Source organism: Agromyces subbeticus DSM 16689, from assembly GCF_000421565.1.
In the GTDB taxonomy this organism is placed as follows: Bacteria; Actinomycetota; Actinomycetes; order Actinomycetales; family Microbacteriaceae; genus Agromyces; species Agromyces subbeticus.
Window position 1 is genome coordinate 346,030 of sequence record NZ_ATXG01000002.1, and the last position, 57,671, is coordinate 403,700.

Annotated in this window: 44 protein-coding genes, 1 tRNA gene and 1 pseudogene (2 of these 46 only partly in view); 30 read left to right on the forward strand and 16 right to left on the reverse strand. The window is 68.3% G+C overall.

What is annotated here, in order from left to right:
- From lgt to H521_RS0105395, 5 genes are all read left to right on the forward strand, one after another.
- A protein-coding gene (lgt, locus tag H521_RS0105375; protein WP_084511983.1) for a prolipoprotein diacylglyceryl transferase crosses the window boundary here: on the forward strand, window positions 1–247 show its final stretch. 683 nt of this gene lie to the left of the window's left edge; only the last 247 of its 930 coding nucleotides appear in the window; its start codon lies beyond the left edge, outside the window; its stop codon occupies window positions 245–247.
- A 97-nt stretch (window positions 248–344) separates the two neighbouring features.
- Window positions 345–4,937, forward strand: a complete 4,593-nt coding sequence (gltB, locus tag H521_RS0105380) for a glutamate synthase large subunit (protein WP_051159184.1) — start codon at window positions 345–347, stop codon at window positions 4,935–4,937.
- 53 nt (window positions 4,938–4,990) lie between these two features.
- Window positions 4,991–6,448: a glutamate synthase subunit beta gene (locus H521_RS0105385; protein WP_022892006.1), complete on the forward strand. Its 1,458-nt coding sequence runs from the start codon at window positions 4,991–4,993 to the stop codon at window positions 6,446–6,448.
- A 75-nt stretch (window positions 6,449–6,523) separates the two neighbouring features.
- Window positions 6,524–7,939, forward strand: a complete 1,416-nt coding sequence (gene pyk / locus H521_RS0105390; RefSeq protein WP_022892007.1) for a pyruvate kinase — start codon at window positions 6,524–6,526, stop codon at window positions 7,937–7,939.
- A gap of 107 nt (window positions 7,940–8,046) precedes the next feature.
- Window positions 8,047–8,499: an SRPBCC family protein gene (locus H521_RS0105395; protein WP_022892008.1), complete on the forward strand. Its 453-nt coding sequence runs from the start codon at window positions 8,047–8,049 to the stop codon at window positions 8,497–8,499.
- A gap of 87 nt (window positions 8,500–8,586) precedes the next feature.
- On the opposite strand, the gene H521_RS0105400 is transcribed toward H521_RS0105395, so the two are convergent.
- Window positions 8,587–8,672: transfer RNA gene (locus H521_RS0105400), tRNA-Leu, on the reverse strand.
- A 36-nt stretch (window positions 8,673–8,708) separates the two neighbouring features.
- Here H521_RS0105400 and H521_RS0105405 point away from each other — a divergent pair.
- The 6 genes from H521_RS0105405 to rpsA all read left to right on the forward strand — a co-directional run bounded on the left by H521_RS0105405 (window position 8,709) and on the right by rpsA (window position 18,348).
- Window positions 8,709–9,314 (forward strand): ANTAR domain-containing response regulator, encoded by a 606-nt coding sequence (locus H521_RS0105405; protein WP_022892009.1) that lies wholly within the window; start codon window positions 8,709–8,711, stop codon window positions 9,312–9,314.
- Window positions 9,315–9,422: 108 nt separating this feature from the next.
- Window positions 9,423–12,116: a DNA polymerase I gene (gene polA, locus H521_RS0105410; RefSeq protein WP_022892010.1), complete on the forward strand. Its 2,694-nt coding sequence runs from the start codon at window positions 9,423–9,425 to the stop codon at window positions 12,114–12,116.
- A gap of 43 nt (window positions 12,117–12,159) precedes the next feature.
- A complete protein-coding gene (locus H521_RS0105415) occupies window positions 12,160–13,833 on the forward strand; it encodes a DUF885 domain-containing protein (protein WP_022892011.1) in 1,674 nt (557 codons plus the stop codon).
- Between the two features lie 49 nt (window positions 13,834–13,882).
- Window positions 13,883–14,254 carry a DUF1731 domain-containing protein gene (locus tag H521_RS0105420; protein WP_022892012.1) on the forward strand — a complete coding sequence of 124 codons (372 nt, stop codon included), beginning with the start codon at window positions 13,883–13,885 and terminating at the stop codon, window positions 14,252–14,254.
- 104 nt (window positions 14,255–14,358) lie between these two features.
- Entirely contained in the window at window positions 14,359–16,734 is a 2,376-nt protein-coding gene (locus H521_RS24905; protein WP_022892013.1) for a metallophosphoesterase, read from the forward strand.
- 162 nt (window positions 16,735–16,896) lie between these two features.
- Complete coding sequence (gene rpsA / locus H521_RS0105430; protein ID WP_022892014.1) at window positions 16,897–18,348, forward strand: 30S ribosomal protein S1; 1,452 nt, start codon at window positions 16,897–16,899, stop codon at window positions 18,346–18,348.
- 54 nt (window positions 18,349–18,402) lie between these two features.
- Here rpsA and H521_RS21645 read toward each other — a convergent pair.
- Window positions 18,403–18,836: pseudogene (locus H521_RS21645) on the reverse strand (DUF4126 domain-containing protein).
- 49 nt (window positions 18,837–18,885) lie between these two features.
- Between H521_RS21645 and coaE the strand changes: the two are divergent.
- From coaE to H521_RS0105495, 12 genes are all read left to right on the forward strand, one after another.
- Window positions 18,886–19,500: a dephospho-CoA kinase gene (gene coaE / locus H521_RS0105440; RefSeq protein ID WP_022892015.1), complete on the forward strand. Its 615-nt coding sequence runs from the start codon at window positions 18,886–18,888 to the stop codon at window positions 19,498–19,500.
- A 73-nt stretch (window positions 19,501–19,573) separates the two neighbouring features.
- Window positions 19,574–21,640, forward strand: a complete 2,067-nt coding sequence (gene uvrB, locus H521_RS0105445; RefSeq protein WP_022892016.1) for an excinuclease ABC subunit UvrB — start codon at window positions 19,574–19,576, stop codon at window positions 21,638–21,640.
- Between the two features lie 107 nt (window positions 21,641–21,747).
- Complete coding sequence (gene uvrA, locus H521_RS0105450; RefSeq protein ID WP_022892017.1) at window positions 21,748–24,639, forward strand: excinuclease ABC subunit UvrA; 2,892 nt, start codon at window positions 21,748–21,750, stop codon at window positions 24,637–24,639.
- 4 nt (window positions 24,640–24,643) lie between these two features.
- Window positions 24,644–26,629, forward strand: coding sequence for an excinuclease ABC subunit UvrC (uvrC, locus tag H521_RS0105455; RefSeq protein ID WP_022892018.1), 1,986 nt, complete (start codon window positions 24,644–24,646; stop codon window positions 26,627–26,629).
- 37 nt (window positions 26,630–26,666) lie between these two features.
- On the forward strand, window positions 26,667–27,542 hold the full coding sequence (gene rapZ, locus H521_RS0105460) for an RNase adapter RapZ (RefSeq protein WP_022892019.1): 876 nt from the start codon (window positions 26,667–26,669) through the stop codon (window positions 27,540–27,542).
- Between the two features lie 40 nt (window positions 27,543–27,582).
- Window positions 27,583–28,563: a DNA-binding protein WhiA gene (whiA, locus tag H521_RS0105465; RefSeq protein WP_022892020.1), complete on the forward strand. Its 981-nt coding sequence runs from the start codon at window positions 27,583–27,585 to the stop codon at window positions 28,561–28,563.
- A gap of 243 nt (window positions 28,564–28,806) precedes the next feature.
- Window positions 28,807–29,433 (forward strand): superoxide dismutase, encoded by a 627-nt coding sequence (locus tag H521_RS0105470; RefSeq protein WP_022892021.1) that lies wholly within the window; start codon window positions 28,807–28,809, stop codon window positions 29,431–29,433.
- 97 nt (window positions 29,434–29,530) lie between these two features.
- Entirely contained in the window at window positions 29,531–30,535 is a 1,005-nt protein-coding gene (gene gap, locus H521_RS0105475) for a type I glyceraldehyde-3-phosphate dehydrogenase (protein ID WP_026481937.1), read from the forward strand.
- An 11-nt stretch (window positions 30,536–30,546) separates the two neighbouring features.
- Window positions 30,547–31,761 carry a phosphoglycerate kinase gene (locus tag H521_RS0105480; RefSeq protein ID WP_022892023.1) on the forward strand — a complete coding sequence of 405 codons (1,215 nt, stop codon included), beginning with the start codon at window positions 30,547–30,549 and terminating at the stop codon, window positions 31,759–31,761.
- A complete protein-coding gene (gene tpiA, locus H521_RS0105485) occupies window positions 31,752–32,540 on the forward strand; it encodes a triose-phosphate isomerase (protein WP_022892024.1) in 789 nt (262 codons plus the stop codon). The genes H521_RS0105480 and tpiA overlap by 10 nt, the downstream gene beginning before the upstream one ends.
- A gap of 113 nt (window positions 32,541–32,653) precedes the next feature.
- A complete protein-coding gene (gene secG, locus H521_RS0105490; protein ID WP_022892025.1) occupies window positions 32,654–32,905 on the forward strand; it encodes a preprotein translocase subunit SecG in 252 nt (83 codons plus the stop codon).
- 13 nt (window positions 32,906–32,918) lie between these two features.
- Window positions 32,919–33,284 carry an RNA polymerase-binding protein RbpA gene (locus H521_RS0105495; protein ID WP_026481938.1) on the forward strand — a complete coding sequence of 122 codons (366 nt, stop codon included), beginning with the start codon at window positions 32,919–32,921 and terminating at the stop codon, window positions 33,282–33,284.
- A 125-nt stretch (window positions 33,285–33,409) separates the two neighbouring features.
- Here H521_RS0105495 and pgl read toward each other — a convergent pair whose 3' ends face one another.
- Genes pgl through tkt form a run of 6 tightly spaced genes read right to left on the reverse strand, consistent with a single transcriptional unit; the run spans window position 33,410 to window position 41,519 of the window.
- On the reverse strand, window positions 33,410–34,180 hold the full coding sequence (gene pgl, locus H521_RS0105500; RefSeq protein ID WP_022892027.1) for a 6-phosphogluconolactonase: 771 nt from the start codon (window positions 34,178–34,180) through the stop codon (window positions 33,410–33,412).
- A complete protein-coding gene (locus H521_RS0105505; RefSeq protein ID WP_022892028.1) occupies window positions 34,177–35,136 on the reverse strand; it encodes a glucose-6-phosphate dehydrogenase assembly protein OpcA in 960 nt (319 codons plus the stop codon). The genes pgl and H521_RS0105505 overlap by 4 nt, the downstream gene beginning before the upstream one ends.
- Window positions 35,133–36,674, reverse strand: a complete 1,542-nt coding sequence (zwf, locus tag H521_RS0105510) for a glucose-6-phosphate dehydrogenase (RefSeq protein WP_022892029.1) — start codon at window positions 36,672–36,674, stop codon at window positions 35,133–35,135. Before zwf ends, H521_RS0105505 begins: the two co-directional genes overlap by 4 nt.
- 14 nt (window positions 36,675–36,688) lie before the next feature.
- On the reverse strand, window positions 36,689–38,293 hold the full coding sequence (locus H521_RS0105515) for a glucose-6-phosphate isomerase (protein ID WP_022892030.1): 1,605 nt from the start codon (window positions 38,291–38,293) through the stop codon (window positions 36,689–36,691).
- Window positions 38,290–39,399: a transaldolase gene (gene tal / locus H521_RS0105520; protein ID WP_022892031.1), complete on the reverse strand. Its 1,110-nt coding sequence runs from the start codon at window positions 39,397–39,399 to the stop codon at window positions 38,290–38,292. The genes H521_RS0105515 and tal overlap by 4 nt, the downstream gene beginning before the upstream one ends.
- 26 nt (window positions 39,400–39,425) lie before the next feature.
- On the reverse strand, window positions 39,426–41,519 hold the full coding sequence (gene tkt, locus H521_RS0105525; protein WP_022892032.1) for a transketolase: 2,094 nt from the start codon (window positions 41,517–41,519) through the stop codon (window positions 39,426–39,428).
- A gap of 328 nt (window positions 41,520–41,847) precedes the next feature.
- On the opposite strand from tkt, the gene H521_RS0105530 reads away from it, so the two are divergent.
- Window positions 41,848–42,768 carry a heme o synthase gene (locus H521_RS0105530; protein ID WP_026481939.1) on the forward strand — a complete coding sequence of 307 codons (921 nt, stop codon included), beginning with the start codon at window positions 41,848–41,850 and terminating at the stop codon, window positions 42,766–42,768.
- Between the two features lie 77 nt (window positions 42,769–42,845).
- On the opposite strand, the gene H521_RS0105535 is transcribed toward H521_RS0105530, so the two are convergent.
- Both H521_RS0105535 and H521_RS0105540 read right to left on the reverse strand, forming a co-directional pair.
- Window positions 42,846–43,460 carry a gamma carbonic anhydrase family protein gene (locus H521_RS0105535; RefSeq protein WP_022892034.1) on the reverse strand — a complete coding sequence of 205 codons (615 nt, stop codon included), beginning with the start codon at window positions 43,458–43,460 and terminating at the stop codon, window positions 42,846–42,848.
- Between the two features lie 37 nt (window positions 43,461–43,497).
- Entirely contained in the window at window positions 43,498–44,409 is a 912-nt protein-coding gene (locus H521_RS0105540) for a COX15/CtaA family protein (RefSeq protein WP_022892035.1), read from the reverse strand.
- A 251-nt stretch (window positions 44,410–44,660) separates the two neighbouring features.
- On the opposite strand from H521_RS0105540, the gene sufB reads away from it, so the two are divergent.
- The 5 genes from sufB to H521_RS0105565 are packed head-to-tail and all read left to right on the forward strand — an operon-like array spanning window position 44,661 to window position 48,768.
- Window positions 44,661–46,079, forward strand: a complete 1,419-nt coding sequence (sufB, locus tag H521_RS0105545; protein ID WP_022892036.1) for a Fe-S cluster assembly protein SufB — start codon at window positions 44,661–44,663, stop codon at window positions 46,077–46,079.
- A gap of 14 nt (window positions 46,080–46,093) precedes the next feature.
- Window positions 46,094–47,263 (forward strand): Fe-S cluster assembly protein SufD, encoded by a 1,170-nt coding sequence (gene sufD / locus H521_RS0105550; RefSeq protein ID WP_245560937.1) that lies wholly within the window; start codon window positions 46,094–46,096, stop codon window positions 47,261–47,263.
- A gap of 1 nt (window position 47,264) precedes the next feature.
- Window positions 47,265–47,591 (forward strand): non-heme iron oxygenase ferredoxin subunit, encoded by a 327-nt coding sequence (locus tag H521_RS0105555; RefSeq protein ID WP_022892038.1) that lies wholly within the window; start codon window positions 47,265–47,267, stop codon window positions 47,589–47,591.
- A gap of 53 nt (window positions 47,592–47,644) precedes the next feature.
- Window positions 47,645–48,418, forward strand: coding sequence for a Fe-S cluster assembly ATPase SufC (gene sufC / locus H521_RS0105560; protein WP_022892039.1), 774 nt, complete (start codon window positions 47,645–47,647; stop codon window positions 48,416–48,418).
- 20 nt (window positions 48,419–48,438) lie between these two features.
- The gene (locus tag H521_RS0105565) at window positions 48,439–48,768 is read left to right on the forward strand and encodes a metal-sulfur cluster assembly factor (protein WP_022892040.1); all 330 of its coding nucleotides are present in this window, start codon (window positions 48,439–48,441) and stop codon (window positions 48,766–48,768) included.
- Between the two features lie 74 nt (window positions 48,769–48,842).
- Here the strand turns inward: H521_RS0105565 and H521_RS0105570 are convergent, their stop codons facing one another.
- Complete coding sequence (locus H521_RS0105570) at window positions 48,843–50,888, reverse strand: M3 family metallopeptidase (RefSeq protein WP_026481940.1); 2,046 nt, start codon at window positions 50,886–50,888, stop codon at window positions 48,843–48,845.
- A gap of 68 nt (window positions 50,889–50,956) precedes the next feature.
- Between H521_RS0105570 and H521_RS0105575 the strand changes: the two genes are divergently transcribed.
- Window positions 50,957–51,784 (forward strand): methyltransferase domain-containing protein, encoded by an 828-nt coding sequence (locus H521_RS0105575; RefSeq protein WP_022892042.1) that lies wholly within the window; start codon window positions 50,957–50,959, stop codon window positions 51,782–51,784.
- 46 nt (window positions 51,785–51,830) lie between these two features.
- Here the strand turns inward: H521_RS0105575 and H521_RS0105580 are convergent, their stop codons facing one another.
- From H521_RS0105580 to H521_RS0105600, 5 genes are all read right to left on the reverse strand, one after another.
- Window positions 51,831–52,055 (reverse strand): hypothetical protein, encoded by a 225-nt coding sequence (locus H521_RS0105580; protein WP_022892043.1) that lies wholly within the window; start codon window positions 52,053–52,055, stop codon window positions 51,831–51,833.
- Window positions 52,055–52,501, reverse strand: coding sequence for a GNAT family N-acetyltransferase (locus H521_RS0105585; protein WP_022892044.1), 447 nt, complete (start codon window positions 52,499–52,501; stop codon window positions 52,055–52,057). The genes H521_RS0105580 and H521_RS0105585 overlap by 1 nt, the downstream gene beginning before the upstream one ends.
- A 9-nt stretch (window positions 52,502–52,510) precedes the next feature.
- Window positions 52,511–55,093: a valine--tRNA ligase gene (valS, locus tag H521_RS0105590; protein ID WP_022892045.1), complete on the reverse strand. Its 2,583-nt coding sequence runs from the start codon at window positions 55,091–55,093 to the stop codon at window positions 52,511–52,513.
- A 125-nt stretch (window positions 55,094–55,218) separates the two neighbouring features.
- On the reverse strand, window positions 55,219–56,862 hold the full coding sequence (locus H521_RS0105595) for a dipeptide ABC transporter ATP-binding protein (RefSeq protein ID WP_022892046.1): 1,644 nt from the start codon (window positions 56,860–56,862) through the stop codon (window positions 55,219–55,221).
- Window positions 56,862–57,671: the 3' portion of an ABC transporter permease gene (locus H521_RS0105600; RefSeq protein WP_022892047.1), read on the reverse strand. The gene runs 66 nt beyond the window's last position; only the last 810 of its 876 coding nucleotides appear in the window; its start codon lies off the right edge, out of view; the stop codon is at window positions 56,862–56,864. Before H521_RS0105600 ends, H521_RS0105595 begins: the two co-directional genes overlap by 1 nt.

Consider the following 57,671-nt stretch of genomic DNA (forward strand, 5'->3'; position numbering starts at 1 on the left):
GGTGAACGTCTGGGCGTCCTTCGCCGCCATCGTGCTCGGCATCGTGCTGATCCTCGTGCAGCGCCGTCGCCACACCGGCGACGAGCCGAGCCCGTACGTGTCGGGGCGTGAATGGAGCGCCCCCAATGCTGAGGTAGACTCCGAAGACATCGAGTCCGACTCCGACTCTCTCGACGAAGACGTCGAGGGCGAGAGCGAATCGGGCGTGACGGCGGCCACAAGCCCCAGCCGAACCCCCTCACCGTAGGCACGCCCCACCACCGCGTTCTCCGAAGCGACGCCGCACCACGCGCCGCCACATTCCCTTGATGGGCCGACGACGTCCCCCGCTGCACACTTAGTTGATGAGGACGGTTCACGTGTCGCTCACCCCACCCTTCTCGAGGTTCGGTTCCTTTCCGGCTGCCCAGGGCATGTACGACCCGGCTGACGAGAAAGACGCCTGCGGCCTCGCGATGGTCGCGACCCTGCGTGGCACAGCCGGGCACGACATCATCACCGCGGCCCTCGACGCGCTGCGCAACCTCGAGCACCGTGGTGCCGTCGGCTCCGACGCCGGCACCGGTGACGGCGCGGGCATCGTCACCCAGGTTCCCGACGAGTTCCTCCGGGCAGTCACGGCGTTCCCGCTGCCGGCCGCGGGGGAGTACGCCGTCGGCAATGCGTTCCTGCCCGTCGACCCCACCGCGCGAAGCCGGGCCAAGCAGGCGTTCGTCGGCCTCGCGGCATCCGAAGGCCTCTCGGTCATCGGATGGCGTGAAGTGCCGGTTCGACCCGACGAGCTCGGCACGCTCGCCCGCGCCGCGATGCCCGTCGTGCAACAGCTCTTCGTGAAGGCCGTCGCGACCTCGTCGAGCGGCGCGACCGTCTCGGGCATCGAGCTCGACCGCCTCACGTTCCGACTGCGCAAGCGCGCCGAGCGCGAGCTCGAGCTGTACTTCGCGTCGCTCTCCAGCCGCACGCTCGTCTACAAGGGCATGGTGACGACCCTGCAGCTCGAGCCGTTCTACCCCGACCTCTCCGACGAGCGGTTCGCGTCGAAGCTCGCGCTCGTGCACTCGCGGTACTCGACGAACACCTTCCCGTCGTGGCCGCTCGCGCAGCCGTTCCGCATGATCGCCCACAACGGCGAGATCAACACGATCCAGGGCAACCGCAACTGGATGCGAGCCCGCCAGTCGCAGCTCGAGTCGGAGCTGCTCGGCGACCTCGCCCCGATCCTGCCCATCGTCACGCCGGGCGCGAGCGACTCGGCCTCCTTCGACGAGGTGGTTGAACTCCTGACCCTCGGCGGGCGCAGCCTGCCGCACGCGGTCATGATGATGGTGCCCGAGGCCTGGGAGAACCAGACCGAGATCGACGCCGAGCGGCGTGCGTTCTACGAGTACCACTCGATGCTCATGGAGCCGTGGGACGGCCCCGCTGCCATCGTCTTCACCGACGGCACGCTCGTCGGCGCGACGCTCGACCGCAACGGCCTCCGCCCCGGGCGGTACGTCGTGACCGACGACGGGCTCGTCGTGCTCGCGAGCGAGATCGGCGTGCTCGACATCGAGCAGAGCCGCATCGTGCGCAAAGGCCGCCTGCAGCCGGGGCGCATGTTCCTCGTCGACACCGAGGCGGGCCGCCTGATCGAAGACGACGAGATCAAGGCCGAGCTCGCCGCCGCCGAACCGTGGGGCGACTGGCTCGAGCAGGGCCGCATCCAGCTGGCGGACCTGCCGGAGCGCGAGCACATCGTGCACCCCCCGGCATCCGTCAACCGCCGCCAGCGCACCTTCGGCTACACCGAAGAAGAAGTGAAGATCCTGCTCGCGCCCATGGCGCGCACGGGTCAAGAACCCCTCGGCGCGATGGGTTCCGACACTCCGATCGCCGTGCTGTCGCAGCGCCCACGGCTGCTCTTCGACTACTTCACCCAGCAGTTCGCCCAGGTGACCAACCCGCCGCTCGACTCGATCCGCGAAGCCGTGGTCACCTCGCTCGGCACCTCCCTCGGCCCCGAGCGCAACCTGCTCGACGCCGGCCCCGAGCACGCACGCCAGGTCTCGCTCACGTTCCCCGTGATCGACAACGACGAGCTCGCGAAGATCGTGCACATCGACCCGACACCCGGTCGCCGCACGACGGTCACCGTGCGCGGCCTGTACCGCTTCGACGAGGGCGCCGACGCCTTGCGCAACCGCCTGACGGCGCTCTGCGGCGAGGTCGACGAAGCCATCGAGGCCGGCGCGGCGTTCATCGTGCTGAGCGACCGCGACTCCAACAAAGACCTGGCGCCGATCCCGTCTCTGCTGATGCTCTCGGCGGTGCATCACCACCTCATCCGCTCGCAGAACCGCATGAAGGTCGGGCTCGTGGTCGAGGCCGGCGACGTGCGCGAGGTGCATCACGTCGCGCTGCTCATCGGCTACGGGGCATCCGCTGTGAACCCGTACCTCGCCATGGAGACCTGCGAAGACCTCGTGCGCTCCGGCGTCATCACGGGCGTCACGCCCGAGGCGGCCGTGCGCAACGTCATCAAGGCGCTCGGCAAGGGCGTGCTGAAGATCATGTCGAAGATGGGAATCTCGACCATCTCGTCGTACGCGGGAGCTCAGGCCTTCGAGGCGATTGGCCTCGACCAGGAGTTCATCGCCGAGTTCTTCACCGGCACCACTTCGAAGCTCGGCGGCGTCGGCATCGACGCGATCGCGGCGGAGAACCTCGAGCGGCACACGCAGGCCTACCCGCAAGACGTCGCGGTGCGCGCCCACGAGCGCCTGACGACCGGCGGCGAGTACCAGTGGCGCCGTGACGGCTCGCCGCACCTCTTCAATCCCGAGACGGTGTTCCGCCTGCAGCACTCCACGCGCAACCGTCGTTACGACGTCTTCCGCGAGTACACCTCGCTCGTCGACTCGCAGGCCGAAGAGCTGATGACCCTGCGCGGCATGTTCGCGCTGCGCACGGGCACCCGCCCTGCGGTGCCGATCGACGAGGTCGAGTCGGTCGAGTCCATCGTCAAGCGGTTCTCGACGGGTGCGATGAGCTACGGCTCCATCTCGAAAGAGGCGCACGAGTCGCTCGCGATCGCCATGAACCGGCTCGGCGCGAAGTCGAACACCGGTGAGGGCGGCGAAGACCTCGACCGCCTGCTCGACCCCGAGCGCCGCAGCGCGATCAAGCAGGTGGCCTCGGGCCGGTTCGGCGTGACGAGCATGTACCTCACGCACGCCGACGACATCCAGATCAAGCTCGCGCAGGGTGCCAAGCCCGGCGAGGGCGGCCAGCTGCCGCCCACGAAGGTGTACCCGTGGGTCGCGCGCACGAGACATGCCACAGCGGGCGTCGGCCTCATCTCGCCGCCGCCGCACCACGACATCTATTCGATCGAAGACCTCAAGCAGCTGATCTTCGACCTGAAGCGAGCGAACCCCAAGGCTCGCGTACACGTGAAGCTCGTGAGCCAGTCGGGCATCGGCGCGGTGGCGGCCGGCACCGCCAAGGCCCTCGCCGACGTCATCCTCGTCTCGGGGCACGACGGCGGCACCGGTGCCAGCCCGCTCAACTCGCTGAAGCACGCAGGCACGCCCTGGGAGCTCGGCCTCGCCGAGACGCAGCAGACGCTCATGCTGAACGGCATGCGCGACCGCGTCGTCGTGCAGGTCGACGGCCAGCTGAAGACCGGGCGCGACGTCGTGATCGGCGCGCTGCTCGGTGCTGAAGAGTTCGGTTTCGCCACCGCGCCGCTCGTCGTGCAGGGCTGCGTCATGATGCGCGTCTGCCACCTCGACACCTGCCCGGTCGGCGTCGCCACCCAGAACCCCGAGCTGCGCAAGCGCTTCACGGGCAAGCCCGAGTTCGTCGTGAACTTCTTCGAGTTCATCGCCCAAGAGGTGCGCGAGTACCTGGCGGAGCTCGGTTACCGCTCGATCGACGAGATCATCGGCCGGCGCGAGCTGCTCGACACCGACCGCGCGATCGGGCACTGGAAGGCCTCGGGCCTCGACCTGTCGCCCGTGCTCGTCGGCCCCGACTTCTCGGAGTCCGAGCCGCGCCGCAATGCGCGCGGTCAAGATCACGAGCTCGAGCAGCACTTCGACAACGAACTCATCCGCCGCAGCCAGCTCGTTCTCGAGCAGGGCGGCAGCATCGAGATCGCCCTTCCGATCCGCAACACCGAGCGCGCCGTCGGCACTATGCTCGGGCACGAGGTCACCGTGCGTCGCGGCGAGCACGGTCTGCCGGCCGGCTCGATCGACGTCACCCTGACCGGCTCGGCCGGCCAGTCGTTCGGCGCCTTCCTGCCGAGCGGCATCACGCTCCGGCTCGAGGGCGACTCGAACGACTACGTCGGCAAGGGCCTCTCCGGCGGGCAGATTGTGGTGCGCCCGTCGCGGGACAGCGGCTTCGTCGCCGAGCGCAACGTGATCGCCGGCAACGTCATCGGCTACGGCGCCACGCAAGGCAGCATGTTCATCCGCGGCATCGTGGGCGAGCGCTTCCTGGTGCGCAACTCGGGTGCGATCGCGGTCGTCGAAGGCGTGGGCGACCACGCGCTCGAGTACATGACCGGCGGGCTCGCGCTCGTTCTCGGCGAGACCGGGCGAAACCTCGGCGCCGGCATGTCGGGCGGCACCGCCTATGTGCTCGGCCTCCGCGAAGCGCAGGTCAACCGCGAATCGCTCGCCGCCGGCGAACTCGAACTCTCGCCGCTCGGCAGCGCCGACCGCGAGATCGTGCGCGACCTGCTCGAGCAGCACGTCGCGAACACCGACTCCGCGGTCGCGGCAGCGCTCCTGGCTGCAGGGGATACCGCGTTCGACCGATTCACCAAGGTGCTGCCGCGCGACTACGCCGCAGTGCTCCGTACCCGTCAGAGCGCGGTCGACGAGGGGCTCGACCCCGACGGCGACGTGGTCTGGACCCGCATCCTCGAGGTGACCAATGGCTGAGAAGATCCAGACGCTGGACCCGGCTGCGCACATGAACACACGGGAAGTGACCAATGGCTGATCCGAAGGGCTTTCTGAAGGTCACCGAGCGAGAGCTGCCCAAGCGGCGACCCGTTCCGGTGCGCATCATGGACTTCAAGGAGGTCTACGAGCAGGGCGACCCGGCCCAGTTGCGCCGACAGGCCGGTCGCTGCATGGACTGCGGCATCCCGTTCTGCCACCAGGGCTGCCCGCTCGGCAATCTGATCCCCGAGTGGAACGACCTGATGTACCGGGGCGAGGGCCGCGCGGCGGCCGACCGCCTGCACGCCACGAACAACTTCCCCGAGTTCACGGGCCGGCTCTGCCCGGCTCCGTGCGAATCCTCGTGCGTGCTCGGCATCAACCAGCCCGCGGTCACGATCAAGCAGGTCGAGGTCTCGATCATCGACCAGGCCTTCGGCAACGGCTGGGTGCAGCCGCAGCCGCCCGGGCGGCTCACGGGCAAGACCGTCGCGGTCGTGGGTTCCGGCCCTGCAGGCCTCGCGGCGGCGCAGCAGCTCACCCGAGCCGGCCACACCGTCGCCGTCTTCGAGCGCGACGACCGCATCGGCGGCCTGCTGCGCTACGGCATCCCCGACTTCAAGATGGAGAAGAAGCACCTCGACCTGCGTCTCGCGCAGATGACGGCCGAGGGCACCCGGTTCCGTGCGGGCGTGAACATCGGCGTCGACATCACGTGGGCCCAGCTCCGCGAGCGCTACGACGCCGTCGTGGTCGCCACGGGTGCGATCGTGCCCCGCGACCTTCCCATCCCCGGGCGCGACCTCCCCGGCGTGCACTTCGCCATGGATTACCTGACCCAGTCGAACCGGCAGCTCGCCGGCGATCAGGTCTTCGACCAGATCACGGCAGAGGGCAAGCACGTCGTCGTGCTCGGCGGTGGCGACACCGGCGCCGACTGCATCGGCACGGCGCACCGCCAGGGCGCGCTGTCGGTCACCAACCTCGCGATCGGCAAGGAGCCGGGCGCGAGTCGCCCCGAGCACCAGCCGTGGCCCATGCACCCGACGCTGTTCGAGGTGCAGAGCGCGCACGAAGAGGGCGGCAACCGTCAGTTCCTCGCCTCTACCGTCGAATTCCTCTCGAACGAGGTCGGCGAGGTCCGTGCCATCCGCGTCGCCGAGACCGAGTACCTCGACGGCCGGCGTGTGCCCAAGGCCGGCACCGAACGCGAGATCCCAGCCGACCTCGTGCTGCTCGCGCTCGGCTTCACCGGGCCCGAGACGGGTTCGCTCGACGAGCAGCTGCAGCTCCAGGTCACCGACCGCGGCAACCTCGCTCGCGAGGCCGATTACGCGACGTCGCAGCCGGGCGTCTTCATCGCCGGCGACGCGGGTCGCGGCCAGTCCCTCATCGTCTGGGCCATCGCCGAGGGCCGTGCTGCGGCATCCGCCGTCGACCGCTACCTTGAAGGCGAGACCTTGCTGCCGGCACCGATTCCCTCGACGGCGCAGGCGTTCTCCATCTGACCACCGGCGTGCCGCACGGCGCGCTTCGACCATCACGCAAGCGCTGACGCGCGGAACACCAGGAGCACACACCACATGAGACGCGCGAAGATCGTCGCCACCCTCGGGCCGGCGACATCGAGCTATGAGCAGATCCGGGCGATCATCGATGCGGGCGTCGATGTCGCTCGCATGAACCTCAGCCACGGCAGCTACGACGTGCACGAGGGCGTCTACCAGAACGTGCGAAAGGCGGCGAACGACTCCGGTCGTGCGATCGCCGTGCTCGTCGACCTCCAAGGGCCGAAGATCCGCCTCGGCAAGTTCGCCGACGGACCGCACGAGCTCGCCGAGGGCGACATCTTCAAGATCACGACCGAAGACGTCGTGGGCACGAAAGAGCTCGTCAGCACGACGTTCAAGGGCCTGCCGGGCGATGTCAAGCCGGGCGACTTCCTGCTCATCGATGACGGCAAGGTGCGCGTCGAGGTCGTCGAGACCGACGGCGTCGTCGTCACCACGAAGGTCATCGTGGCCGGGCCGGTGTCGAACAACAAGGGCATCAACCTGCCGGGCGTCGCCGTCAACGTGCCTGCGCTCTCCGGCAAAGACGAGGCTGACCTGCGCTGGGGCCTCGAGCTCGGCGCCGACCTGATCGCGCTCTCCTTCGTGCGCAACGCCTCCGACATCACGCGAGTGCACGAGATCATGGACGAGGTGGGACGCCGGGTTCCGGTCGTCGCGAAGATCGAGAAGCCGCAGGCCGTCGACGCCCTCGAAGAGATCACCGAGGCCTTCGACGCGATCATGGTGGCGCGCGGCGACCTCGGCGTCGAGCTGCCGCTCGAGGCCGTGCCGATCGTGCAGAAGCGCGCGGTCGAGATCGCCCGTCGTCTCGCCAAGCCCGTCATCGTGGCGACGCAGATGCTCGAGTCGATGATCCACAGCCCGGTGCCGACCCGCGCCGAGACCTCCGACGTCGCGAACGCCGTGCTCGACGGCGCCGACGCGGTCATGCTCTCGGGCGAGACCAGCGTGGGGGAGTACCCCGTCGTCACCGTGCAGACGATGGCCCGCATCGTCGAGTCCACCGAGCAGCACGGGCTCGACCGCATCGCGCCGCTCGGCACGAAGCCGCGCACGCAGGCCGGTGCCATCACGGCCGCGGCCGTCGAGGTGGCCGACTTCGTCGAGGCGAAGTACCTGTGCGTCTTCACCGAGTCGGGGGAGTCGGTGCGTCGTATGACCCGGCTGCGCTCGAAGATCCCCATCCTCGCCTTCACGCCCGACCCGGCGATCCGTCGCCGCATGGCGCTGAACTGGGGCGTCGAGTCCTTCGTCGTCGCCCGAGTGACGCACACCGACCAGATGGTCGGACAGGTCGACGAGGTGCTCGCCAAGACCGGCAAGGCGGTCAAGGGCGAGAAGGTCGTCATCATCTCGGGATCCCCTCCCGGAATCCCCGGCACCACGAACGACGTGCGCGTGCACGTCGTCGGCGAGGTGCTCTAGCAGTCAGCACGTGAGGAGCCGGTCCGGTCGGGCCGGCTCCTTTCGCGTGCGCCGTGTGCGGGCAGCGGATGCCGCGGCATCCGCTCATCGCATGCGAGACTGCCTGAGTGGTCGTCGAATTCGAGTGCCGTACCCGCCTGCCGACCTCGGTACAGCAGTCCTTCGATCTCTCGCGGAGCATCGACCTGCACGTCACGTCGATGGCGGCATCGCGTGAGCGCGCCGTCTCCGGCGTCACCCGCGGCCTCATCGGCTCGGGCGAAGAGGTGACCTGGCGCGCGAGGCATTTCGGTGTTCCGTTCCGAATGACGAGCCGCATCACCGCGTTCGATGAACCGTCGTTGTTCGTCGACGAGCAGGTACGCGGGCCGTTCCGAACGTTCCGGCACGAACACCGCTTCACCCCCGATGCCGACGGCGGCACCATCATGATCGATCGGGTGCGGTTCGCTGCGCCGTTCGGGCCGTTGGGTCGCGTCGCGGAACGAGTGCTCGGTCCGTACCTGCGCCGGCTGATCGTGGAGCGCAACGCCGTGCTCGCCGCCCAGCCGCACCACTGAAGAAACGGGGGTCTGGAGCTGGCGATCGACGGCTGCTCATGCCGGCACGGGTGAGCTTCCGTCGAGGAAGCCACCCGTGCCGTGCAGTGGTGCCGGTGGTGGGGGTCGAACCCACACGCCCTTTCGGGCAAAGCATTTTGAGTGCTCCGCGTCTGCCATTCCGCCACACCGGCCAGAGGCCTTGCTCAGAATACCGTAGGCTTTCCTGCGTGACAGACACCGAATCAACCCAGCCGGCACCGCGCCGCGTCGTCGTGGCAGAAGATGAGTCGCTCATCCGCCTCGACATCGTCGAGATCCTGCGCGACAACGGCTTCGAGGTCGTCGGCGAAGCAGGTGACGGCGAGACCGCAGTGGCACTCGCGACCGAGCTCCGGCCCGATCTCGTCATCATGGACGTCAAGATGCCCCAGCTCGACGGCATCTCGGCCGCCGAGCGACTCTCGAAGGGCCACATCGCCCCGGTCGTGCTCCTGACGGCGTTCAGCCAGAAAGAGCTCGTCGAGCGCGCGAGCGAGGCAGGCGCCCTCGCCTACGTCGTGAAGCCGTTCACGCCCAACGACCTGCTGCCCGCCATCGAGATCGCCCTCGCGCGGCATGCGCAGATCATCGCGCTCGAGGCCGAGGTCGGCGACCTCGTCGAGCGCTTCGAGACCCGCAAGCTCGTCGATCGTGCGAAGGGCCTGCTCAACGAGAAGATGGGCCTCTCCGAGCCCGAGGCGTTCCGGTGGATCCAGAAGGCCTCGATGGACCGACGCCTCACCATGAAAGACGTCTCGCAGGCCATCATCGAACAGCTCGCCGCCAAGAAGTAGCAGCGAGCACTCCACTTCGGCGGATGCCGCGGCGACACCTGTCGCCGCGGCATCCGCTTTCTGCATGCACCGTCGGGCAGTGTCGCCGGCCGCTTGTAGGCTTGCGGGGTGTCGGACGCAGATAAGCCCACCCTCCTCGTCATCGACGGTCACTCGCTGGCCTTCCGAGCCTTCTATGCCCTCCCCGTCGACAGTTTCACGACTCGTGACGGGCAGCACACGAATGCCATCCACGGCTTCCTGTCGATGCTGCTGCTCCTGCTCCAGAACGAGAAGCCGACGCACCTTGCCGTCGCCTTCGACATCTCGCGATTCTCGTTCCGCACGCGCGAGTACGCCGAGTACAAGGGCACGCGCGGCGAGACGCCGGTCGAGTTCAAGGGCCAGGTGCCGCTGCTGCAAGACGCACTGAAGGCCATGGGCGTGCGCACGCTCGAGAAAGAGGACTTCGAGGCCGACGACATCCTGGCCACGCTCGCCGCGCGTGGCCGCGCCGAGGGCTACCGCGTGCTGCTCGTCTCGGGCGACCGAGACACCATCCAGCTCGTCAACGACGACGTGACGCTGTTGTACCCGAACACGCAGGGCGTCTCGCAGCTGAAGCGCTACGACACCGATGCCGTCGTCGAGCGCTACGGCATCCGCCCCGAGCAGTATCCCGATGTCGCGGCGCTCGTCGGCGAGACGAGCGACAACCTGATCGGTATCACGAAGGTCGGTGAGAAGACCGCTGTCAAGTGGCTCGGCCTCTACGGCGACCTCGACGGCATCCTCGAGCACGCCGACGAGATCAAGGGTGTCGTCGGGCAGAACCTGCGCGACGAGAAAGAGAACGCGATCCGCAATCGGCGGCTGAACCGGCTCGTCGACGACGTCGAACTCGAGGTGCAGCTCGACGAGCTCGTCACCAAGCCGATCGACATCGAAGCGGTGCAACCGCTCTTCGAACGGCTCGAGTTCCGTACGCTCTTCGAGCGGTTGAAGAAGATCGCGGCCGGTGAGACGAACGGCGGTGCCGCCGGCGGTCCGGCTCCCGCAGCGGCGCCCGTCGAGCCCGTCGAGGCCGGGCCGGCGGCACCGACCCCGCGTCGACTGCTCGACGAGGAGCTCGCCGCATGGCTCGAGCGGGCGACCGCCGCCGAGCCGGCCGGGCTCGGACTCAGCCTCGAGGTGCTCGACGGCCTCGTCATCGGTGCGGGCATCGCGACCACCGAAGAGACCGTGCATCTTCCGTGGCAGCCGGGCCGCTCCGACTACGCGCCGTTCGAGGCCTGGCTCGCGAGCGATGCGCCGAAGATCATGACCGACGCGAAGCCGCAGCTGAAGGCGCTCCTGCGCTCCGGCCTGGCCTTCGACGGGCTCGTCGTCGACACCCTCGTCGCCGGATGGCTCGTGCGGCCGATCCTCGCCGAGAAGACCCTCGCTGATCTCGTGGAGCGATACCTCGGCGAAACCGTGCCGCAGGCCGACCCGGCCCAGCTCGTGCCCGAAGAGGGCTCAGACGCCGGGGCGCCCGAGTACGCCTGGTACTCCAAGCGTCTTGCGCCGGTGGTGCTGAAGGCACTGCCCGAGAGCTCTCGGCAACTGCTCGCCGACGTCGAGATGCCGCTCGTGCGGGTGCTCGCCGCCATGGAGCACCGGGGCGTCACGGTCGACCACACCGAGCTCGCTGCGCTCTCGTCCGAGCTGGGCACGCGTGCCGCCGGCCTCGCCGAGGCGGCGTTCGCCGAGATCGGGCGCGAGGTCAACCTCGGCTCGCCGAAGCAGCTGCAAGAGGTGCTGTTCGACCAGCTCGGCATGCCGAAGACACGTGCGACGAAGACCGGGTACACGACCGACGCGAGCGCACTCGCCGACCTGCAGGAGTCGAACCCGCACCCCTTCCTCGGCTACCTGCTCGAGCACCGCGACGCCACGAAGCTGCGTCAGATCGTCGAGTCGCTCGACAAGTCGATCGCCGCCGACGGTCGCATCCGCACGAGCTACGGGCAGATCGGCGCGGCGACCGGCCGTATGTCGTCGAACGACCCCAACCTGCAGAACATCCCGATCCGCACCGAAGACGGTCGCCGCATCCGCAAGGCGTTCCGGCACGGGCCCGAGTACGTCGAACTGCTCACCGCCGACTACTCGCAGATCGAGATGCGCATCATGGCGCATCTCTCGGGCGACCCGGGTCTCATCGAGGCGTTCAACGCCGGTGAAGACCTGCACCGATTCGTCGGCGCCCGCGTGTTCGGTGTCGACCCCGCCGACGTGACCCCGGTGATGCGCACCAAGGTCAAGGCGATGTCGTACGGCCTCGCCTACGGACTCAGCGCGTTCGGCCTGTCGAAGCAGCTCCGCATCGACCGGGCAGAGGCAACCCTGCTCATGAAGGAGTACTTCGAGCGATTCGGCGCCGTGCGCGACTACCTGCGCACCGTCGTCGAGCAGGCGAAGATCGACGGCTACACCGAGACGATCTTCGGCCGTCGGCGTCCGTTCCCCGACCTCAACAGCCCCAACCGGGTGCACCGCGAGAACGCCGAGCGGGCGGCGCTCAACTCGCCGATCCAGGGCTCGGCGGCCGACATCATCAAGATCGCGATGGCGCGTGTCGAGGTTGAGCTCCTCGAGCGCGGCCTCGCCAGCCGCATGCTGCTCACCGTGCACGACGAACTCATCTTCGAGGTCGCCGAGGGTGAATCCGAGGTGCTCGAGACGGTCGTTCGCGACCGCATGGCGCACGCGGCCGAACTGCTCGTGCCGCTCGACGTGCAGATCGGGCGCGGGGCCAACTGGGAGGACGCGGCGCACTGATCGCCGCCTGCACGATGTCGGCCGACTGCCATAGGGTCGGAGCATGGCATCGAGTGAGCGCACCCCGACCGACGTCGATCAGATCGCAGAGGGGTGGGTCGACACACTCGTCGAACTGAACCCCGGCGTCGGCACCTACATCGGGCGCACGACACACGACGACCGGCTCGCCGACTTCTCGCCCGAAGGTCACGAGCGCAGCATCGCGGCGACTCGCGAGACGCTCGCCGCATTGCGCGCGGCGGTGCCGGTCGACGGCGTCGACCGCATCACCGTGGCCGACCTCGGCAGCGAGCTCGAACTCGAGCTCGAACGGCACGATGCCGGCCTGCACCTGCGCGACCTGAACGTCATCGCGAGCCCTGCGCAAGAGATCCGCGAGGTCTTCGACCTCATGCCCACCGACACTCCCGAAGCGTGGGAGCGCATCAGCGCCCGTCTCGCGGCCGTGCCCACGGCGATCGAGGGCTACATCGACACCCTCAGGTCGGGAGTGAGTCGAGGAGTCGTGCCGGCGCGGCGCCAGGTGCGCGAGGTCGCAGCCCAGGCTCGTCGCATCGCCAAGCCCGACGGATTCTTCGCGACGTTCACCGGGTCGGCCTCCGCCGACGGCGCCGACCTTCCCGAGACGCTCACGCGTCATCTGGGCGCGGGGGCCGGCGGCGCGGCATCCGCCTATGGAAAGCTCGCCGAGTTCCTCGAGAGCGAGCTCGAGCCGGTGGCGGGCGAGCACGATGCGGTCGGGCGCGAGATCTACGCGTTGCAGTCGCGACAGTTCCTCGGCGCCGAGATCGACCTCGACGAGACCTACGAATGGGGCATCGAAGAGCTCGCCCGCATGGTCGCCGAGCAAGAGGCGATCGCGAACGAGATCGTGCCCGGAGCATCCGTCGCCGAGGCGATCGCCTTCCTCGACGGCGATCCCTCGCGCAAGCTGCACGGCACCGATGCACTGCAGCGGTGGATGCAGGAGACGAGTGACAGGGCCGTCGCCGAACTCGCCGGCACGCAGTTCGACATCCCCGCCGAGATCCGCACGCTCGAGTGCATGATCGCGCCGACGCAAGAGGGCGGCATCTACTACACGGGTCCGAGCGACGACTTCACGCGTGCAGGCCGCATGTGGTGGTCGGTGCCCGAGGGCGTCACCGAGTTCGACACCTGGCGTGAGCTCACGACGGTGTACCACGAGGGTGTTCCGGGTCACCACCTGCAGATCGGCCAGGCGGTCGTCAATCGCGGCCAGCTCAACACCTGGCGTCGACAGCTCGCGGGCACCTCGGGTCACGCTGAGGGGTGGGCGCTCTACGCCGAGCGGCTGATGCAGGGGCTCGGCTATCTCGACGACCCGGCCGACCGCCTCGGCATGCTCGACGGGCAGCGCATGCGCGCCGCCCGCGTGGTGCTCGACATCGGCGTGCACCTCGGCAAGCAGCGGCCCGACGGCGCCGGAGTCTGGACCGGCGAATACGCTTTCGAGTTCCTCGGGCAGAACGTCAACATGAACGAGGGCTTCGTGCGATTCGAGGTGCACCGCTACCTCGGCTGGCCGGGGCAGGCGCCGTCGTACAAGGTGGGGCAGCGCATCTGGGAGCAGTTGCGCGACGAGGTGGCACGTCGTGAGGGGGCTTCGTTCGACATCCGGGAGTTCCATCGCACGGCGCTCGGTCTCGGCGGCGTCGGGCTCGACACGCTTCGCACGGCGCTGCTCTCCTGAGCGTGCCTGTGAAGATCTCTCCGACGGCGGCCGCGATGCTGGTGGCGACGTGAGTCGTATCGTCATCGCCGGCGCGTCGGGGTTCGCCGCCGTCGTCGACTTCCTGCGCGGCCGGCCGGATCTCGACGGCGTGATCAACGTCAGCGCGCCTGAGACTTCCGACAATCGCACGCTCATGCGCACCATTCGGCGCATCCTCGGCGTGCCGATCGGTGTGCCGGCCTGGCGCTGGATGCTCGAACTCGGGTCCGCGGTCATCCGCACAGAGACCGAACTCGTGCTGAAGAGTCGCTGGGTGGTGCCCGAACGCCTGCTCGACGCGGGATACGCGTTCGAGCACCCCGAGCTCGAGCCCGCGCTGCGCAGCATCCTCCGGCCGGCTCGCGGCCGCGTCAATGCGGGGGCACGGCCAGCCGACTGATTCCCCCTGGCGGCACCGCCCCCGTACGGGGGTGTGGCGGCGAGAGCTCAGACGGCGTAGACCTAGCCGTGTCGATCCGGGCCCGCGGCTCGACGGATGTTCTGATGACCCGAGTTCGAAGCGACCCCCGATCGAGACGGCTGCTGGCGGCGACGATCGCCGCCACGGCCTCGATCGCGGCGCTCATGCTCACCCCCATCGGCACCGCGATCGCAGCCGATGAGGACTTCACGATCGTCGTGATCCCAGACACGCAGGGATACACCAACACCGGCGGCATCGATGCGATCTTCGACCAGCAGACGCAGTGGATCGTCGACCAGGCGGACGAGCTCGACACCAGATTCGCGATCCATGTCGGCGACCTCGTCGAGTCCTGGCCGAACGTCGACCAATGGACGCGAGCGAGCCGGTCGATGGCCATCCTCGATTCGGCGGGCGTCCCCAGTTCCGTGCTCCCCGGCAACCACGATCTCAGCATCACGACGGGGGAGTCGAACACCTACGACACCTACTTCCCGCCGAGCCGCTATTCGGCGGCGAGCTGGAACTCCGAGTCGGTGCGGTACGGGGGCTACCTGGGCCAGAACCAGTTCGGACCCGACGGCATCGACCGGAAGAACAAGGACAACTACGCCCTGCTCGACGCCGGCGGGCTCGAGCTGCTCATCCTGAACCTCGAGTTCGAGTCGCCCGCGTACTCGCTGGCGTGGGCGCAGCGCGTGATCGATGCGCATCCCGATCGCCGCGTCATCCTCGCGACGCACGGATTCATCACGACCACCGGGAACCGATCGAACACCGTCATCCGCACGGACACCGTGCCGAAGTCGGCGAACGACGTGTGGAACGAGCTCGTCTACCCCAATTGCAGCATCTTCATGGTGGTGAACGGGCATTGGCATGACGGCGAGCTGAGCGAAGCCCGACGCACGGATCCGAACGCCTGCGGCAGGCCGGTGCATCAGGTGCTCAGCGACTACCAGGACCGTGCGAACGGCGGCAACGGGTGGCTGCGCTACTACACCTTCCATCCGGCGACCGACACGGTCGACGCCTTCACGTACTCGCCGTACCTGCAGCAGATGGAGAACGACGCCGACAGCCGATTCACACTCTCATACGACATGCACTCGCCGCCCGGGGGAGACCCGGTACTGCTGGTCGCCGGCGGTTCGCCGTGGAGCTGGCGATACGAGAGCGGTGCCTGGCCGACCGGTTGGAACAGCGAGTCGTTCGTCGACAGCACCTGGACCCGCGGAACAGCCCCGCTCGGGCGCGGTTCGGGCTCGATCGCGACGGTGATCGACAAGCCATCGCCTACCTCGAACCGCCCGCTCAGCATGCTGTTCCGGCATCGCGTCGAGATCACCGAGGCGAATGAACTTGAAGATGTGCGGTTGATCACCCGCGCCGACGACGGTGTCGTGGTGCACGTCAACGGCGTCGAGGTCGGTCGAGCCAATATGCCGACGGGCGCGGTCGCCGCCGCCACCTACGCGACCGCCGCGCCGAGGACCGCGACGGCGACCGCGACTCCGACGGAGTTCCTCGTCCCCGCGGGACTGCTCCACGACGGCATCAACACGATCGCAGCCTCGACGCATCTCAACTACCGCGCCACCGCCGACGCGTCGTTCGAGCTCGTGATGGCGGCGACCCGGGTGGACGAGACGGAACCGGTCGCACCGGCGGCGCCGTCGGTCAGCGCCGACAGCACCCATGACGAGGTGACCCTCTCGTGGACTCCGGGCGATGCGACACCGGTGCAGAGCTGGATCATCACTCGAGACGGCCAGGCCCTCACGACGGTGTCCGGCACGACTACGACACTGGTGGACGGAGAGGTCTCCGCGGCGACCGCCTACGCGTACGGTGTTCGGGCTGTTGGCGCCACCGGGCTGGAGTCGGCGGAGACGACGGTCGACGTGACGACCGATCCTGCGCCCTCCGACCCGGTTCCCGTGGTGCTCGTGGACAACGGCAGCGAATGGCGCTGGCAGTACCGGAGCGGCAGTTGGCCGGCCGGCTGGACCACGTCCGCATTCGACGACGTCGGGTGGAATGCCGGTCGAGCGCTGTTCGGCTTCGGGGCGCCAGGGATCGCGACGGTCGTCGACGTGCCGCCGCCCACATCGGCACGGCCGCTGAGCGCGCAGTTCCGGCGCACGTTCACCGTCGCGGACGCGGACGTGCTCACGGGAGTCACACTGACGACCCGTGCCGATGACGGTGTGGTCGTCTACGTCAACGGCGTCGAGGTGGCCCGCCGGAACATGCCGGCCGGCGTGCTGAGCGCCGGTTCGTACGCGACGGCCGCGCCACGTACGACGGCCGCGCCGCAGATCGTGGTCACGATCCCGGCCTCTGCGCTTCGCGACGGCGTGAACACCGTCGCGGCATCCGTGCACCTCAACTATCGCGCGACACGGGACATGACGTTCGATGCGCGGATCGACGCGATGGCGCCTCCCGGGTGACGAAGCAGCCCGCGACCGACGGCGGATTGCGGCCCGCGCCCGCGAGCGGTTAGGATGGAGCGTCACTCGTGTGACATCCCTGTCCGCATGCCCATCGCGGAACCAACATAACGCTCTCCCGCGCGATGGGCTCGATTTTGTCCTTTACGGAGCATTCACTACATGACAACCGCAACGACCAAGGCACCCAAGCAGGTCGCGATCAACGACATCGGATCTGCTGACGATTTCCTCGCCGCGGTCGAGAAGACTTTGAAGTTCTTCAACGACGGCGACCTCATCGAGGGCACCGTCGTGAAGATCGACCGCGACGAGGTGCTCCTCGACGTCGGCTACAAGACCGAGGGTGTCATCCCCTCGCGTGAGCTTTCGATCAAGCACGACGTCGACCCCAGCGAGGTCGTCGGCGTCGGCGACACCGTCGAGGCACTCGTCCTCCAGAAGGAAGACAAAGAAGGCCGCCTCATCCTCTCCAAGAAGCGCGCTCAGTACGAGCGTGCATGGGGCGATGTGGAGAAGATCAAGGAAGCCGATGGCGTCGTGACCGGTTCGGTCATCGAGGTCGTCAAGGGCGGCCTGATCGTCGACATCGGCCTTCGCGGCTTCCTCCCGGCGTCGCTCATCGAGCTCCGCCGCGTTCGCGACCTCACGCCGTACCTCGGCCAGGAGATCGAAGCGAAGATCCTCGAACTCGACAAGAACCGCAACAACGTCGTGCTCTCGCGCCGTGCGCTGCTCGAGCAGACGCAGTCCGAGTCGCGTTCGACGTTCCTCGCGAACCTGCACCCGGGCCAGATCCGCAAGGGTGTCATCTCGTCGATCGTCAACTTCGGCGCGTTCGTCGACCTGGGCGGCGTCGACGGTCTCGTCCACGTCTCCGAGCTCTCGTGGAAGCACATCGAGCACGCCAGCGAGGTCGTCGAGGTCGGCCAGGAGGTCACCGTCGAGGTGCTCTCCGTCGAGCTCGACCGCGAGCGCGTCTCGCTGTCGCTCAAGGCGACGCAGGAAGACCCGTGGCAGGTCTTCGCCCGTACCCACGCGATCGGTCAGGTCGCCCCGGGTAAGGTCACGAAGCTCGTTCCGTTCGGTGCGTTCGTTCGCGTCGCAGACGGCATCGAGGGCCTCGTCCACATCTCCGAGCTCTCGGGCAAGCACGTCGAGCTCGCCGAGCAGGTCGTGTCGGTCGGCGAAGAGGTCTTCGTCAAGGTCATCGACATCGACCTCGAGCGTCGCCGCATCTCGCTCTCGCTGAAGCAGGCGAACGAGGGCGTCGACCCCGAGGGCACCGAGTTCGACCCGGCGCTCTACGGCATGCTCACCGAGTACGACGAGGCGGGCAACTACAAGTACCCCGAGGGCTTCGACCCCGAGACCAACGAGTGGCGCGAGGGCTTCGAGTCCCAGCGCGAGAAGTGGGAGCAGGACTACGCTGCCGCCCAGGCTCGTTGGGAGGCGCACAAGAAGCAGGTCGCCGCGGCGAACGCTGCTGCTGTCGCCGACGACTCGTTCACCTCGAGCGCTGCATCGTTCTCGAGCGACGCGGCCGGCGCGGGCACCCTCGCCGACGACGCGTCGCTCGCGGCGCTGCGCGAGAAGCTCTCGAGCAACAACTAGTCGCGATTCGCGAGACGGAAGGCCGGTCCCCTCGGGGGCCGGCCTTCCGGCGTTTCACGATGAGGTCGAGGTCGACGGATGTCGCGAGCGACGTGCTCGTCGACGGCGCGCGACGACGATCACGAGCACGACGATCGCGATGATGCCGAAGACCACGAGCACGGGGGCGAGGATGGCGGCGAACGCGAGGGCGAACGAGCCGGCATCCTCGGCGGTGCTCGCGACCGGTGCGCCGACACCGGCGGTCATGCCGTTGATCACGGGACGTGCCATCGACTTCGCGAGGTGCACGAGCAAGGCGAGCACCACTCCGACGGCGATCGGCACCCACTGCTGCGAACTGAAGAAGGCCTCGGGAGCCACGCCCACTGCGGTGGCAGTTCGACGAGACCGGTGAAGCGATCGAGCGCGCCGATCACCACGAGCGGGATCCAGGCGTTCAGCCCCGCAGCGAGGGCGAGCCCGGTTCCGGTCAGCAGCTCGAGCATTGCGCCTCCTTCGCCGTCGCGTCGAGTGTCGCACGGTTAGAGTGGTGGCGTGTATCTGATCGGCCTCACGGGCGGCATCGCCTCAGGAAAGTCCACCGTCGCACGTCGGCTCTACGAGCACGGCGCCGTGCATATCGACGCCGACCAGCTCGCGCGAAAGGTCGTCGAGCCCGGCACGCCCGCGCTGGCGGCGATCGTCGAGGCGTTCGGCGCCGACGTGCTGCGTCGAGACGGCTCCCTTGATCGCGCGAAGCTCGGGGAGCACGTCTTCGGCGACGCCGAGGCGCTCGCGAAGCTGAACGCCATCGTGCATCCCGCGGTTCGCGAGCTCTCGAGCCGGCTCATCGCGAAGGCCGAGCGCGAAGACCCAGAAGCGGTGGTTGTCTACGACGTGCCATTGCTCGTCGAGGCATCCGTCGATCACCCCTTCGACCTGATCGTCGTCACGAATGCCCCGCGCCGCACGCAGGTCGAGCGCCTCGTCGAGGAGCGCGGCCTCGATCCGATCCAGGCCGAGGCGCGGGTCGACGCCCAGGTCGACAACACCGCGCGACTGGCGGTCGCCGATGTCGTGATCGACACCGACGGATCGCTCGCGCACACGATGAGCCAGACCGACGCGCTGTGGCGTCGCATCGTCGACGAGGGTCGCGCTCGGGCGTAGTGAGGGCTGTGCCTCGGCGGTGAGGGCGTTCCGTCCCGGCCGCAGTGTCGGTGCGCGCTCGTAGACTGAGGGCATGCAGGCCACCCGTTCCGTTCGCCCCTTCGAGGTCATCAGCGAGTACACGCCGAGCGGCGACCAGCCCGCGGCCATCGCCGAACTCGCCGGCCGCATCAACGCCGGTGAGACCGATGTCGTGCTGCTCGGTGCGACGGGCACCGGCAAGTCGGCGACCACCGCGTGGCTCATCGAGCAGGTGCAGCGGCCGACCCTGGTGCTCGCGCACAACAAGACGCTCGCCGCGCAGCTCGCCACCGAGTTCCGCGAGCTCATGCCCAACAACGCCATCGAGTACTTCGTCTCGTACTACGACTACTACCAGCCCGAGGCCTACGTGCCGCAGACCGACACCTTCATCGAGAAGGACTCCTCGGTCAACGCAGAGGTCGAGCGGCTGCGACACTCGACCACGAACTCACTGCTCAGCCGCCGTGACGTCGTGGTGGTCTCGTCGGTGTCGTGCATCTATGGCCTTGGTACGCCAGATGAGTACCTGGGCGCGATGATGCCGCTGCAGGTCGGGCAGCAGGTCGACCGTGACTGGCTCATCCGCAAATTCGTCTCCATGCAGTACCAGCGCAACGACGTCGACTTCTCGCGCGGCAACTTCAGGGTGCGCGGCGACACGATCGAGATCATCCCGATCTACGAAGAGCTCGCGATCCGCATCGAGATGTTCGGCGACGAGATCGAGGCGCTCTACAGCCTGCATCCGCTCACCGGCCAGGTCGTAGCGAAGCTCGACTCGGTGCCCGTCTTCCCCGGGTCGCACTACGTGGCGAGCACCGACGTGATGCAGCGCGCCATCGGCACGATCCGCATCGAGCTCGAAGAGCGTCTCGCCGAACTCGAACGCGAGGGCAAGCTGCTCGAGGCGCAGCGGCTGCGCATGCGCACGACGTTCGACCTCGAGATGATGGAGCAGATCGGGTTCTGCTCGGGCATCGAGAACTACTCGCGGCACATCGACGGCCGCCAGCCGGGCGAGGCACCGCACTGCCTGCTCGACTACTTCGCCGACGACTTCCTCGTGGTCATCGACGAGTCGCACGTCACCGTGCCGCAGATCGGCGCGATGTACGAGGGCGACTCGGCGCGCAAGCGCACGCTCGTCGAGCACGGCTTCCGCCTCCCGAGCGCGCTCGACAACCGGCCACTGAAGTGGAACGAGTTCAAAGAGCGCGTCGGCCAGACCGTCTACCTCTCGGCCACGCCCGGCCGCTACGAGATGGGCATCGCCGACGGCATCGTCGAGCAGATCATCCGCCCCACAGGCCTCGTCGACCCGCAGATCGTGGTGAAGCCGTCCAAAGGGCAGATCGACGACCTGCTCGAAGAGATCCGCGCTCGTGCGCAGCGCGATGAGCGCGTGCTCGTCACGACGCTCACCAAGAAGATGGCCGAAGAGCTCACCGACTTCCTCACCGAGGCCGGAGTTCGGGTGCGGTACCTCCACTCCGACGTCGACACGCTCCGTCGGGTCGAGCTCCTCACCGAGCTGAGGGCGGGCGTCTACGACGTGCTCGTCGGCATCAACCTCCTTCGCGAGGGGCTCGACCTGCCCGAAGTGTCGCTCGTCGCGATCCTCGACGCCGACAAAGAGGGCTTCCTCCGCTCGTCGACCTCGCTCATCCAGACCATCGGCCGCGCCGCTCGAAACGTCTCGGGTGAGGTGCACATGTACGCCGACGTGCTGACCGATTCGATGAAGTCGGCGATCGATGAGACGACGCGCCGTCGAGACCGTCAGATCGAGTACAACCGGGTCAATGGCATCGATCCGCAGCCGCTCCGCAAGCGCATCGCCGACATCACCGACGTGCTCGCGCGCGAAGAGGCAGACACCGCCGCCCTGCTGGCCGGCCGTGATGCCAAGCGGAAGGCGCCGGTGCCGAACCTCCGCCGCGAGGGCATCGCGGCGGCCGGCGCGAACGATCTCGAAGACCTCATCCGCGACCTCAATGACCAGATGCTGGTGGCAGCGGGGGAGCTGAAGTTCGAGCTCGCCGCGCGCCTGCGCGACGAGGTGTCCGACCTGAAGCGCGAGCTGCGCCAGATGGAGAAAGCCGGCCACCTCGGCTGAGAGAGACGCCATCGCGAGCGCGCGCTGAGCAGGGATTCGAACATATGTTCGCTCAGAGCATGTGCCCTCGAGGCATGCATGTCGGTGGTGCTCTCTAAACTCGAAGGGTGCCAGTTTCACGTCTCGATGCCCATTCGCACCTGAGTGTTCGCGGTGCCCGCGTGCACAACCTGCAGAACGTCGACGTCGAGATCCCACGCGACGCGATGGTGGTCTTCACCGGTCTCTCGGGCTCGGGCAAGTCCTCGCTCGCCTTCGACACGATCTTCGCCGAAGGCCAGCGACGGTACGTCGAGTCGCTCTCGGCCTACGCGCGCCAGTTCCTGGGCCAGGTCGACCGGCCCGACGTCGACTTCATCGAGGGACTCAGCCCGGCGGTCTCGATCGACCAGAAGTCGACCAACCGCAACCCGCGCTCCACGGTCGGCACGATCACCGAGATCTACGACTACATGCGCCTTCTCTGGGCGCGCATCGGCGTGCCGCACTGTCCGGTCTGCGGTGAGCGCATCCAGCGTCAGACCGTGCAGCAGATCGCCGACCAGCTCATGGAGCTGACAGAGGGCACTCGCTACCAGGTGGTGAGCCCGGTCATCTCCAAGAAGAAGGGCGAGTTCGTCGACCTCTTCCGCGATCTCGCCGCGCAGGGCTACTCGCGCGCCGTCGTCGACGGCGACGTCATCCGGCTCGACGAGCCGCCGCTGCTCAAGAAGCAGGTCAAGCACGACATCTCGGTGGTGATCGACCGGCTCGTCGCCGGCCCCGAGCTGCTCGGCCGGCTGACCGACTCGCTCGAGACAGCGCTGCGCCTCACCGATGGCCTCGTGCAGGTCAACTACGTCGACGAGACCGGCCCGGCAGCGTGGGCGACGTTCTCCGAGAAACTCTCGTGCCCCAACCAGCACCCGATCCAGCTCACCGAGATCGAGCCACGCACCTTCTCGTTCAACGCGCCGTTCGGCGCCTGCCCCGAGTGTTCGGGCCTCGGCACCCGCATGTCGGTCGACGATGCGCTCCTGCTCGGCGACCAGAGCCTGAGCATCACCGAAGGCGTCATCCTGCCGTGGACCTCGCAGGGCAAGAGCCTCTACAACTACTACGAGAAGCTGCTCGGCGGCCTCGCGCGCGACCTCGACTTCTCGCTCGACACGCCATGGGAGGAGCTCGACGAGGTCGCCCGCCAAGCGGTGCTGCGCGGCGACAACTTCGAGGTCAAGGTGAAGTGGCGCAACCGCTACGGCCGCGAGATGAGCTACACCTCGGGGTTCGAGGGCGTGGTGCCCTACATCGAACGGCAGTACCTGCAGGCCGAGACCGACGTGCAGCGCGCGCGCTGGGCCGAGTACCTGCGCGAGGTGCCCTGCCCCGTCTGCGACGGCAAGCGGCTCAAGCCCGAAGTGCTCTCGGTGCTCATCCACGATGCGAGCATCGCCGACGTCGGGTTGCTCAGCCTCACCGACGCGCGCTCGTTCATGGACCGTCTCGAGCTCACCGATCGCGAGCAGGCGATCGCGGCGCAAGTGCTGCGAGAGATCAAGCTCCGCCTCGACTTCCTCATCAGGGTCGGGCTCAGCTACCTCGACCTCTCGCGGGCGGCGGCCACGCTGTCAGGCGGTGAGGCGCAGCGCATCCGCCTCGCGACGCAGATCGGCTCCGGCCTCACGGGCGTGCTCTACGTGCTCGACGAGCCGAGCATCGGCCTGCACCAACGCGACAACCGACGACTCATCGACACGCTCATCGCGCTGCGCGACCTCGGCAACACGTTGATCGTCGTCGAGCACGATGAAGACACGATCCGCACGGCCGACTGGATCGTCGACATCGGGCCCGGTGCGGGCGTGAACGGCGGCACGGTCGTGCACTCCGGCAGCTACGACGATCTCGTGAAGAACACCCGATCCCTGACCGGCGACTATCTCTCGGGGCGCAAAGAGATCGCCGTTCCCGAACAGCGTCGAGCGATCGACGCCGAGCGCATGATCGGCGTGCAGGGCGCAGAGGCCAACAATCTTCGTGGTGTCGACGTCGAGTTCCCGCTCGGCGTGCTCACTGCGGTCACCGGGGTGAGCGGTTCCGGCAAGTCCTCCCTCGTCAACGACATCCTCTACCGCGTGCTCGCCAATCGTCTGAACGGCGCCCGTAAGGTTCCCGGCAAGCATCGTCGCGTCACCGGGCTCGACCAGCTCGACAAGGTCGTACACGTCGACCAGGCGCCGATCGGTCGCACGCCGCGATCGAACCCGGCGACCTACACCGGAGTCTTCGATCGCATCCGCACGCTCTTCTCCGAGACGAACGAGTCCAAAGCCCGCGGCTACCTGCCCGGCCGGTTCAGCTTCAACGTCAAGGGCGGGCGCTGCGAGGCGTGCTCGGGCGACGGCACGATCAAGATCGAGATGAACTTCCTGCCCGATGTCTACGTCGCGTGCGAGGTCTGCGGCGGCAAGCGGTACAACCGCGAGACGCTGCAAGTGCACTACAAGGGCAAGAACATCGCCGAAGTGCTCGAGATGCCGATCAGCGAGGCCGCCGACTTCTTCGAACCGATCTCGGCGATCCACCGCTACCTGAAGACGCTCGTCGACGTCGGACTCGGCTACGTGCAGCTCGGCCAGAGCGCCACGACGCTCTCGGGCGGCGAGGCGCAGCGCGTCAAGCTGGCGACCGAACTGCAGCGTCGTTCCAACGGGCGCAGCGTCTACGTGCTCGACGAGCCGACGACCGGTCTGCACTTCGAAGACGTGCAGAAGCTCCTCAAGGTGCTCGGCAAGCTCGTCGACAAGGGCAACACCGTCATCGTCATCGAACACAGCCTCGACGTCATCAAATCGGCCGACTGGATCATCGACCTCGGCCCCGAGGGGGGCTCCGGCGGCGGGCAGATCGTGGCAGTGGGAACGCCCGAGCACGTCGCGGCCTCGCCCGAGAGCCATACCGGGTACTTCTTGCGCGAGATTCTCGACGCGTCATCGGCGCGATCAGCGGTCGCCAGCTGAGGAGATGAGCACAGTACCGTCGAGCGCCGAGAGCGTTCCGTATCGCCCGAAGAAGGGCGAGATCCCCACCACTCCGGGTGTCTATCGCTTCCGAGACGCTGAACGGCGCGTGCTCTACGTCGGCAAGGCGAAGAACCTGCGTGCGCGGCTCTCGAACTACTTCGCACCGCTCCGCACGCTGCACGAGCGCACCCGGCGCATGGTCACAACGGCCGCCTCGGTCGAGTGGACCGTCGTGGCGAACGAGGTCGAGGCGCTGCAGCTCGAATTCACGTTGATCAACGAGTTCGACCCGCCGTTCAACGTGCAGTTCAAAGACGACAAGTCCTATCCCTACCTCGCCGTGACGCTGGCCGACGAGGCGCCGCGTGCGGTGGTCACCCGCAATCGCAATATCCGGGGTGCACGGTACTTCGGGCCGTACCCGAAGGTCTGGGCGGTCAACGAGACGCTCGAGATCCTGCTCAAGCTGTTCCCGATCCGCACGTGCAAAGACTCCGACTACCGCCGTGCCATCGCGAGCGGCAAGCCGTGCTTCGCCGGGCAGATCGGGCGATGCTTCGGGCCGTGCTCCGGCCTCGTGACCGTCGAGGAGCACCGCGAGAACGTCGACCGGTTCGTCTCGTTCATGCAGAACCAAGACCGACGCATCATCGGCGAACTCACGCAACGCATGCGCGCAGCCGCGGCGGTGCAAGACTATGAGTCCGCAGCGCGACTGCGCGATCGCCTGCAGGCGGCGACGTCGTTCTTCGAGAAGAGCGCGGTGGTGCTCGCCGAGAACGTCGACATCGACGTCTTCGGCATCGATCACGATGAACTCGCCGCAGCGGTGCAGCTCTTCATCGTGCGTGGAGGCCGCATTCGCGGTGTTCGTTCGTGGACCGTCGACAAAGAACTCGACGTGCCGCTCGGCGAGCTCGTCGACTCGGTCGTGCAGAACGCCTACGGAGACGGCATCGTGCCGCCCGCCGAGGTCGTCGTACCCGAACTGCCCGAAGACGCAGAGGCGGTCGAGACCTGGCTCGGGGCGATCGCCGGGCGCAAGGTGCGCCTCCGGGCCGCGCAACGCGGCGACAAGGCTGCGCTGCTCGCGACGGCCACGCAGAACGCGAAGCAGACGCTGATGCTCTACAAGACGCGCCGCAGCGCCGATTTCACCACGCGTTCGCGAGCCCTCGAAGACATCCAAGAGGCACTCGGCATGGCCGACGCCCCCTTGCGCATCGAGTGCTACGACGTCTCGCACCTCAGCGGCACCAATATCGTCGCGTCGATGGTGGTCTTCGAAGACGGCCTGCCCCGCAAAGACGAGTACCGCCGGTTCACGATCCCGAATTCCACCGATGACACCGACTCGATCCATCAGGTGCTGACCCGGCGCCTCGCCTACCTGAAGACGCCCGACGCCACGGGCTCGCCCATCGAGCCCGACGCGGTCGCGCCCGGCGAGGAATCGACCGTCGCAGCGGCAGCCGCCGAGACGACGGCACACGGCGAGCCGGATGCTGCGGCATCCGAGCGACGCAAGAAGTTCGCGTATCGCCCGAACCTGCTGGTTGTCGACGGCGGCCAACCGCAGGTCGCGGCAGCGGCCCGCGCCCTCGAAGAATCCGGTGTCGAGGGCATCTTCCTCTGCGGCATCGCCAAGCGACTCGAAGAGATCTGGACCCCAGACGGCGACTTCCCGGTGATCCTTCCTCGCAACAGCGACGCGCTCTTCCTCTTCCAGCGCGTGCGCGATGAAGCTCACCGGTTCGCGATCACGCATCAGCGGCAGCGTCGCAAGCGAGATATCAGCAGTGTGCTCTCCGAGATACCGGGTCTCGGCCCGTCGCGGGTCAAGGAACTGCTGCGGCATTTCGGTTCGGTCAAGCAACTGCGGGCGGCATCCGAGACCTCGATCGCCGAGGTGAAGGGCATCGGGCCCTCGCTCGCGGCGACCGTTCACGGCGCCCTGCACGCCGACGGCGCCCCCGCGCCCCGGTAGGCTGGAGTGTCGACACGCGGAAGGGGGCCCCGACACGATGACCGCTGATTCCGAGCAGCAGGAGATGCTGATCGTCACGGGAATGTCCGGTGCAGGCCGTTCGACCGTCGGCAACGCACTCGAAGACCTCGGCTGGTACGTCGTCGACAACCTGCCGCCGCAGATGCTGCGCCCGCTCGTGGAGCTCGTCGAACGGGCCGGCACGTCGCTGCCGCGCATCGCCGCGATCGTCGACATCCGCGGCCGCGACTTCTTCTCAGAGCTGCGCGAGATCATCCAGGCGCTGCGCGCCGGTGTCAACGTTCGCGTCGTGTTCCTCGACGCCACCGACTCCGTGCTCGTACGACGCTTCGAGTCCGTGCGGCGCCCGCATCCGCTGCAGGGCAACGGCACGCTCCTCGACGGCATCGGTGCCGAGCGTGCTCGCCTCGCCGAGCTCCGCGAGTCGAGCGACATCGTCGTCGACACCTCCGACCTGAACATCCATCAACTCGCGACGCTCGTCACCGAGACGTTCGCCGAGGCCGGCCACGCCGGCCTTCGCGTCACGATGCAGAGCTTCGGATTCAAGTACGGCGTGCCCTCCGACGCCGACCTCGTCGCCGACGCGAGGTTCCTGCCGAACCCGTTCTGGATCCCCGAGCTCCGGCACCTCACGGGCAATGATGCCGCCGTGTCGGAATACGTGCTGAGCCAGCCGGGTGCGACCGAGTTCCTCGACGCGTATGCGAAGGCGCTCGAGCCGGTGCTCGCCGGCTACCAGCGCGAGAACAAGCGGCACGCGACGATCGCGATCGGTTGCACCGGCGGAAAGCACCGCTCGGTCGCGTTGATTCGTGAGCTGAGCACCCGCATCGCGGCGATGCCCGGCGTCGTCGTGAGCGTGAAAGACCGGGATCTCGGCCGCGAATGATGAGCGGCCGGAGCGACATGATGAGAGATGGGACGACCAGGTGGCGTTGACCGCTGACGTGAAAGAAGAGCTGGCGCGCGTCGAGGTGTCGAAGACGGGGGTCCGGGTCGCAGAGCTGGCATCCATCCTGCGTTTCGCCGGGGGACTGCACATCATCTCGAACCGCATCGCGATCGAGGCAGAGCTCGACTCGCCGACGCTCGCACGGCGCGTCACCCGCGATCTCGGCGAGATCTACGGCGTTCGGCCCGATGTGTCCGTCATCTCGCCGACGGGCATGCGACGCACGAACCAGTACCTCGTGCGAGTGCTCGACGGCGGAGAGACCCTCGCTCGCCAGACCGGCCTGCTCGATGCCAGACGCCGCCCGGTGCGTGGTCTGCCGAACAAGCTGACCACCGGTTCCCGCGACGAGGTCGCTGCGATCTGGCGTGGCGCGTTCCTCGCCAAGGGCAGCCTGACCGACCCCGGTCGGTCAGCGGCACTCGAGGTCACCTGCCCCGGAAACGAGACCGCCATGGCGCTCGTGGGTGCCGCAGGCAGGCTCGGCATCTCGGCCAAGGCGCGAGAGGTGCGCGGTGTGCACCGCGTCGTCATCCGCGACGGCGAGGCCATCAGCGCCATGCTCGCCGTGATGGGTGCCACCGAGACGGTTCGCAACTGGGAGGAGCTGCGCCAGCGCCGCGAGGTTCGGGCGACCGCCAACCGGCTCGTGAACTTCGACGACGCCAACCTGCGCCGCTCGGCGCAGGCCGCCGTCGCCGCCTGCGCCAGGGTCGAGCGGGCCATGGAGCTTCTCGGCGAGGGCATCCCCGACCACCTCAAGTACGCCGGCGAGCTGCGGCTGTCGCACCGTGAGGCGAGTCTCGACGAGCTCGGGCACTACGCCGACCCGCCCATGACGAAAGATGCCGTGGCAGGCCGCATCCGTCGCCTGCTCGCCATGGCAGACAAGCGTGCAGCCGACCTCGGTGTTCCGGGAACCGAGGCGAGCCTGCCGGCCGACCTCGACGAGGTCTGAGCCGCGTCTCGGCTCCTCCGCCGCGTTTCGGATGCCTCGTCGGCATGCGGCGCCGACGCACGCCCACGTGCGCCTGCGTGTCGCATCTGTGAGGCGGGCAGGCCATCGTGCGACATCCGTCATACGGCGTCAACCCCGCTCCGGGCTCGCCTGGCCCCGCGGTACCGGGCATAGACTCGGATGGCAGCCGCGGAACCCCGGGGATACGCCCGGTCGACCCGGCGCATCTGACAAGGAGAAGCAATGGCCGACTACACCCTCCCCGATCTGCCCTACGACTACTCGGCGCTCGAGCCGGCGATCAGCGGCACGATCATGGAGCTGCATCACTCGAAGCACCACCAGGCGTACGTGACGGGTGCGAACACCGCGCTCGCCCAGCTCGCCGAGGCCCGTGACTCGGGAAACCTCGCGAACGTCAACAAGCTCGAGAAGGACCTCGCCTTCAACCTCGGCGGCCACGTCAATCACTCCGTCTTCTGGACGAACCTCTCGCCCGACGGCGGCGACAAGCCGACCGGTGAGCTCGCCGCGGCGATCGACGACCACTTCGGATCCTTCGACAAGTTCCAGGCGCACTTCACGGCCACCGCGCTCGGCGTCCAGGGCTCGGGCTGGGCGGTGCTCGCGTGGGATTCGATCGGAGAACGCCTGATCATCGTGCAATTCTTCGACCAGCAGGGCAACCTGCCTGCTGGCATCGTGCCGCTGCTCATGCTCGATGTCTGGGAGCACGCGTACTACCTCGACTACAAGAACGTGCGTGCCGACTACGTCAAGGCGTTCTGGACGATCACGAACTGGGAGAACGTCCAGAAGCGGTTCCAGACCGCTGGTGAGAAGACCTCAGGGCTGCTGCTACTGTCGTAAACGGATGGTGTCCCCGGACCCGTCCGGGGACACCGCCGTCCGACCAGTTCACCCCGTGAAAGTGCGCGCTCGCGCCATCATCAATCAGGAGACATCTGTGTCTGTAAAGATCGGCATCAACGGCTTCGGCCGTATCGGCCGCAACTACTTCCGCGCCGCCCTCGCCCAGGGCGCCGACCTCGAGATCGTCGCCGTGAACGACCTCACCGACAACAAGACGCTCGCTCACCTCCTGAAGTACGACTCCATCGCGGGCCGCCTCGACGCCACGGTCGACTACGACGACGACAACATCATCGTCAACGGCACGGCCATCAAGGCCTTCTCCGAGCGCGACCCCGCGAACCTGCCCTGGGGCGAGCTCGGCGTCGACATCGTCATCGAGTCGACCGGCTTCTTCACCAAGGCCGGCGATGCGCGCAAGCACATCGAGGCCGGCGCGAAGAAGGTGCTGATCTCGGCGCCCGCGACCGACGAAGACGCGACGTTCGTCATCGGCGTCAACGAGCACGAGTACGACCCCGAGCGTCACCACATCATCTCGAACGCCTCCTGCACGACGAACTGCCTCGCACCGCTCGCGAAGGTCTTCAACGATGCGTTCGGCATCGAGCGCGGCCTCATGACGACCGTGCACGCGTACACGGCCGACCAGAACCTGCAGGACGGTCCCCACAAGGACCTGCGCCGTGCGCGTGCCGCAGCCGTCAACATCGTTCCCACCTCGACGGGCGCGGCGAAGGCCATCGGCCTCGTGCTGCCCGAGCTCGTCGGCAAGCTCGACGGCTTCGCTCTGCGCGTGCCCGTGCCCACCGGCTCGATCACCGACCTCACGGTCACCTCCTCGCGTCCGGTCACGGTCGACGAGGTCAAGGCCGCCTACAAGGCCGCTGCAGAGGGCCCCATGAAGGGCATCCTCAAGTACACCGAAGACGAGATCGTCTCGAGCGACATCGTCGGCGACGCGCACTCCTCGATCTTCGACGCGGGCCTCCTCCGCGTGCTCGGCGACCAGGTGAAGCTCTCGAGCTGGTACGACAACGAGTGGGGTTACTCCAACCGCCTCGTCGACCTCACCGTCTACGTCGCCGATCGTCTCTGAATCGAGCCTCTGTGACCCTGCGAACGATCGATTCCCTCGGTCCGCTCGCCGGCAAGCGCGTCGTCGTCCGTTGTGACCTGAACGTCCCCCTGCGGGACGGGGCCATCACGGACGACGGCCGCGTGCGGGCATCGGTCCCCACCCTTGCGGCGCTTGTCGCGCAAGGGGCCCGCGTCATCGTGGTCTCCCATCTCGGGCGACCCGATGGCGCACCCGACGCGCAGTACAGCCTCGCGCCGGTCGCTGCGCGCCTCGACGAGCTGCTCGAGGCGCCGGTCGCCTTCGCGAGTGACACCGTCGGTGCGGATGCCTCGGCGAAGGTCGCCGGGCTCGGCGACGGCGAAGTGCTCGTGCTCGAGAACCTGCGGTTCAATGCGGGGGAGACCTCGAAGAACGAGGCCGAGCGTTCGGCGTTCGCCGGCGCCCTCGCCGAGTTCGCCGATGCAGTGGTCTCCGATGGCTTCGGCGTCGTGCACCGCAAGCAGGCGAGCGTCTTCGAGCTCGAGCAGCTGCGTCCGAGCGCCGCCGGCCTGCTGATCGCGGCCGAGCTCGACGTGCTCGACCGTCTCACCGAGACGCCCGAGCGCCCGTACACGGTGGTGCTCGGCGGCTCGAAGGTCTCCGACAAGCTCGGTGTCATCGCACACCTGCTCCCTCGCGTCGACGCGCTGCTGATCGGCGGCGGCATGCTCTTCACCTTCCTCGCCGCCCAGGGGCACAAGGTCGGATCGAGCCTGCTCGAGGCCGACCAGATCGAGACGGTGCGCGGGTACCTGGCCGAAGCGACCGAGCGCGGCGTCGACATCGTGCTTCCGACCGACGTCGTGGTCGCGGCATCGTTCTCGGCTGACGCCGAGCACGTGGTGACGACTGCCGACTCGATCGAGCAGACGCCGTTCGCGGCATCCGGCCTCGGCCTCGACATCGGCCCCGACACGGCTGCGGCGTTCGCCGACCGCATCCGCGCGTCGAAGACGGTGTTCTGGAACGGTCCGATGGGCGTGTTCGAACTCGCCCCGTTCGCTGCGGGAACGCGCGTGGTCGCCGAGGCGCTAACGCAGGTCGACGGCCTCAGCGTCGTCGGCGGCGGCGATTCGGCAGCCGCCGTTCGTCAACTCGGCTTCGATGACGACCAGTTCGGTCACATCTCCACGGGGGGCGGCGCAAGCCTCGAGTTCCTCGAAGGCAAGAAGCTCCCCGGACTGGAGGTCCTCGGATGGCAGTGAAGCGCACCCCGTTCATCGCAGGCAACTGGAAGATGAACCTCGATCACCTGCAGGCGATCGCCTTCGTGCAGAAGCTCGCGTGGGCTCTCGCCGATGCGAAGCACGACTTCGCCGACGCGGAGGTCGCGGTGTTCCCGCCGTTCACCGACCTGCGTTCGGTGCAGACGCTCGTCGCGGCCGACTCCCTGCCGATCGGCTACGGGGCTCAGGATGTCTCGGCACACGACTCCGGTGCCTACACCGGTGAGATCTCGGGTGCGTTCCTCGCGCAGCTCGACTGCCGCTACGTGATCATCGGCCACTCCGAGCGGCGCACGCTGCACGCCGAGTCCGACGCCGAGGTCAACGCGAAGATCGCCGCCGCGCACCGTCACGGTCTCGTGCCGGTCGTCTGCGTGGGCGAGACCGCCGCAGACCTCGAGCAGCACGGCCCGAGCGCGGTACCCGTCGCGCAGCTCCGCGCGGCACTCGAGGGCATCGACGGGTCCAAGGGGCTTGTCGTCGCCTACGAGCCCGTCTGGGCGATCGGCTCCGGCCAGGCTGCCACGCCGGCGCAGGCCGAACAAGTCGCTGCGGCGCTGCGCGCCCTGCTCGTCGAACTTGTGGGCGAAGAGGTCGCCCAGGCGACCCGCGTGCTATACGGCGGTTCGGTGAAGGCGGCGAACATCGCCTCGTTCCTGCGCGAGCCGAACGTCGACGGCGCGCTCGTCGGCGGGGCGAGCCTCGACATCGACGAGTTCTCGAGCATCGTTCGGTTCAAGAAGCACGTCGGCGCCTGAAGCATCGCGTCACCGGTGCCCGGAAGCGCGATGCGCTCCCGGGCACCGCGGCGCTTCCGGCTATACTCGATTGTCGGCACCGACCCATCTGTCGTGCCCGGAAAGGTTCACCCGTGGAGATTCTCCAGGTCGTCATGCAGGTGCTGCTTGGTCTCACGAGCCTGCTGCTGACGTTGCTCATCCTGCTGCACAAGGGTCGCGGCGGCGGTCTGTCCGACATGTTCGGTGGCGGTGTCACGTCGAGCCTCGGCGCATCCGGCGTCGCCGAGCGCAACCTGAACCGCATCACGGTGATCCTCGGACTCGTGTGGGTCACCTGCATCGTCGTGCTGGGACTCATCACGAAGTTCGACGCCGGAATCTGACGAAGGGCTCATCATGGCATCAGGAAACAGCGCCATCCGTGGTTCACGAGTCGGAGCCGGCCCCATGGGCGAGCAAGACCGCGGCTTCCACGCAGACCGCGTCGCGATCAGCTACTGGGACGCGCACGGCACCGAGACCGTGCGGTACTTCTCGGCGACGCTGCCCGATGAAGAGATCCCCGAGACGATCGACAGCCCGTCGAGCGGTCTGCCCGCAGGCCGCGATCGCGAGAACCCGCCGTCGGTCTCCAAGCTCGAGCCCTACAAGACGCACCTCGCGTACGTGAAAGAGCGCCGCACCGACGAAGAGGCCGCTGCGCTGCTCGACGACGCGCTGACGCAGCTTCGCACCCGTCGCGGTCAGGCGCCCAAGGCCTGACCCGCACACACGCGGAACGCGAGAAGGGGTCGGCCACCAGGCCGACCCCTTCTCGCGTTCGTGTCCCGATCGAGCTGATTCAGGCGCCCACCGATTCCGGCGACGGCTGGAAGGACGGCGCCAGTTCAGTACTCGCGTGCGATGAGCGCCTCGGGCACCTCGGATGCTGCGTCGGCATCGATGAAGAAGACCGTGCGGCGTCGACCCTTGATGCCGGCAACGGGCACCTCGTCGCGGCTCGCCCCCGCGAGCGCGAGCCCGAGCGCCGACGCCTTGTCTGCTCCGGCGAGCACGAGCCAGATGCGCTGCGAGGCGTTGATCACGGGCCGGGTGAGGCTCAACCGCTCGGGTGGCGGCTTCGGTGAGTTGCGCACGGGGATCACCGTGCGGTCGGTCACCTGGATGCCCGAGCGGTGCGGGAACAGCGACGCGACATGGCCGTCGGGCCCGACACCCAGGAAGGTGATGTCGAAGATCGGATGCGGCAGGCCATCGACGCCGTGCGACGCGAGCTCGGCAGCGTATGCCTCAGCGGCCGCGTCGAGGTCGAGACCGGAGTCCACGGAGGGGAACGGGTGCACATTCTCGGAGGGCAGGTCGAGGTCTTCGAGGAAGGCGGCGCGAGCCTGCTCGTCGTTGCGCTCGGCGTCGCCGGCAGGCAGCCATCGCTCATCGCCCCACCAGAAATGCACCCGCGACCAGTCGATCGAGGTGTGAGCCGGTGAGGCCCCGACCGCTGCGAGCACGGCAGCGCCCATTGATCCACCGGTGAGCACGACGTGCGCAACGGCCTGGGAGTCGAGGATGTCGAGGAGCTTCGTGACGAAGCGAGCCGCGACCGAACCGGCGAGCGAGGCCTTGTCGGGGTGCACGAGCACGCGTCGTTCGTTGGTCATGCCGTGCCTCCATCGTCGACGGCGCCGAGGAGCTCGAGCCCCTTGGTGATCACTTCACCGTACAACTCATCGGGGTCGAGCCGTCGCAGTTCGTCGGCGAGGCAGTCGCGGAGGTTTCGCCGGGGCAGCGCAAGGTCGTGCAGCGGCTGTCCTGGTTGGCGCAGGGTCGCGATGCCCGGTACGTCGCGGATCAACTCGATCGCGCCGCCATCACGCGACAGTCTGACGCCGTGAATGCCGTGGGATGCCGCGTCGGGGCCCGTGAGCTCGTATTCGGTCGGGGCGTTGAGTTCGAGACGGAGCCAGGCGGCGAGAAGCGTCGTCGACGGCGAGTCGATCGCGCCGGTGACCTCCACCGCGGTGACCGGCTCGTAGGGCGGCTGGTCGAGCACTGCGGCGAGCTGCGCCCGCCACAGGGTCAGGCGGGTCCAGGCGAAGTCCGCGTCGCCGGGCGTGTAGTTGGAAGCGAGGGCGCGCAGCGCCTGTTGCGGGTCGGGCTGCGCCGAGGCATCCGTGATTCTGCGGTGCGCGATGCGGCCGAGTGCGGAGCGACCGGGCACGGGCGGAGCCGCGCTCGGCCACCAGGTGACGACCGGTGCGTCGGGGAGCAGGAGCGCCATGACGAGGCTCTCCTCGTCGCGTGCCGCATCGCCGCAGGCGCGAAGCACGATGACCTCGCTCGCACCGGCGTCGCCGCCGACCCGGATCTCGGCGTCGAGCCGCGGCGCGACCTCGGAGTTCTCGGTTCCTGGCTCGGTCGAGACGACGATGACGCGCATCGGATGCTCGCGAGAGGCGTCGTTGGCCGCCTCGATCGCCTCTTCCTCGGCACCGGGGGAGGTCGCGATGACGAGGGTGAGCACGCGGCCGAGGGCCACGACGCCGCCCTCTTCGCGGATCTTCACGAGGGTCTTGGAGACCTGGCTCGTCGTCGTGTCGGGCAGATCGACGATCATGGGCGTCTCCAGCTTCGTCCGTCGCGTTCGAGGAGTTCATCGGCGGAGGCCGGACCCCAGGTGCCCGGCCGGTACTGCTCGGGTTGCCCCTGCGTCGCCCAGAACTCCTCGATCGGGTCGAGGATCTTCCAGGAGAGCTCCACCTCTTCTTGCCGGGGGAAGAGCGGCGGGTCGCCGAGCAGTACGTCGAGGATGAGTCGTTCGTAGGCCTCCGGGCTCGCCTCGGTGAACGCGTGGCCGTAGCCGAAGTCCATCGTGACATCGCGCACCTGCATGCCGGCGCCCGGCACCTTCGACCCGAACCGGATCGTGACACCCTCGTCGGGCTGCACCCGGATGACGAGCGCGTTCTGGCCGAGCTGCGAGGTCTGGCTGTCGGCGAACACCTGTTGCGGGGCCCGCTTGAAGACGACCGCGATCTCGGTGACGCGGCGCCCGAGGCGTTTGCCGGCGCGCAGGTAGAACGGCACGCCCGCCCAGCGGCGCGTGCCGATGGTGAGCTTCATGGCCGCATACGTCTCGGTCGTCGACTCGGGGTTCATGCCGTCTTCGTCGAGGAAGCCGATGACCTTCTCGCCGCCCTGCCACCCGCCTGCGTACTGCCCGCGGGCGGTGCCGGTGGCGAGGTCGTCGGGCAGCCGAACGGCCGCGAGGATCTTCTCCTTCTCGGCCCGCAGGTCGCCGGCCTCGAACGAGATCGGCTCCTCCATCGCGGTGAGCGCGAGGAGTTGCAGCAGGTGGTTCTGGATGACGTCGCGCGCCGCGCCGATGCCGTCGTAGTAGCCGGCCCGGCCGCCGACGCCGATGTCTTCCGCCATCGTGATCTGCACGTGGTCGACGTAGTTGGCGTTCCAGATGGGCTCGTAGAGCTGGTTCGCGAACCGGAGCGCCAGGATGTTCTGGACAGTCTCTTTGCCGAGGTAGTGATCGATGCGGAACACCGAGTCGGGTGGGAACACCGAGGCGACGACGTCGTTGAGTTCGCGGGCCGTCTGCAGGTCGGACCCGAACGGCTTCTCGATCACCACGCGGCGCCATTGGCCGTCGTTCTGCTCGGTGAGCCCAGAGCGCTTGAGCTGCTCGGTCACGAGCGGGAACGACTTCGGCGGGATCGACAGGTAGAACGCGTGGTTTCCCATCGTGCCGCGCTTCTCGTCGAGCTCGGCCACGACCTCACGCAACCGGTCGAATGCCGCGTCGTCGTCGAAGTCGCCCTGCACGAAGCGGATGCCGCGTGCGAGCTGCTTCCACACGTCTTCACGGAACTCGGTTCTGGAGTACTGCTTCACCGAGTCGTGCACGACCTTCTCGAAGTCCTGATCGGCCCAATCGCGGCGTGCGAAGCCGACGAGCGCGAACCCGGGAGGCAGCAACCCACGGTTGGCGAGGTCGTAGACCGCCGGCATGAGCTTCTTGCGTGAGAGGTCGCCCGTGACGCCGAAGATGATGAGGCTCGACGGTCCCGCGATGCGGTTCAGGCGATAATCTTTCGGCGATCGGAGTGGGTTGTGCTGCGCGGTGATCGCGGCCGGTTGCATCGTTCCTCCGGAAATCAGCCGACGACGTCGAACAGCGTCGTCGTGTTGGCTGCTGGGTCGGTGAGAGTGAGGGTGAGCACCGGTCGGCCGAGGTCGGCCAGCACGCTCGCATCGCCCGATGCCTGAGCGGCGATGAGCTGACCGAAGGTGAACGGCCGATCGGGGATCGCGAGGTCATCGGCCGGGGTCTGCGTGATCTGCAGGAACGCTCCGACGGCCGGACCGCCCTTGTGGTACTGGCCGGTGGAGTGCAGGAACCGCGGGCCCCAGCCGAAAGTGACCGGCCGGCCCGACCGCACAGCGAGCAGGTCGCGGAGGCGCTCGAGCTCGGGGTGCGCGACGCGGTCGACGTAGGCCTGGATCGAGAGGTACCCGTCGGCGGGCAGCTCCTCGAGCAGCACGTCGACGGCGGACGCGAGATCGCTCGACGCGCCGATCACCTCGGGCGTGCCTCGCACCTCGATGCCCTGCTCGACGAATGCCGCGGGCGCAGGCTCCGGACGGGCGTCGAGCAGGCCGCGAGCCGCGATCTTGGCCGACTCGACGTCGGGCTGATCGAACGGGTTGATGCCGAGCAGCCGCCCGGCGACCGCGGTCGCATATTCCCAAACGAGCAACTGCGCGCCAAGGGTGCCCGAGACGCGGATCTCGTCGGTGTCGTCGTCGCGGAAGATCTCGTCGCCCGCCTCGTCGACGATGCGCACGATCTGCAGGTCGGCGAGGTTCTCGCCGAGCTCGGGTGCGTCGACGCCGAGCACGACGGGCAGCACGCCGGTGCCGGCCTTGCCGGTCGATTCGGCGATGAGCTGCTCGGCCCAGTCGGCGAAGCCGACGATGTGCGTGCCGTCGGCGATGATGCCGAGCTTGTCGCGCCGAGGCGAGGTCGCCGCGATCGCGGCACCCAGCACGAGTCCGGGGTTCTCGGGGCTGTCGATCGCGAGCGAGAGCTCGATCGTCTCGGCCTCGTCGAGGATCTCGGAGATGTCGACGCCGGCCAGCCCCGAGGGCACGAGGCCGAACGCGGTCAGGGCGGAGTAGCGACCACCGACGTTGGGGTCGGCGTTGAAGACGCGGTATCCGGCGGCGCGGGCCGACTCGTCGAGCGGCGAGCCCGGGTCGGTGACCACGATGATGCGCGTGGTCGGGTCGATGCCGGCATCACGGAAGGCGCCCTCGTAGACGCGGCGCTGGCTGTCGGTCTCGACGGTCGAACCGGACTTCGACGAGACGACGAGCGCCGAGGTCGCGAGCCGATCGGCGAGGGCGGCACGGACCTGGCCGGGCTCCGTCGAGTCGAGCACCGTGAGCTGCACGTTGGTGGTGCGCGTGATGACCTCGGGAGCGAGCGACGAACCGCCCATGCCCGCGAGCACGATGTGGTCGACGCCAGCGGCGTCGAGCTCAGCGCGGAGCGCCTCGATCTCGGGCACGAGGGGGCGCGAGATCGCGACCGCCTCGGTCCAGCCGAGACGCTTGGCGGATTCCGCCTCGGCCTCGGGCCCCCAGAGCGCGGCGTCCTGACCCGTGATGCCGCTCGCGACCAGGTCGGCGACGAGCGTGGGCACGGTGCGGCGCACGGCATCGGCCGCCGCGCCGCTCACCGAGATGCGGAAGCTCATCGAGCCGACTCCAGGGCGCCGCGAATCGTGTCGAGCAGTTCGTTCCAGGAGACGATGAACTTGTCGACGCCCTCGTTCTCGAGCACGAGGGTCACGTCGTCGTAGTCGACGCCGACGCGCGCGAGCGCATCGAGCACGGCACCGGCGTCGGCGTATGCGCCGGTGACGGTGTCGCCGGTGATCTCGCCGTGGTCGAACGTCGCCTCGAGCGTCTTCTCGGGCATGGTGTTCACTACGCCGGGTGCGACGAGCTCGGTCACGTAGAGCGTGTCGGGCAGCGCCGGGTCCTTCACGCCGGTGGAAGCCCACAGCGGACGCTGACGGTTGGCCCCTGCCGCGAGGAGTGCAGCGGCACGCTCTCCGCCGAACTCCTGCTCGAAGAGCTCGTACGCGAGCCGTGCGTTCGCGATGCCGGCCTTGCTCCGCAGCGCGAGCGCCTCGTCTGTGCCGATCGCCACGAGTCGCTTGTCGATCTCGGTGTCGACGCGCGAGACGAAGAACGAGGCGACCGAGTGGATGGTCGAGAGGTCGTGTCCGGCGGCCTTCGCCTGCTCGAGGCCGGCGAGGTAGGCCTCGATGACCTGGCGGTAGCGATCGAGGCTGAAGATCAGGGTGACGTTCACGCTGATGCCCGAGCCGATGGTCTCGGTGATCGCGCCGAGGCCTTCGACGGTCGCCGGGATCTTGATCATGGCGTTCGGGCGGTCGACCTTCGCCCAGAGCGACTTCGCCTCGGCAATGGTTCCCGCGGTGTCGCGGGCGAGGCCGGGAGCGACCTCGATCGAGACCCGCCCGTCGAAGCCGTTCGACGCGTCGTAGACCGGGCGGAAGACGTCGGAGGCGTCGCGCACGTCGTCGGTGGTGATCTCGAAGACGGCGGTGTCGACGTCGGCGCCGGCCGCGGCGAGCGTCTGCACCTGGTCGGCGTAGCGCTCGCCCTTGGCGAGTGCGCCGGCGAAGATCGTCGGGTTGGTGGTCACGCCGACGACCTTGCGCTCGGCGATGAGTCGGGCGAGGTCGCCCGAGGCGATGCGTTCACGCGAGAGGTCGTCGAGCCAGATGCTGACGCCGGCCTCGGAGAGGGCTGCGGTGGGGGAGCTGGTCATGGGAGTTTCTCCTCTTCTGGCGCGCGTCAGGCCGACGCGAGCGATTCCTTCGCGGCGGCGACGACGGCGTCAGCCGTGATGCCGAACTCGCGGAACAGGGTCTTGTAGTCGGCGGATGCGCCGAAGTGCTCGATCGAGACCGCGCGGCCGCGGTTGCCGAGGTAGCGCTGCCACGACAGGGCGATCCCCGCCTCGACCGAGACACGGGCCGTGACCGCCGCGGGCAGCACCTGCTCGCGGTACTCGGCCGGCTGCTCCTCGAACCACTCGAGCGACGGTGCCGAGACGACGCGCGCGCCGATGCCCTCTGCGGCCAGCGTCTCGCGCGCCGCGATTGCCAACTGCACCTCGGAGCCGGTGGCGATCAGGATCACGTCGGGCGTGCCGGAAGCAGCGTCGGCGAGCACGTAGGCGCCCTTCGAGACGTTCGATGCCGCCGCGAGGGTGTCACCGGATGCCTCGCCGGCACCTCGCTCGAACACGGGGATGTTCTGGCGGGTGAGCGCGATGCCGGCCGGGGCATCCGTGCGCTTCAGGATCTCGAGCCAGGCGTAGGCCACCTCGTTCGCGTCGGCGGGGCGCACGACCGCGAGCCCGGGGATCGCGCGAAGGGTCGCGAGCTGCTCGACCGGCTGGTGGGTCGGGCCGTCTTCGCCGAGCGCGACCGAGTCGTGCGTCCAGACGAAGATCGAGGGCACCTTCATGAGCGCCGCGAGACGCACGGCGGGCCGCATGTAGTCGCTGAAGATGAGGAAGGTGCCGCCGAAGGCGCGCGTCTTGCCGTGCAGCACGATGCCGTTGACGATGGCGCCCATGGCGTGCTCCCGGATGCCGAAGTGCAGCACGCGGCCGTAGGGGTTGCCCGAGAACTCGTGGGTCGACCATTCGGTCGGGATGAACGAGGCGGCCCCGTTGATCGTCGTCAGGTTGGATTCAGCGAGGTCGGCCGAGCCGCCCCAGAGTTCGGGCAGCACGCCGGCGAGGGCATTGATGACCTTGCCCGACGCTGCGCGCGTCGACACCTCGGTGCCGCCCTCGAAGACGGGCAGCGCCGACTCGATGTCGGCGGGCAGGACGCCGGCTTCGAGCCGGTCCAGCAGGGTCTTGCGATCGGGGTTCGCCGTAGCCCACGCGTCGAAGGCGAGCTGCCATTCGGCGTGCGCCGCTGCGCCGCGCTCGACGGCGCCGCGGGTGTGCGCGAGCACGTCGTCGGCGACGACGAAGCTCTGCTCGGGGTCGAAGCCGAGCACCTCCTTCGTGGCGGCCAGTTCTGCTGCGCCGAGCGCCGAGCCGTGGATCTTGCCCGAGTTCTGCTTGCCGGGGGAGGGCCAGCCGATGATGGTCTTCAGGATGATGATCGACGGCTTGTCGGATTCGCCCTTCGCCGCTTCGATCGCGGCGTTCAGTGCGGCGATGTCTTCGATGTATTCGCCGGTCTTCTTCCAGTCGACGGTCTGCACGTGCCAGCCGTAGGCCTCGTAGCGCTCGCCCACGTTCTCGGTGAATGCGATGTTGGTGTCGTCTTCGATCGAGATCTGGTTGGAGTCGTAGATCACGACGAGGTTGCCGAGCTGCTGGTGGCCGGCGAGCGACGACGCCTCGCTCGTGATGCCCTCCTGCAGGTCGCCGTCGCCGGCGATGACGTACACGAAGTGGTCGAACGGGCTCGTGCCCGGCGCGGCATCCGGGTCGAAGAGGCCGCGCTCGAAGCGCGCAGCATAGGCGAAGCCGACTGCCGAGGCGAGGCCCTGGCCGAGCGGCCCGGTGGTGATCTCGACGCCGGCGGTGTGGCCGTACTCGGGATGCCCCGGCGTCTTGGAGCCCCAGGTGCGCAGCGACTCGAGGTCGCTGAGCTCGAGGCCGTCGCCGGCGAGGAAGAGCTGCACGTACTGCGTGAGCGAGGAATGACCGGCGGAGAGGACGAACCGGTCGCGGCCGAGCCACGCGTGGTCGGCCGGGTCGCGACGCATGACCTTCTGGAAGAGGAGGTAGGCGGCGGGCGCGAGGCTCATCGCGGTGCCGGGATGTCCGTTTCCGACCTTCTCGACGGCGTCGGCCGCGAGTACGCGTGCCGTGTCGACGGCCTGGTCGTCAATGGGTTCCCACTGCAGAGTTGCCACGATGTGCTGTTCCTTCCGGTCATGGACGGCGCCGAGAACCGATGGTCCCCGTCACCGCGGGAGTCGCTTCGGCGCGATGTGCCCGGCGGATGACCCGTTGGTCGTCGGCACCGGACGGCAATTCGAAATCCGCGCCGTCGGGCGCGCATTGCCAGTATATGGACTCCTCACGTTTCATGACCGTGACGAGAAGTTCACGCGGCCGGTTGCTGGAGGTGAGGCCCCGACTGCGTGGGGAAAGCCTTTACCCAACTCGACGACACATGATGTCATAGAATCGAACGCGGGCGTGGCGGCACATGCGCGCCCGCGCGCCGGAAGAGGAACGATGCAGGCAGCCGTAGACACCCGGGTCACCCGACCGGCGATGACCGTGCGGCGCAAGTTCGCCGCCTATCTGGCGCTCACGAAGCCGCGCGTCATCGAGCTGCTGCTCGTGGTCACGGCCCCGACCATGATCCTCGCGGAGCAGAGCCTGCCCGACCTCTGGCTCCTCGTCGCGACCCTCATCGGCGGCGCCATGAGCGCCGGTTCAGCTGGGGCGTTCAACTGCTACATCGACCGCGACATCGACCGCGTGATGAAGCGCACGCAGGGCCGGCCGCTCGTCACCGGCGAGCTGACCGATCGCGAGGCACTCGTCTTCGCCTATGCGCTCGGACTCGCCTCCATCGCCTGGCTCTGGATCTTCACGAACTGGCTCGCCGCGGCGCTCTCGCTCGGGGCGATCCTGCTCTACGTCGTGTTCTACAGCCTGATCCTGAAGCGCCGCACGTCACAGAACATCGTCTGGGGCGGCGTGGCCGGTTGCATGCCGGTGCTCATCGGCTGGGCGGCCGTCACCGAGAGCCTCGACTGGGCGCCGTTCATCCTCTTCCTCATCATCTTCCTCTGGACGCCGCCGCACTACTGGCCGCTCTCGATGAAGTACAAAGACGACTACGCGGCCGCAGGGGTGCCGATGCTCGCCGTGGTGCGAGGTCGTGCCCAGGTCGGCCTGCAGGTCATCCTCTACGCCTGGGCGACGGTCGCGTGCTCGCTGCTGCTCATCCCGATCGCCGGCATGGGCCTCGTCTACTCGGTGGTCGCCCTCGTCACCGGCGTCTGGTTCATCTACGAGACGCACCGGCTCTACAGCCTCGCCATCCGGCACGAGCAGTTCTCGCCGATGCGCGTGTTCCACGGCTCGATCGCCTATCTCTCGCTCGTGTTCCTCGCGGTCGGCATCGACCCGCTGCTGCCCTTCTGAGCGGCGCCTTCGCACCACCTCGGCCGCGATCCGCTCCGGCAGACCGTGTCTGCGGGCCCAGCCTGGACTGATGGCGGTCAGGCGTCGGATGCCTCGGCGTCGTCGACCACCCGGTCGTCGCTGTGCGCGGCGAAGAACGCCGACTGCCGCGTCATGATCTCGTGCATGCCGTGAGCCCTCGGGCTCCCGTAGACGGTGCCGACGAAGTCGAGGTCGCGCTGGATCGCCCAGATCTCGTCGTGTCGCTCGGGCGGAAGCACCGTTGCGGGCGCCCCGACAGCGACCCACGAGATCGGCACGACGGTTCCCGCGCCGAGCACCGTGTTCACCTGGACCACCGCATTGATGCGCACCTCGGCACCGTGCCCGATGCTCGCGCCGGGGAAGACCGACGCGCCCGTGGCGATGAACACCTCGTCGGCGAGCGTGGCGCCGTTGACGTGCGAATGCGGACCGATCATCACGTGATCGCCGATGACCACGTCGTGTCCGGCTCGTCCGCGAAGCAGCGCGTGCTCCATGACGACGCATTCGGCGCCGATGCGGATCGCTCCGTCTTCGGCACTGAGCACCGCGCCGTGCAGGATGCGGCTGCCCGCCCCGACGGTGACGTCGCCCGACAGCACGGCCGTCGCGGCGATCGTGGCGGTCGGATGCACGACCGGCCGGTGGCCTCGATGTTCGATCAGCATTCGTGACCCCTCAGATCGCCCGGTCGAAGTTCCGCGTTCAGCGGGCCGGTGCCACGGTGGCTTCGCCGACGGCCCGCTCCGTCTCGACCGGAGTGACCGGGCGCTTCAGCCGCACGATGACGATGGTCATCGCGGCCGCCGTGAGCGCGGCGAGCACCATGTGCACGCCGACCGCGAACGGCGGCAGGCCGTTGCGCGCCTGGTAGAGGCCCACCCCGACCTGCACGAGTTCGATGGCGAACAGCGCGATCGACCACCGCAGCGTGGGCAGGCCGAGTCGCCACGCCACGACGACGAGCGCGACGGTCAGGGCGAGTAGCGCGTAGCCGGGCCAGGCATGGATGTGCTCGAGGATCTCGAAGTCGAAGCCGGAGCGCCCCGCCTCGGCATCGCCCGAGTGCGGGCCCGAGCCGGTCGTCAGCACGCCGAACACGATCGAGACGAGCAGCACGGCGCTCGTGGCATGGGTGAGCCCCGCGTACCAGCCCGGCACGGCTCGCTCGCGTGCCCCGGCGGGGGAGTCCATGCGGTCGAGGAACGCGGCGGTGACGCACACGAGCGCGAGCGAGGAGAGGTAGTGGAAACCGACGATGAACGGGTTCAGGCCAGTCCAGACCGTGATGCCGCCGACGATGGCCTGGGCCACGATGCCGACGCCGACGATGAACGCCAGCACGTAGAGGTCGCGCCGTTCGCGACGGATGCGCCAGACCAGCACGAACACGATGAGCGCGATGATGCCCACGATGCCCGTCATCATGCGGTTGCCGAACTCGATGATGGAGTGGTAGCTCAGCTCGTCGGTGGGAACCAGTGAATCGGCCGTGCAGGTCGGCCAGGTGGGGCACCCGAGCCCCGACCCCGTCAGGCGCACGGCGCCACCCGTCGCGATGATCGTGACCTGGGCGACGAACGAAGCCCAGGCGAAGGTGCGGAGTGTGCGGGTCACGCGGGTTCGTTCCTGATCCGGATCGCGCTGTGACGGCACTGGGAGTCCGGTTCGGCACCCCCGCGACCCTGTAGACTTGATGGGTTGGCGGGCCCGTCGACTGCGCGAGACTGCGCGTGTCGGGCCGTAAGCCATCTTAGGTTGGCAAGAGCGCCACCGGGCACATCATCACCCACTCAACGAGCACCTCGACTCACGAGGGGAATGAGCCGGCCTGATAGCCGGTTGTACCGGAGGAGAAGAGGGAGAGCATGACGGACGTACTGATCGACCGACCGGAACTCGAAGGACTCGGTACCTACGAGTTCGGCTGGGCCGACTCCGACACTGCCGGGGCATCAGCCCGACGCGGCATCTCGCCGGAGGTGGTCGCCGACATCTCGGCACTGAAGAGCGAACCCGAATGGATGCTCCAGCGACGCCAGCGCGCGCTGCAGCTCTTCGAGCGCAAGCCGATGCCCACGTGGGGTGCCGACCTGTCGGAGATCGATTTCGACAACATCAAGTACTTCGTGCGCTCCACCGAGAAGCAGGCCCAGACCTGGGAAGACCTGCCCGACGACATCAAGAACACGTACGAGCGTCTCGGCATCCCCGAGGCAGAGCGCCAGCGCCTCGTCTCGGGCGTCGCCGCCCAGTACGAGTCCGAGGTGGTCTACCACCAGATCAACGAAGACCTCGAGCGCCAGGGCGTCATCTTCATGGACACCGACACCGCGCTGAAAGAGCACCCCGAGTTCTTCGAGGAGTACTTCGGCACCGTGATTCCCGCGGGCGACAACAAGTTCGCCGCGCTCAACACTGCGGTGTGGTCGGGCGGCTCGTTCGTCTACGTGCCGAAGGGCGTGCACGTCGAGATTCCGCTGCAGGCCTACTTCCGCATCAACACCGAGAACATGGGCCAGTTCGAGCGCACGCTGATCATCGCCGATGAGGGCAGCTACGTGCACTACATCGAGGGCTGCACGGCGCCGATCTACAAGAGCGACTCGCTGCACTCGGCCGTCGTCGAGATCATCGTGAAGAAAGACGCACGCGTGCGCTACACGACGATCCAGAACTGGTCGAACAACGTCTACAACCTCGTCACCAAGCGTGCGACCGCTGCCGAAGGCGCCACCATGGAGTGGATCGACGGCAACATCGGCTCCAAGGTCACGATGAAGTACCCCTCGATCTTCCTCATGGGCGAGCACGCCAAGGGCGAGACGCTCTCGGTCGCCTTCGCGGGCCCGGGCCAGCACCAAGACGCCGGCGCCAAGATGATCCACATGGCGCCCTACACGCAGTCGTCGATCGTCTCGAAGTCGATCGCCCGCGGCGGCGGCCGGGCCGGCTACCGCGGCGAGGTTCGCATCGACGCCAACGCGCATCACTCGGCGAACAGCGTCGTGTGCGACGCGCTGCTCGTCGACACGATCTCCCGCTCCGACACCTACCCGGCGATCGACATCCGCGTCGACGACGTGAAGCTCGGTCACGAGGCCACGGTCTCGAAGGTCAGCGAAGAGCAGCTCTTCTACCTGATGAGCCGTGGCATCGATGAGACCGAGGCCATGTCGATGATCGTGCGCGGCTTCATCGAGCCGATCGCCCGCGAGCTGCCGATGGAATACGCGATGGAACTCAACAAGCTCATCGAGATGGGCATGGAAGGCAGCGTCGGCTAGGAATGACCGATCAGATGACCAGCACAGCCATGCCCACCGCCGCCCAGCACGGCCTCGTCGCGCACTCCGACGGCGCCTTCGTGCCCGTGCAGACGCGTTCCGAGCGTTTCCGCTCGGTGAACGTCGCCGACTTCGCTCCAGTGCACGGCCGAGAGCGCGAGTGGAAGCTCTCGCCGGTCGCCGCCTTCGCCGACCTCACCGGCGGTGAGCTCGACGGCGCGCGACTTCCGATCGAGACGACGGATGTCCCCGGCATCGCGTTCTCGTACATTCCGCGTGACGACGCCCGCATCGGCACGGCGGGCACGCCCGAGGAGCGCGCGAGCGCCAACGCGTGGTCGACCTTCGAAGACGCCCTCCTCATCTCCGTCACCGGCGAAGACGAGAAGATCGCGTTCGTGACCCGTACGGGGCTCGGCGACACGCCCCGGGCTGCACACACCGTCATCGAGGCCGCGCCGAACAGCCGTGGTTTCGTCGTGCTCGCCGGCACGGGGGCCGCCCGTCTCAGTGAGAACGTCGAGATCCTCGTCGGCGCCGGGGCATCCCTCACCGTCGTCTCGCTGCAGGAATGGAGCGACGAGGCCGTGCATCTCTCGAGCCAGTTCGCGCGACTCGGCCGCGACTCGTTCCTGAAGCACATCGTGGTCTCGCTCGGCGGCAGCGTCGTTCGCGTGAATCCCTCGACCCACCTCGCCGAGCAGGGCGCCGACATCGAGGCCCTCGGCCTGTACTTCGCAGATGCCGGCCAGCACCTCGAGCAGCAGGTCTACGTGCACCACGACGCGCCGAATACCAAGAGCCGCGTGACCTACAAGGGCGCGCTGCAGGGTGCTGGTGCTCGCACCGTCTGGGTCGGCGACGTGCTCATCGGCAACGCCGCGGTCGGCACCGACAGCTACGAGCAGAACCGCAACCTCGTGCTCACCGAGGGCACCCGTGCCGACTCGGTGCCGAACCTCGAGATCGAGACCGGCGACATCGAGGGCGCCGGGCACGCGAGTGCCACGGGCCGGTTCGACGACGAGCAGCTGTTCTACCTCATGGCTCGCGGCATCCGCGAAGACGAGGCTCGTCGCCTCGTCGTGCGTGGCTTCCTCACCGACATCGTGCAGAAGATCGGCTCAGCCGACCTCGAAGCCCGCCTCACGGCGGCGATCGAGTCCGAATTGGAAGGCCGCTGACATGGCATCCGTGCGCGTGTGCGCCATCGATGACCTCGCCGTGAACGAGGCGTCCCGCTTCGTGCTCGAGGGAGTGCCGATCGCCGTCGTGAAAGACGCCGCCGGCGATGTGTTCGCCATCGGCGACACCTGCACCCACGGCGACATCTCGCTCGCCGAGGGCTTCGTCGAAGACGACACCCTCGAGTGCTGGGCCCACGGCTCCATGTTCTCGCTCAAGACGGGCAAGCCCTTGACGCTGCCCGCGTACGAGCCCGTCCCGGTCTACCAGGTCGAGCTCAAAGACGGCGACGTCCACATCGATCCCGCCGTCACCCTGACCGTCTGACACACCCTTCTCCGGCCCGGAACGGCCGGCAACCGAAAGAGATCATTACGAACATGTCCGTTCTCGAGATCAAGAACCTCCACGTCAACGTCGAGACCGACCAGGGCACCCGCGAGATCCTGCGCGGCGTCGACCTCGTCATCAACGAGGGCGAGATCCACGCCATCATGGGCCCCAACGGCTCGGGCAAGTCGACACTCGCGTACACGATCGCCGGCCACCCCAAGTACCAGGTCGTGCAGGGAGAGATCCTGCTCGACGGCGAGAACGTGCTCGAGATGTCGGTCGACGAGCGTGCTCGTGCCGGCCTCTTCCTCGCCATGCAGTACCCCGTCGAGATTCCCGGCGTGACGGTGACGAACTTCCTCCGCACAGCCAAGACGGCGATCGACGGCGAGGCGCCCGCGATCCGCGGCTGGATCAAAGACGTCCGCGAGTCGATGGCGAACCTCAAGATGGACTCGGCCTTCGCCGAGCGCAACGTCAACGAGGGCTTCTCGGGCGGCGAGAAGAAGCGCAACGAGATCCTGCAGCTCGAACTGCTGAAGCCCAAGTTCGCGGTGCTCGACGAGACCGACTCGGGTCTCGACGTCGACGCGCTGAAGATCGTCTCCGAGGGCGTCAACCGTGCGCACGCCACCTCGGGCCTCGGCGTGCTGCTCATCACGCACTACACGCGAATCCTGCGCTACATCAAGCCCGACTTCGTGCACGTGTTCGTCGCCGGCCGCATCGCCGAGCAGGGTGGTGCAGAGCTGGCCGATCGTCTCGAAGACGAGGGCTACGACCGCTACCAGGTCGCTGAAGCAGCGGCCACGGCCGAATAGGGCGAGAGTAGAATCGCATCATGGTCACCTCTCTCGCACCTGAGCGCTACGACGAGGTCGAAGAAGCGCTGAAGGACGTCATGGACCCCGAGCTCGGGGTCAACATCGTCGACCTCGGCCTCATCTACGACCTCGGCTGGGACGACGAGAACGACGCCCTCGTCATTCACATGACGCTCACGAGCGCCGGGTGCCCCCTGACCGATGTCATCGAAGAGCAGACGGCCGAGGCGCTCGACGGCACCGTCGACGCGTTCCGCATCAACTGGGTGTGGATGCCGCCGTGGGGTCCAGAGCGCATCACCGATGACGGCCGCGACATGATGCGGGCGCTCGGGTTCGCGATCTGAGTCGACTCGATCTGAGATCACTCCCGCCATCGTCGGATGCCTCGTGCAGCACGCTGCACGAGGCATCCGTCGTCTCAGGCGAGGCCGCGCCGGCTCAGGAGCGCTGCGATGTCGGGCTCGCGACCGAGCAGTCGGCGGATCGACTCCCGTGGGTCGCGGGAGCCACCCGGTGCGAGCACCTCACGGCGGAATCGCTCGCCGTTCTCCCTCGTCGCACCGCCGTTGGCCTCGAACCACGCCATGATGTCGGCGCCGGGCACCTCGCTCCAGATGTAGAAGTAATAGCCCGCGTCGTAGCCGCCAGCAAAGATGTGCGCGAAATAGGTGCTCGAGTACCTGGGCGGAACAAGCGGGTCATCGAGGCCCGAGGCCGCCAGCGCCGCTCGCTCGAACGCGGCGACATCGGTCACGGCCGCCGCCTCGTCGGAGCTGAGCCGATGCCAGGCCTGGTCGAGCGTGGCCGCCGCGAGGTACTCGGTCGTGGCGAACCCCTCGTTGAAGGTGCGTGAGGCGAGAAGGCGGTCGACGAGGTGCTGCGGCATCCGCTCGCCGGTCTCGTGATGCACGGCGTAGTTGCCGAGGATCTCGGGTCGGAGCACCCAGAGCTCGTTCACCTGACTCGGCAGCTCGACGAAGTCGCCCTCGACGTTCGTACCGGACGCGGACGGATGCGCCACGCTGGAGAGCAGGCCGTGCAGCGCGTGCCCGAACTCGTGGAACAGGGTCTCGGTCTCGTCGAGCGTCAGTAGGGTCGGCTCGCCGTCGGCCGGCTTCGGCACGTTGAGGTTGTTCACGACGACGGGCAGCGTGCCCTCGAGTTCGGACTGCTCGACGAGCGAGCTCATCCACGCGCCCCCGCGCTTGGAGTCGCGCGTGTAGAGGTCGAGCAGATAGAGGCCGACTGTCTCGCCGGTCTCTTCGAACACCTCGAAGACGCGCGTCTCGGGGTGATAGCCGACGAGGTCGGTGCGCTCGACGAACTGCAGACCGTACAGCAGGGTGGCGGCATGGAAGACGCCGTGCTTCAATACTCGGTCGAATTCGAGATACGGGCGCATCTCATGCAGGTCGACGTCGTATCGATCGCGGCGCACGATCTCGCTGAGCGCCGCCCAATCGGACGCGATGAGTGCACGACGGCCGAGGGCCGCGGCCCGCTCGGTGAGCGCTTCAGCCTCTCGGCGCGCGTTCGCCGTTGCTGAGGGCACGAGGCGTTCGAGCAGCCCGGCGACCGCTTCGGGGGATCCCGCCGTCTCGTCGATGGCGACGGCGGCCGCGTGATTGCGGAAGCCGAGCAGGCGCGCACGGTCGGCGCGGAGACGCACGAGCTCGAGCAGCACCCCGCGTGTGTCGTGGTCGCCCCCGCGGCATCCGCGTGACCGTGACGCGGCGAACAACCGATCGCGCACCGAGTCGCGCTCCAGTTCGGCGAGTGCCGGCTGGGCTGTCGGGAGCACGAGCGTGATGAGCCAGCCGGGCAGGCTCCGATTGATCGCCGCCTCGCGTGCCGCTGATCGTCGACCGGCGTCGAGCCCATCGAGCTCCGCCGCGTCGAGGAGGTGCAGCGCGAGCTCGTTCGTCTCGGCGAGCAGCCGCTGCTGGAAGGTGGTCGTGAGCTGCGAGATGCGAGTGTTGAGGGCGGTGAGCTCGGCTCGTGCCTCTGCGTCGAGGGCCGCGCCGGCAAGCGTCGCCCTGCGGTGGTATCGCTCGAGCAGGTGCACCGACGCAGCGTCGAGTCCGAGCTCATCACGGCTCGCGTGGAGTTCGACGAGCCGCGCATAGAGACGCGGGTCGAGCCGATTGGCGTCACGGTGCGCGGCGAGCCTCGGTGCGAACTCGACCTCGAGTTCGTCGATGGCCGCGCTGCTGTCGGCCGAGCTCGCGTTCTCGAACACGGGCAGCACGCGTCGCAGCAGGGCGCCCGAGCGCTCGAGGGCCACGATGGTGTTGCCGAACGTGGGGGCAGCAGGGTCGGTAGCGATCAGCTCGACCGCCGCGCGCTGCTCGTCCATGCCGAGCTCGATCGCCTCGCGGAAGTGCTCAGGGCGGATGAGGGCGAACAGCGGGAGCAGGTGCGGGAGCGGACTCGGCTGGAGCAGCGGGTTCGATGGATCGCTCATCAGTCCACCGTACTTGCCATCGGGGCGAGGCCGGTCGCCATCGCGCCCCGTGAGCATATGCTCGGAGCATGAGCATCGAACGGCCCGAGAACGCGCCCCGCGACGAGTACACGCACGGGCACCACCCGAGCGTGCTGCGCACGCATTCCTGGCGCACGGTGGCGAACTCGGCGGCCTATCTCGAACCGCACCTTCGGGCCGGCGCACGGGTGCTCGATGTCGGCAGCGGCCCCGGCACGATCACGATCGACATCGCGCGACGGGTGCGACCGGGCACGGTGGTCGGCATCGACGCATCCGCCGACGTCGTGGCGCACTCCACGGGACTGTCGCAGAGCGAGGGCGTGGCGAACGCCGAGTTCGCCGTGGGCGACGCCTACGCGCTCGGCTTCGACGACGACACCTTCGACATCGTGCACGCGCACCAGGTGCTGCAGCACCTCGGTCGCCCCGTTGACGCGCTGCGCGAGTTCCGCCGGGTCACCAAGCCGGGCGGCATCGTGGCGGTTCGCGACGTCGATTACGGCGGCGTGATCTGGAATCCCGCCTCGCCCGGGCTCTCGCGGTGGCTCGAGCTGTACCACGCGGTGCACGAGTGGAACGGCGGCGAAGCCGACGCCGGCCGACGCCTGAAGAGCTGGGCCCGTGAGGCCGGGTTCACCGACATCGCCTCGACCGCCACCAACTGGGTGTTCGCCACCGAACTCGAACGCGAGTGGTGGGGCGGCGCATGGGCCGAGCGCGCGACCGAATCGCAGTTCGCCGCGCACGCGATCGAGTCGGGGCACGCGAACCCTGACGAGCTGCGGCGCATCGCCGAGGCGTGGCGCGCCTGGGCCGCCGACGCCGACGGCTGGCTGATGATGCCGCACGGCGAGATCATCGCGCGCGCGTAGCCGTCACGAGCGGCGACCGCGACCGAGGCCGCCGGCGTTGGGGTTGTTACCAGTCTTCGTCGGCGTCGTGCGCGTCGACGATCGTCTCGCGCACGACCGTGCCGTCGTCGAGCTCGGCGATCGGCCGGCCCTCGAGCCAGGTGAGCGTCCAGTGACGATTCTCGCCGTCGCCGGTGAACGCCGTCTCGGCAGCCGCGATGCGCTCGCGCAATTCGACCGGCACGGATGCCGGTGGCTCGGTGCCGAAGGCCCAGCGGGTGCCGAGCCGCATCAGGCGTCCATCTCGTAGGTGACCCAACTCGTGCGCCGGGCGAGCTGATCGTAGACGCGCTGGGCGTCGGCGTTGTCGTCGGCCGTGATCCAGCTGACGCCACCGGTGCCGATCTCGGCCGCCCGGGCGTGCACGTGCTCGATGAGCGCCCGGCCGATGCCCGCGCCGCGTGCCGACTCGTCGACGTACAGGTCGTCGAGGTACATGCCGCGGGTCGCGCTGAGCGAGTGCGGCACCGCGCGGAAGTGCGCGAGCCCGACCGGACGGCCGTCGTCGTCGACCGCGAGCGCTGCCTGGAGCGGCTCGGCCTCGTCGCGGATCCAGTTCCACACGATCAACGCCTTGGCGTCGTCGAGCTCCGTCTCGTAGAAGCTGCAGTACGCCGCGAACAGCGGCAGCCACCCGAAGAAGTCGTCGTCACCGGCCGATCGGATCTCGTAGCTCATGGTTCCCCCTTATTCCGACTGCGCCTCGAAGACGACGTCGCGGACTTCGAACGTCTCGGCTTCGACGAAGCCGAGCTCGGCGATGCGCCCCACCGCACGCAGATCTGATTCGACCGACTGCAGCAGCGCCATCGTCACGGCCGGAGCCGCGATCGCGGCACTCGCCACTGGCGTCTTCTGCGAGGCCTTCGCGTCGGTCTTCGCACGCCGGATGCCGGTCAGTGCCAGGCCGGCGAGCTCGAGAAGCTCGACGCCGGCCTCGCCGCGAGCGGCGAGTTCGTCGACGACGGGCCACGACGCGAGGTGCACCGAGCCGTCGTGCGACCAGCGCCAGGCCTCTTCTGTCGCAAACGGGATGACCGGGGCGAAGAGACGCAGGAGCACGTCGAGCGCCGTCTTGAGTGCGGCCACCGCCGAGGCCTGCTCGGCACTCGGAGCCCCGTAGGCGCGCTCCTTGACGAGCTCGAGATAGTCGTCGCAGAAGGTCCAGAAGAACGTCTCGGCGAGTTCGAGGGCGCGGGCGTGGTCGTAGCCGTCGAGCGCGCGGGTGGCGCGGTCGACCACGACGGCCAGCTCGGCGAGCATGCTGCGGTCGACCGGCACGGTCACCGGGGCATCTGCTCGCCCGTCGAAGCCGAGGATGAACTTCGCGGCGTTCAGCACCTTGATGGCGAGGCGACGGCCGATCTTGACCTGGGTCGGATTCTGCGGGTCGAAGGCCGCGTCGGTGCCGAGGCGCGAGGATGCCGCCCAGTACCGCACCGCATCGGAGCCGTGCTGGTCGAGGAGACCGGCCGGCGTGACGACGTTGCCCTTCGACTTCGACATCTTCTTGCGGTCGGGGTCGACGATGAAGCCCGAGATCGAGGCGTTCGCCCACGGAGCGACGCCGTGCTCGAGCTCGGCCCGGAGCGTCGTCGAGAACAGCCAGGTGCGGATGATGTCCTGACCCTGCGGGCGCAGCGAGTACGGGAAGACCAGTTCGAAGAGTTCGGGGTCGCGCTCCCAGCCGCCCGCGAGCTGCGGGGTGAGCGACGACGTCGCCCACGTGTCCATGACGTCGTGCTCGCCGATGAAGCCACCGGCCTCGCCGCGCTGCGACTCGTCGAAGCCCGGTGCGGCGGCCGACGAGGGGTCGACGGGCAGCATCTCACGGGTCGCGACGATCGGCTCGTCGAACTTCGGGTCGCCGGCCGCATCGAGCGGGTACCAGACGGGGATCGGCACGCCGAAGAAGCGCTGGCGGGAGACGAGCCAGTCGCCAGAGAGGCCGCCGACCCAGTTCTCGTAGCGCACGCGCATGAAGTCGGGGTGCCAGTCGATCTCACGGCCGTGCGAGAGCAGTCGCTCGCGCAGCGCCTCGTCGCGCGCGCCGTTGCGGATGTACCACTGGCGGGTCGACACGATCTCGAGCGGCTTGTCGCCCTTCTCGAAGAACTTCACGGGGTGCGTGATCGCCTTCGGGTCGGCGAGCAGATCGCCCGAGTCGCGGAGCTGCTGCACGACGGCCTGCTTGGCCGAGAACGTGGTCTTGCCGGCGAGCTCGGCGAACGCGGCGAGGCCCGACTCGGACGAGATGACATCGGGGGCCTCGGCGATGACGCGGCCGTCGAAGCCGATGATCGCGCGGTTCGGCAGGTCGAGCTCGCGCCACCACACGACGTCGGTGATGTCACCGAAGGTGCAGATCATCGCGATGCCGGTGCCCTTGTCCTTCTGGGCGAGGTGATGCGCGAGCACGGGCACCTCGACGCCGAAGACCGGGGTCGTGACGGTCGTGCCGAAGAGCGGCTGGTAGCGCTCGTCATCGGGGTGTGCGACCAGGGCCACGCACGCGGGGATGAGCTCGGGCCGGCTGGTCTCGATCTCGACCACTCCGCCGTCGGGCCGGTGGAACGACACGCGGTGGTAGTGGCCCGGCTGCTCGCGGTCTTCGAGCTCGGCCTGGGCGACCGCGGTGCGGAACGTGACGTCCCAGAGGGTTGGGGCGAGGGCCTGGTAGGCCTCGCCGCGCTCGACATTGCGCACGAAGGCGAGTTGCGAGGCGAACAGCGACTCCTCGCCGATCGTGCGGTACGTCTGGGTCCAGTCGACCGAGAGGCCGAGCTGGCGCCAGAGCGCCTCGAACTGCTGCTCGTCTTCGACGGTGAGGCGCTCGCAGAGCTCGATGAAGTTGCGACGGCTGATCGGCACCTGATCGGCGGCCTTCGTCGACTTGCCATCGCCGCCCTCGAACGGCGGCACGAAGCCCTCGACGTAGGCGAGGGTCGGGTCGCAGCGCACACCATAGTAGTTCTGCACACGACGCTCGGTGGGCAGGCCGTTGTCGTCCCAGCCCATCGGGTAGAACACGCTCTTGCCGCGCATGCGCTGGAAGCGCGCGACGACATCGGTGTGGGTGTACGAGAACACGTGGCCGATGTGCAACGAACCCGAGGCCGTGGGCGGGGGAGTGTCGATCGAGTAGATGCACTCGCGAGTCGCCGACTCGCGGTCGAACCGGTACGTGCCCTCGCGCTCCCACGCTCCGCCCCAGACGGACTCGAGCCCTTCGAGTGCGGGCTTGTCGGGAATGCGCGCGGTGTCGGTCATGATGCTCCGGTTCGATGTATACGGCACCGTGTCGGTGATGAGGTGCCTGAATATGCCTCGATGAAGCCTACCCGAGTGCGCGCTGCGAGCCGCCTGATCGACGGCGCTGCGTCGGCAGGGGTGCGTCAGATGCCGAGGCGGGGGGCGTCGGCCACCAGTTGCGCGGTGTAGGAATGCTCGGGCCGCACGAATACCCGTTCGGCGTCACCGGACTCGACGATGCGACCGGCGCGCATCACGGCGACGCGGTCGGCCATGTGGCGCACCACACCGAGGTCGTGGGAGATGAACAGCAGCGCGAGTCCGCGCTCTCGCTGCAGTTCATCGAGGAGGTCGAGGATCTGCGCCTGGATCGTGACATCGAGCGCAGAGACGGGTTCGTCGCAGATGAGCACGTCGGGTGACGCCGCGAGGGCGCGAGCGATCGACACCCGCTGGCGTTGCCCACCCGAGAGCGTCAGCGGCCGTCGGTCGGCGACGGATGCCGCGAGGCCGACCTGATCGAGCAGTTCACGGAGTGCGAACGCGGGAGCATCCCGGCGCCCCCGGTCGGCGGCATCGGCGAGGATGCGCCGCACACTCCAGCGCGGATCGAACGAGCTCAGCGGGTCCTGATAGATCGCACCGATGCGATGGCGGGCCGGTCGCCGGCGGCGCTCATCGATCGTCGACCACTCCTGCCCGTCGAGGAACACCGCGCCGTGGTCGGGTGGCGTGAGCGCGAGAGCGAGGCGCGCCACCGTGGTCTTGCCCGAGCCGGACTCGCCGACGAGGCCGAGCGTCTCGCCTCGTCGCAGCGAGAGCGAGACGTCGTCGACCGCCGTGAACCGGCCGCCCGGCACGGGGAACGTCTTCGTGACATGATCGATCGCGAGCAGGGCGGCGGCATCCGCCGACGGCGGCGTGCGCGCCGACGTTGCCAATGGGGCGGCACCGGGCGCCGCTCCGATGCCCGATTCAGACGACGACAGCCTCGCGCCGCGCGGTGAATCCGCCGGAACCGCCGCGATGAGGGCCTTCGTGTACCGCTCGCTCGGGTCTTCCAGCACCTTCCGCGCAGTGCCCTGCTCGATGATCTCGCCGTCGCGCATGACGAGCACCCGGTCGGCGAGCCGGCCGACGACGGCGAGGTCGTGGCTGATGAGCAGCACACCCGTGCCGCGTTCGCGGATGCCGGCGATCAGCGCGAGGATACGGGCCTGCACCGTGACATCGAGCGCGGTCGTGGGCTCGTCGGCGATGAGGAGCGGCGGATCGAGCGCGATCGCGCTCGCGATGAGGGCACGCTGACGGAGTCCGCCCGAGAGCTCGCCCGAGCGACGGCCGGCCGCGAGCTCGGGGTCGGGCATGCCGACGTCGGCGAGCAGTTGCAGCATCCGCGCTCGGCGTTCGGCCGCCGACATCCGCCGATGAATGCGCAGCGGGTCCTCGATCTCACGCCCGACGGGTCGTAGCGGGTCGAGGGAGACGAGTGCGTCCTGCAGGATCAGACCGGCGCGCGCGCCGCGGACGTCTCTCCACGTTCGCTCGCTCGCCGCGCCGAGTTCCTGCCCCGCGACGACCAGGCGCTCCGAGCTCGTGCGGGAATCGGGGCCGGCCATGCCGAGGAGTGCGCGTGCCGTGACGGACTTGCCCGACCCGGACTCGCCGACGATGGCGACGCACTCGCCCGGCAGGATCATGAGGTCGACGCCGCGCACGACCTCGGCGCCGCCGAAGGCGACGCGCAGCGACGCCACGTCGAGCACGGGCTCGCCAGCATCCGTCATCATCGTCCGCTCCGTCCGCGTCTGGTCATGGCCCGGCCGAGCACGGTGGTCGCGATCGTCGTGCCGACGATCATGAGACCCGGAAAGACGGTCATCCACCACGCGGTCGCGAGATAGGTGCGCCCGGCAGCGAGCATCGCGCCCCACTCGGCGGCCGGGGGCTGCGCGCCGAGGCCGAGATAGCTGAGGGCCGCAGCCCAGACGATGGCCTGCCCGATGCCGAGGGTCGCGAGCACGAACAGGGGGATCAGCGCGTTCGGCAGCACGTGCTGCGCCAGGATTCGGCCCGGTGCGCGACCGAGCACCCGCGCGGCCTCGACGTACTGCGAGGAACGGATCGAGACGAGCTGCCCGCGGATGATGCGCGCGTAGCCCGGGGCGGTGGAGAGCCCGACGGCGATCGTGGCCGTCACCGGCCCCGGCCCGTAGACGACGATCACGAGCAGCGCCAGCAGCAGCCCCGGGAACGCGAAGAGCACCTCGACGAGCCGGTTGACACCGAAGTCGACAACCCGGCCGCCGAAGCTCGCGAGCACCCCGAGCACGAGCCCGAGCGCGAGCCCGATCGCGGTCGCGGTCACGCCGATCAGCAGCGACGTGCCGGTACCGGCGACGACCCTGCTGTAGAGGTCGCGCCCGGACTCGTCGGTACCGAACCAGTGCGCGATCGAGGGCGGCTGGAAGGCGTCGGCGGCGGCGATCTGGTTGGGATCCTGCGTCGCGATGAGCGCAGGGGCGATGCTCGCGGCCAGGAGGAAGAGCACGAAGGCGCCCGAGAGCAGCGTGCCGATGCGGGGCATCCGGCCTCG

Excerpts from the sequence above, each read along its gene's own strand:
- H521_RS0105415 (WP_022892011.1), top strand. The coding sequence starts at position 12,160 with ATGGCATCGAGTGAGCGCACCCCGACCGACGTCGATCAGATCGCAGAG.
- H521_RS0105515 (WP_022892030.1), bottom strand. The coding sequence starts at position 38,293 with ATGAGCTTCCGCATCTCGGTGAGCGGCGCGGCGGCCGATGCCGTGCGC.
- pgl (WP_022892027.1), bottom strand. The coding sequence starts at position 34,180 with ATGACCAACGAACGACGCGTGCTCGTGCACCCCGACAAGGCCTCGCTC.
- tpiA (WP_022892024.1), top strand. The coding sequence starts at position 31,752 with ATGGCAGTGAAGCGCACCCCGTTCATCGCAGGCAACTGGAAGATGAAC.
- H521_RS0105565 (WP_022892040.1), top strand. The coding sequence starts at position 48,439 with ATGGTCACCTCTCTCGCACCTGAGCGCTACGACGAGGTCGAAGAAGCG.
- pyk (WP_022892007.1), top strand. The coding sequence starts at position 6,524 with ATGAGACGCGCGAAGATCGTCGCCACCCTCGGGCCGGCGACATCGAGC.
- H521_RS0105570 (WP_026481940.1), bottom strand. The coding sequence starts at position 50,888 with ATGAGCGATCCATCGAACCCGCTGCTCCAGCCGAGTCCGCTCCCGCAC.
- H521_RS0105585 (WP_022892044.1), bottom strand. The coding sequence starts at position 52,501 with ATGAGCTACGAGATCCGATCGGCCGGTGACGACGACTTCTTCGGGTGG.
- tal (WP_022892031.1), bottom strand. The coding sequence starts at position 39,399 with ATGACCAGCTCCCCCACCGCAGCCCTCTCCGAGGCCGGCGTCAGCATC.
- sufB (WP_022892036.1), top strand. The coding sequence starts at position 44,661 with ATGACGGACGTACTGATCGACCGACCGGAACTCGAAGGACTCGGTACC.
- H521_RS0105470 (WP_022892021.1), top strand. The coding sequence starts at position 28,807 with ATGGCCGACTACACCCTCCCCGATCTGCCCTACGACTACTCGGCGCTC.
- sufC (WP_022892039.1), top strand. The coding sequence starts at position 47,645 with ATGTCCGTTCTCGAGATCAAGAACCTCCACGTCAACGTCGAGACCGAC.
- uvrC (WP_022892018.1), top strand. The coding sequence starts at position 24,644 with ATGAGCACAGTACCGTCGAGCGCCGAGAGCGTTCCGTATCGCCCGAAG.
- H521_RS0105580 (WP_022892043.1), bottom strand. The coding sequence starts at position 52,055 with ATGCGGCTCGGCACCCGCTGGGCCTTCGGCACCGAGCCACCGGCATCC.
- H521_RS24905 (WP_022892013.1), top strand. The coding sequence starts at position 14,359 with ATGACCCGAGTTCGAAGCGACCCCCGATCGAGACGGCTGCTGGCGGCG.
- H521_RS0105535 (WP_022892034.1), bottom strand. The coding sequence starts at position 43,460 with ATGCTGATCGAACATCGAGGCCACCGGCCGGTCGTGCATCCGACCGCC.
- H521_RS0105575 (WP_022892042.1), top strand. The coding sequence starts at position 50,957 with ATGAGCATCGAACGGCCCGAGAACGCGCCCCGCGACGAGTACACGCAC.
- rpsA (WP_022892014.1), top strand. The coding sequence starts at position 16,897 with ATGACAACCGCAACGACCAAGGCACCCAAGCAGGTCGCGATCAACGAC.
- zwf (WP_022892029.1), bottom strand. The coding sequence starts at position 36,674 with ATGCAACCGGCCGCGATCACCGCGCAGCACAACCCACTCCGATCGCCG.
- H521_RS0105530 (WP_026481939.1), top strand. The coding sequence starts at position 41,848 with ATGCAGGCAGCCGTAGACACCCGGGTCACCCGACCGGCGATGACCGTG.
- uvrB (WP_022892016.1), top strand. The coding sequence starts at position 19,574 with ATGCAGGCCACCCGTTCCGTTCGCCCCTTCGAGGTCATCAGCGAGTAC.
- H521_RS0105495 (WP_026481938.1), top strand. The coding sequence starts at position 32,919 with ATGGCATCAGGAAACAGCGCCATCCGTGGTTCACGAGTCGGAGCCGGC.
- rapZ (WP_022892019.1), top strand. The coding sequence starts at position 26,667 with ATGACCGCTGATTCCGAGCAGCAGGAGATGCTGATCGTCACGGGAATG.
- valS (WP_022892045.1), bottom strand. The coding sequence starts at position 55,093 with ATGACCGACACCGCGCGCATTCCCGACAAGCCCGCACTCGAAGGGCTC.
- H521_RS0105555 (WP_022892038.1), top strand. The coding sequence starts at position 47,265 with ATGGCATCCGTGCGCGTGTGCGCCATCGATGACCTCGCCGTGAACGAG.
- H521_RS0105385 (WP_022892006.1), top strand. The coding sequence starts at position 4,991 with ATGGCTGATCCGAAGGGCTTTCTGAAGGTCACCGAGCGAGAGCTGCCC.
- H521_RS0105505 (WP_022892028.1), bottom strand. The coding sequence starts at position 35,136 with ATGATCGTCGATCTGCCCGACACGACGACGAGCCAGGTCTCCAAGACC.
- sufD (WP_245560937.1), top strand. The coding sequence starts at position 46,094 with ATGACCAGCACAGCCATGCCCACCGCCGCCCAGCACGGCCTCGTCGCG.
- H521_RS0105595 (WP_022892046.1), bottom strand. The coding sequence starts at position 56,862 with ATGACGGATGCTGGCGAGCCCGTGCTCGACGTGGCGTCGCTGCGCGTC.
- gltB (WP_051159184.1), top strand. The coding sequence starts at position 345 with ATGAGGACGGTTCACGTGTCGCTCACCCCACCCTTCTCGAGGTTCGGT.